At 62.8% G+C, this 56838-nt stretch carries 50 protein-coding genes (1 of these 50 only partly in view); 37 read left to right on the top strand and 13 right to left on the bottom strand.

The window, feature by feature from the left end; genetic code table 11:
- The 4 genes from KY379_RS10155 to gcvP all read left to right on the top strand — a co-directional run.
- Positions 1 to 1585 carry the 3' portion of an ABC transporter permease gene (locus KY379_RS10155; RefSeq protein WP_261239183.1) on the top strand. The gene continues 38 nt to the left of window position 1, outside the view, so only the last 1585 of its 1623 coding nucleotides appear in the window; its start codon lies beyond the left edge, outside the window; it ends in the stop codon at positions 1583 to 1585.
- 124 nt (positions 1586 to 1709) lie between these two features.
- On the top strand, positions 1710 to 2792 hold the full coding sequence (gcvT, locus tag KY379_RS10150) for a glycine cleavage system aminomethyltransferase GcvT (RefSeq protein ID WP_133325282.1): 1083 nt from the start codon (positions 1710 to 1712) through the stop codon (positions 2790 to 2792).
- A gap of 51 nt (positions 2793 to 2843) precedes the next feature.
- A complete protein-coding gene (gcvH, locus tag KY379_RS10145; RefSeq protein WP_133325280.1) occupies positions 2844 to 3227 on the top strand; it encodes a glycine cleavage system protein GcvH in 384 nt (127 codons plus the stop codon).
- Between the two features lie 194 nt (positions 3228 to 3421).
- The gene (gene gcvP / locus KY379_RS10140; RefSeq protein ID WP_261239182.1) at positions 3422 to 6295 is read left to right on the top strand and encodes an aminomethyl-transferring glycine dehydrogenase; all 2874 of its coding nucleotides are present in this window, start codon (positions 3422 to 3424) and stop codon (positions 6293 to 6295) included.
- 13 nt (positions 6296 to 6308) lie between these two features.
- Here gcvP and KY379_RS10135 read toward each other — a convergent pair whose 3' ends face one another.
- The 3 genes from KY379_RS10135 to KY379_RS10125 all read right to left on the bottom strand — a co-directional run bounded on the left by KY379_RS10135 (position 6309) and on the right by KY379_RS10125 (position 8807).
- Positions 6309 to 6623 (bottom strand): DUF2388 domain-containing protein, encoded by a 315-nt coding sequence (locus KY379_RS10135; RefSeq protein ID WP_133325266.1) that lies wholly within the window; start codon positions 6621 to 6623, stop codon positions 6309 to 6311.
- 88 nt (positions 6624 to 6711) lie between these two features.
- On the bottom strand, positions 6712 to 8397 hold the full coding sequence (locus KY379_RS10130) for a GspE/PulE family protein (RefSeq protein ID WP_261239180.1): 1686 nt from the start codon (positions 8395 to 8397) through the stop codon (positions 6712 to 6714).
- A 92-nt stretch (positions 8398 to 8489) separates the two neighbouring features.
- A complete protein-coding gene (locus KY379_RS10125) occupies positions 8490 to 8807 on the bottom strand; it encodes a hypothetical protein (RefSeq protein WP_133325262.1) in 318 nt (105 codons plus the stop codon).
- Between the two features lie 126 nt (positions 8808 to 8933).
- Between KY379_RS10125 and KY379_RS10120 the strand changes: the two genes are divergently transcribed.
- Positions 8934 to 9404: an Lrp/AsnC family transcriptional regulator gene (locus KY379_RS10120; RefSeq protein WP_133325260.1), complete on the top strand. Its 471-nt coding sequence runs from the start codon at positions 8934 to 8936 to the stop codon at positions 9402 to 9404.
- 5 nt (positions 9405 to 9409) lie between these two features.
- Here KY379_RS10120 and KY379_RS10115 read toward each other — a convergent pair whose 3' ends face one another.
- Entirely contained in the window at positions 9410 to 10777 is a 1368-nt protein-coding gene (locus KY379_RS10115; RefSeq protein ID WP_261239175.1) for an inorganic triphosphatase, read from the bottom strand.
- A 142-nt stretch (positions 10778 to 10919) separates the two neighbouring features.
- Here KY379_RS10115 and argE point away from each other — a divergent pair, with 142 nt between their 5' ends.
- Together argE and argA are read left to right on the top strand one after the other, a co-directional pair.
- Positions 10920 to 12062, top strand: coding sequence for an acetylornithine deacetylase (argE, locus tag KY379_RS10110; protein ID WP_261239173.1), 1143 nt, complete (start codon positions 10920 to 10922; stop codon positions 12060 to 12062).
- A 125-nt stretch (positions 12063 to 12187) separates the two neighbouring features.
- Positions 12188 to 13486, top strand: coding sequence for an amino-acid N-acetyltransferase (gene argA, locus KY379_RS10105; RefSeq protein WP_133325254.1), 1299 nt, complete (start codon positions 12188 to 12190; stop codon positions 13484 to 13486).
- Between the two features lie 153 nt (positions 13487 to 13639).
- Here argA and KY379_RS10100 read toward each other — a convergent pair whose 3' ends face one another.
- Complete coding sequence (locus KY379_RS10100; protein WP_133325252.1) at positions 13640 to 15016, bottom strand: glutamine synthetase family protein; 1377 nt, start codon at positions 15014 to 15016, stop codon at positions 13640 to 13642.
- Positions 15017 to 15590: 574 nt separating this feature from the next.
- Here KY379_RS10100 and KY379_RS10095 point away from each other — a divergent pair.
- From KY379_RS10095 to KY379_RS10065, 7 genes are all read left to right on the top strand, one after another.
- Positions 15591 to 16949 (top strand): glutamine synthetase family protein, encoded by a 1359-nt coding sequence (locus KY379_RS10095; RefSeq protein ID WP_133325250.1) that lies wholly within the window; start codon positions 15591 to 15593, stop codon positions 16947 to 16949.
- A gap of 48 nt (positions 16950 to 16997) precedes the next feature.
- Positions 16998 to 18359, top strand: a complete 1362-nt coding sequence (locus tag KY379_RS10090) for an aspartate aminotransferase family protein (RefSeq protein ID WP_133325248.1) — start codon at positions 16998 to 17000, stop codon at positions 18357 to 18359.
- Between the two features lie 168 nt (positions 18360 to 18527).
- Complete coding sequence (locus KY379_RS10085) at positions 18528 to 19625, top strand: polyamine ABC transporter substrate-binding protein (RefSeq protein ID WP_196171308.1); 1098 nt, start codon at positions 18528 to 18530, stop codon at positions 19623 to 19625.
- 174 nt (positions 19626 to 19799) lie between these two features.
- The gene (locus KY379_RS10080; RefSeq protein ID WP_261239157.1) at positions 19800 to 20894 is read left to right on the top strand and encodes a polyamine ABC transporter substrate-binding protein; all 1095 of its coding nucleotides are present in this window, start codon (positions 19800 to 19802) and stop codon (positions 20892 to 20894) included.
- 71 nt (positions 20895 to 20965) lie between these two features.
- On the top strand, positions 20966 to 22108 hold the full coding sequence (potA, locus tag KY379_RS10075) for a polyamine ABC transporter ATP-binding protein (protein ID WP_261239156.1): 1143 nt from the start codon (positions 20966 to 20968) through the stop codon (positions 22106 to 22108).
- Positions 22105 to 23025 carry an ABC transporter permease subunit gene (locus KY379_RS10070; RefSeq protein ID WP_133325240.1) on the top strand — a complete coding sequence of 307 codons (921 nt, stop codon included), beginning with the start codon at positions 22105 to 22107 and terminating at the stop codon, positions 23023 to 23025. Before potA ends, KY379_RS10070 begins: the two co-directional genes overlap by 4 nt.
- A complete protein-coding gene (locus tag KY379_RS10065; protein WP_133325238.1) occupies positions 23022 to 23915 on the top strand; it encodes an ABC transporter permease subunit in 894 nt (297 codons plus the stop codon). The genes KY379_RS10070 and KY379_RS10065 overlap by 4 nt, the downstream gene beginning before the upstream one ends.
- A 106-nt stretch (positions 23916 to 24021) precedes the next feature.
- On the opposite strand, the gene KY379_RS10060 is transcribed toward KY379_RS10065, so the two are convergent.
- Positions 24022 to 24477, bottom strand: coding sequence for an REP-associated tyrosine transposase (locus tag KY379_RS10060; protein ID WP_261239152.1), 456 nt, complete (start codon positions 24475 to 24477; stop codon positions 24022 to 24024).
- A gap of 321 nt (positions 24478 to 24798) precedes the next feature.
- Between KY379_RS10060 and KY379_RS10055 the strand changes: the two genes are divergently transcribed.
- From KY379_RS10055 to KY379_RS10005, 11 genes are all read left to right on the top strand, one after another.
- Entirely contained in the window at positions 24799 to 25887 is a 1089-nt protein-coding gene (locus tag KY379_RS10055; protein WP_261239151.1) for an efflux RND transporter periplasmic adaptor subunit, read from the top strand.
- The gene (locus tag KY379_RS10050; protein WP_196171309.1) at positions 25884 to 26948 is read left to right on the top strand and encodes an efflux RND transporter periplasmic adaptor subunit; all 1065 of its coding nucleotides are present in this window, start codon (positions 25884 to 25886) and stop codon (positions 26946 to 26948) included. The genes KY379_RS10055 and KY379_RS10050 overlap by 4 nt, the downstream gene beginning before the upstream one ends.
- Positions 26945 to 29998, top strand: a complete 3054-nt coding sequence (locus KY379_RS10045) for an efflux RND transporter permease subunit (RefSeq protein ID WP_133325230.1) — start codon at positions 26945 to 26947, stop codon at positions 29996 to 29998. The genes KY379_RS10050 and KY379_RS10045 overlap by 4 nt, the downstream gene beginning before the upstream one ends.
- Before the next feature lie 187 nt (positions 29999 to 30185).
- On the top strand, positions 30186 to 30368 hold the full coding sequence (gene oscA, locus KY379_RS10040) for a sulfur starvation response protein OscA (RefSeq protein WP_016489716.1): 183 nt from the start codon (positions 30186 to 30188) through the stop codon (positions 30366 to 30368).
- 48 nt (positions 30369 to 30416) lie between these two features.
- The gene (locus tag KY379_RS10035; RefSeq protein WP_261239146.1) at positions 30417 to 31424 is read left to right on the top strand and encodes a sulfate ABC transporter substrate-binding protein; all 1008 of its coding nucleotides are present in this window, start codon (positions 30417 to 30419) and stop codon (positions 31422 to 31424) included.
- Between the two features lie 84 nt (positions 31425 to 31508).
- Positions 31509 to 32327 carry a sulfate ABC transporter permease subunit CysT gene (cysT, locus tag KY379_RS10030; RefSeq protein ID WP_261239145.1) on the top strand — a complete coding sequence of 273 codons (819 nt, stop codon included), beginning with the start codon at positions 31509 to 31511 and terminating at the stop codon, positions 32325 to 32327.
- A gap of 11 nt (positions 32328 to 32338) precedes the next feature.
- A complete protein-coding gene (gene cysW, locus KY379_RS10025) occupies positions 32339 to 33211 on the top strand; it encodes a sulfate ABC transporter permease subunit CysW (RefSeq protein ID WP_196171310.1) in 873 nt (290 codons plus the stop codon).
- Between the two features lie 3 nt (positions 33212 to 33214).
- Positions 33215 to 34204, top strand: coding sequence for a sulfate/molybdate ABC transporter ATP-binding protein (locus tag KY379_RS10020; RefSeq protein ID WP_261239143.1), 990 nt, complete (start codon positions 33215 to 33217; stop codon positions 34202 to 34204).
- A 237-nt stretch (positions 34205 to 34441) separates the two neighbouring features.
- Positions 34442 to 35023, top strand: coding sequence for an alpha/beta hydrolase (locus tag KY379_RS10015; RefSeq protein WP_261239142.1), 582 nt, complete (start codon positions 34442 to 34444; stop codon positions 35021 to 35023).
- Positions 35024 to 35087: 64 nt separating this feature from the next.
- Complete coding sequence (locus KY379_RS10010) at positions 35088 to 35918, top strand: sigma 54-interacting transcriptional regulator (RefSeq protein ID WP_261239141.1); 831 nt, start codon at positions 35088 to 35090, stop codon at positions 35916 to 35918.
- Between the two features lie 185 nt (positions 35919 to 36103).
- Positions 36104 to 36889, top strand: a complete 786-nt coding sequence (locus KY379_RS10005; protein WP_133325216.1) for a MetQ/NlpA family ABC transporter substrate-binding protein — start codon at positions 36104 to 36106, stop codon at positions 36887 to 36889.
- Positions 36890 to 37180: 291 nt separating this feature from the next.
- On the opposite strand, the gene KY379_RS10000 is transcribed toward KY379_RS10005, so the two are convergent.
- The 3 genes from KY379_RS10000 to KY379_RS09990 all read right to left on the bottom strand — a co-directional run bounded on the left by KY379_RS10000 (position 37181) and on the right by KY379_RS09990 (position 41023).
- Complete coding sequence (locus KY379_RS10000; protein ID WP_261239138.1) at positions 37181 to 38002, bottom strand: alpha/beta fold hydrolase; 822 nt, start codon at positions 38000 to 38002, stop codon at positions 37181 to 37183.
- Positions 38003 to 38025: 23 nt separating this feature from the next.
- Entirely contained in the window at positions 38026 to 40392 is a 2367-nt protein-coding gene (locus KY379_RS09995; protein ID WP_261239137.1) for a penicillin acylase family protein, read from the bottom strand.
- 64 nt (positions 40393 to 40456) lie between these two features.
- Entirely contained in the window at positions 40457 to 41023 is a 567-nt protein-coding gene (locus KY379_RS09990) for a DUF6436 domain-containing protein (RefSeq protein ID WP_261239135.1), read from the bottom strand.
- Positions 41024 to 41121: 98 nt separating this feature from the next.
- On the opposite strand from KY379_RS09990, the gene KY379_RS09985 reads away from it, so the two are divergent.
- Entirely contained in the window at positions 41122 to 42048 is a 927-nt protein-coding gene (locus KY379_RS09985) for an alpha/beta hydrolase (protein WP_261239133.1), read from the top strand.
- Position 42049: 1 nt separating this feature from the next.
- Here KY379_RS09985 and KY379_RS09980 read toward each other — a convergent pair whose 3' ends face one another.
- A complete protein-coding gene (locus KY379_RS09980) occupies positions 42050 to 42802 on the bottom strand; it encodes a DUF2059 domain-containing protein (protein WP_133325206.1) in 753 nt (250 codons plus the stop codon).
- A gap of 110 nt (positions 42803 to 42912) precedes the next feature.
- On the opposite strand from KY379_RS09980, the gene KY379_RS09975 reads away from it, so the two are divergent.
- Positions 42913 to 43548, top strand: coding sequence for a 2OG-Fe(II) oxygenase (locus tag KY379_RS09975; protein ID WP_133325886.1), 636 nt, complete (start codon positions 42913 to 42915; stop codon positions 43546 to 43548).
- Positions 43535 to 44038 carry a DUF523 domain-containing protein gene (locus KY379_RS09970; protein WP_133325204.1) on the top strand — a complete coding sequence of 168 codons (504 nt, stop codon included), beginning with the start codon at positions 43535 to 43537 and terminating at the stop codon, positions 44036 to 44038. Before KY379_RS09975 ends, KY379_RS09970 begins: the two co-directional genes overlap by 14 nt.
- A gap of 40 nt (positions 44039 to 44078) precedes the next feature.
- Here the strand turns inward: KY379_RS09970 and KY379_RS09965 are convergent, their stop codons facing one another.
- Positions 44079 to 44561 carry a transporter substrate-binding domain-containing protein gene (locus tag KY379_RS09965; protein ID WP_261239131.1) on the bottom strand — a complete coding sequence of 161 codons (483 nt, stop codon included), beginning with the start codon at positions 44559 to 44561 and terminating at the stop codon, positions 44079 to 44081.
- A gap of 196 nt (positions 44562 to 44757) precedes the next feature.
- Here KY379_RS09965 and KY379_RS09960 point away from each other — a divergent pair, with 196 nt between their 5' ends.
- Positions 44758 to 45234, top strand: coding sequence for a DUF4399 domain-containing protein (locus tag KY379_RS09960; protein WP_261239130.1), 477 nt, complete (start codon positions 44758 to 44760; stop codon positions 45232 to 45234).
- Between the two features lie 64 nt (positions 45235 to 45298).
- Here the strand turns inward: KY379_RS09960 and serA are convergent, their stop codons facing one another.
- Positions 45299 to 46528 (bottom strand): phosphoglycerate dehydrogenase, encoded by a 1230-nt coding sequence (gene serA, locus KY379_RS09955; protein WP_133325198.1) that lies wholly within the window; start codon positions 46526 to 46528, stop codon positions 45299 to 45301.
- A 164-nt stretch (positions 46529 to 46692) separates the two neighbouring features.
- On the opposite strand from serA, the gene KY379_RS09950 reads away from it, so the two are divergent.
- The 4 genes from KY379_RS09950 (at position 46693) to KY379_RS09935 (ending at position 50834) form a co-directional block, all read left to right on the top strand.
- Positions 46693 to 48090, top strand: a complete 1398-nt coding sequence (locus tag KY379_RS09950; protein ID WP_261239129.1) for an FAD-binding oxidoreductase — start codon at positions 46693 to 46695, stop codon at positions 48088 to 48090.
- A gap of 23 nt (positions 48091 to 48113) precedes the next feature.
- A complete protein-coding gene (locus KY379_RS09945) occupies positions 48114 to 48779 on the top strand; it encodes a fumarylacetoacetate hydrolase family protein (RefSeq protein WP_133325194.1) in 666 nt (221 codons plus the stop codon).
- Positions 48780 to 48920: 141 nt separating this feature from the next.
- Entirely contained in the window at positions 48921 to 49841 is a 921-nt protein-coding gene (locus KY379_RS09940) for an SdiA-regulated domain-containing protein (protein ID WP_261239127.1), read from the top strand.
- An 87-nt stretch (positions 49842 to 49928) separates the two neighbouring features.
- Positions 49929 to 50834: an SdiA-regulated domain-containing protein gene (locus KY379_RS09935; protein WP_261239126.1), complete on the top strand. Its 906-nt coding sequence runs from the start codon at positions 49929 to 49931 to the stop codon at positions 50832 to 50834.
- A 94-nt stretch (positions 50835 to 50928) separates the two neighbouring features.
- On the opposite strand, the gene rpiA is transcribed toward KY379_RS09935, so the two are convergent.
- A complete protein-coding gene (rpiA, locus tag KY379_RS09930) occupies positions 50929 to 51603 on the bottom strand; it encodes a ribose-5-phosphate isomerase RpiA (protein WP_133325188.1) in 675 nt (224 codons plus the stop codon).
- 134 nt (positions 51604 to 51737) lie between these two features.
- On the opposite strand from rpiA, the gene ilvA reads away from it, so the two are divergent.
- From ilvA to ptsP, 4 genes are all read left to right on the top strand, one after another.
- Entirely contained in the window at positions 51738 to 53252 is a 1515-nt protein-coding gene (ilvA, locus tag KY379_RS09925) for a threonine ammonia-lyase, biosynthetic (RefSeq protein ID WP_261239125.1), read from the top strand.
- Positions 53253 to 53298: 46 nt separating this feature from the next.
- Entirely contained in the window at positions 53299 to 53724 is a 426-nt protein-coding gene (locus KY379_RS09920; RefSeq protein ID WP_133325184.1) for a DUF2269 family protein, read from the top strand.
- A 94-nt stretch (positions 53725 to 53818) separates the two neighbouring features.
- Positions 53819 to 54298: an RNA pyrophosphohydrolase gene (locus KY379_RS09915; protein ID WP_003249017.1), complete on the top strand. Its 480-nt coding sequence runs from the start codon at positions 53819 to 53821 to the stop codon at positions 54296 to 54298.
- Positions 54299 to 54320: 22 nt separating this feature from the next.
- A complete protein-coding gene (gene ptsP / locus KY379_RS09910; RefSeq protein WP_133325182.1) occupies positions 54321 to 56600 on the top strand; it encodes a phosphoenolpyruvate--protein phosphotransferase in 2280 nt (759 codons plus the stop codon).
- Positions 56601 to 56838 lie beyond the last annotated feature (238 nt).

Raw genomic sequence — 56838 nt, 5'->3', positions numbered from 1 at the left:
CGGCTTGATCGCCGCCCTGGTGCTGCTGCCGCTGAGCGTATTGCTGCTGGCCTGGCAGTCGATCGATACGCAGATCTGGTCGCACCTGCTCGACACCCAGATGAGCCGTCTACTGGGCAACACCCTGGCCCTGGTGCTGGGCGTCGGCGTCGGCGTCACCGCGCTCGGAGTGAGCCTGGCTTGGCTCACCAGCCTCTGCCAGTTCCCTGGCCGGCGCTGGCTCGACTGGGCGCTCATGCTGCCGTTCGCCATCCCCGCCTATGTGCTGGCGTTCGTCTTCGTCGGGCTGCTGGATTTCGCCGGTCCCGTGCAGAGTGCCTTGCGCGAGGTGTTCGGCCCCATGCGCCTGCCGCGGGTGCGCTCCACGGGGGGCGTCATCGTGGTGCTGGTGCTGGTGTTCTACCCGTACGTCTACCTGTTGGCGCGTACCGCTTTCCTGGCCCAGGGCAAGGGTTTGATGGAAGCGGCGAGGGTGCTCGGTCTGTCACCGCTTCAGGCCTTCTGGCGGGTAGCCTTGCCCATGGCGCGCCCGGCCATCGGTGCCGGCATCGCCTTGGCGCTGATGGAAACCCTGGCCGACTTCGGCGCGGTAGCGGTGTTCAATTTCGATACCTTCACCACTGCCATCTACAAGACCTGGTATGGCTTCTTCAGCCTGTCCAGCGCGGCGCAGTTGGCGAGCCTGCTGCTGCTGGCCGTGATGCTGGTGCTGTATGGCGAGCGTCGCGCCCGTGGCGCCAGCCACAGCGGCAATGAACGCCCACGTGTCCAGGCGCTGTATCACCTGCGTGGCTACAAGGCCGTGCTGGCGAGCGGTTGGTGCTTGCTGGTGTTCGCCTGTGCGTTCGTCATCCCGCTGCTGCAACTGCTGGTGTGGTGTTGGCAGCGCGGTCGCCACGATCTGGACGAGCGCTACTTCGGATTGGTCATGCATACCCTGTATCTGGGCTGCCTGGCTGCACTGTTGACGGTGGGCGTGGCCCTGTTGCTGGCCTTTGCCAGGCGCCAGGCTCCCAGCGGGGCGATCCGCGCCGGTGTGGGCATCGCCAACCTGGGCTACGCCTTGCCCGGCTCGGTGCTGGCGGTGGCGATCATGCTGGCTTTCAGTTACCTCGACAATCATTGGGTAATCCCGCTGTCGAGCTGGCTGGGTGGTGCCGGCAAGCCGCTGTTGCTGGGCAGTATCGGCGCTTTGCTGTTGGCTTATCTGGTGCGTTTCATCGCCGTGGCCTACGGGCCGTTGGAAAGCAGCCTGGCGCGTATCCGCCCGTCACTGCCCGAGGCCTCGCGCAGCCTCGGCGTGGGCGGGACGAAGTTGTTCTTCAAGGTCTATCTGCCACTGCTGGTGCCCGGTGCGCTGAGCGCCGGGCTGCTGGTATTCGTCGATGTGCTCAAGGAAATGCCGGCCACCTTGCTGATGCGTCCGTTCGGCTGGGATACCCTGGCAGTGCGGGTGTTCGAGATGACCAGCGAGGGCGAATGGGCTCGCGCGTCGCTGCCGGCTCTGACCCTGGTGCTGGTAGGGCTGTTGCCGGTCATCGGCTTGATTCGCCGTTCCGCCAAGCAGCCCGGTCACAGTCACTAGAGGTGCCAGCCCGCGTCCTTGCGGCTACAATGCGCGGCATTCTCGCGGCGACACCTAACAACAACAGCTGATGACCACGGGTCATCACCCGCCGCCGCTTCGCCACGCCCGGAAGGAGAAACCCATGGGACAGCGCACGCTATTGTATGATCTGCACCTGGCACTTGGCGCCAAGACCGTCGATTTTGGCGGCTGGGACATGCCCTTGCACTATGGTTCGCAGGTCGAGGAGCACCACCAGGTGCGCAGCGATTGTGGCGTCTTCGATGTCTCCCACATGACCGTCATCGATATCACCGGCAGCGATGCGCGGCCCTGGCTGCAGTATCTGCTGGCCAACGATGTCGGCCGGCTCGACGACGTCGGTCAGGCGCTGTACAGCCCCTTGTTGAACGAACAAGGCGGAGTCATCGACGATCTCATCGCCTACAGTACTGAAACCGGCTATCGCCTGGTGACCAATGCCGCCACCCGGGCGAAAGTCCTGGCTTGGCTGGAGCAACAGCGCGCAGGTTTTGCCGTGGACGTCGAGGTGCGCCCGGACCTTGCCATCCTTGCCATCCAGGGCCCTCAAGCGCGTGACAAGGTGGCAGCATTGCTCAGTGCCTCGCGCGCTGCGCTGATTCGCGAGCTGCGCCCGTTCGAAGGTGTGCGCGAAGGTGACTGGTTCATCGCCCGCACCGGCTACACCGGTGAGGACGGTCTGGAGATCATCCTTCCTGGCGACGAGGCAGTGGGCTTCTTCAACGACCTGGTGGGCGCCGGTATCGCTCCCAGCGGCCTTGGCGCGCGCGACACGCTGCGTCTGGAGGCCGGTATGAATCTCTACGGCCAGGATATCGACGAGACCCACACCCCGCTCACCTCCAACCTGGGTTGGTGCATCGCCTGGGAACCCGCCGAGCGCGAGTTCATCGGTCGCGCTGCGCTGCTGGCGGAAATCGAGCAGGGAGTGCAGAGCAAACTGGTCGGTCTGGTGCTCGAAGAGCGTGGCGTGTTGCGTGCCCACCAGGTGGTGCGTGTCGCCGGGATTGGCGAAGGAGAGATCACCAGTGGTAGTTTCTCGCCTACGCTGAGCAAATCCATCGCCCTGGCGCGTGTGCCGATGGCCACCGGTGACCGTGCCGAGGTCGAAATACGCGGCAAGTGGTACCCGGTGCGGGTGGTCAAGCCGACCTTCGTGCGCCACGGCAAGATTTTGATCTGAACAACTAATCATTGGCGGGCCGACCGCTGACCCTATCGAGGAATTCAAGACATGAGCAATATCCCCGCCGATCTGCGTTTCGCCGAAAGCCACGAGTGGGCGCGCCTGGAGGCCGATGGCACGGTGACCGTGGGCATCAGCGACCACGCCCAGCAGGCTCTGGGTGACGTGGTGTTCGTCGAACTGGCAGAGGTTGGCAAGGTCTTCGCCGCTGGCGATGCCGCAGGTGTGGTCGAGTCGGTCAAGGCCGCTTCGGACATCTACGCGCCGGTTTCCGGTGAAGTGATCGCCGTCAACGATGAGCTGGCCGACAGCCCGGAGCTGCTCAACGACGAGCCCTACGATTCGTGGATCTTCAAACTGAAGCCGAGCGACAAGACTGAGCTGGAAAAACTGCTGGATGCCGCTGGCTACAAGGCTGCCATCGGCGAGTGAGACGGTGTCGCACTCTTCGCGGGCAAGCCCGCTCCCACAGGTACGGCGCAGGTTTTTGGCCTGTCGTTGATCTGTAGGAGCCGGCTTGCCGGCGATGGCATCGGGCCGGCAACAGCAAGTTTCCCCGCAGAATCGGCAATCCTTCCTAGACTTAAGAGTCTCCATGAGAGCTGGTCCAGGAAGAGATCGTCGCCATGTCCCAGTCGCCATCCCTGCATCAACTACAAGAGCCCACCCCATTTCTGCGCCGCCACCTGGGGCCCGACGCCCAGGAGCAGCAGGCCATGCTCGGTACGCTGGGTCTGTCCAGCCGCGATGAGCTGATCGAGCAAACCGTCCCCCCTGGCATTCGTTTCAATCGCGCCCTCGATCTGCCGCCGGCCCTGGACGAACAGGCTGCCCTGGCCAAGCTGGCTGGCTACGCCGAGCAGAACCAGGTGTGGACCAGCCTGATCGGCATGGGTTACCACGGTACCATCACCCCTACGGTCATCCTGCGCAACGTGTTGGAAAACCCAGGCTGGTACACCGCCTATACGCCCTATCAACCGGAAATCGCCCAAGGCCGCCTGGAGGCGTTGCTGAATTTCCAGCAAATGGTCATCGACCTGACTGGCCTGGCCCTGGCCAATGCCTCGTTGCTCGATGAAGCCACCGCCGCCGCCGAGGCCATGGCTCTGGCCAAGCGGGTGGCGCGCAACAAGAGCAACGCCTTCTTCGCCGATGAGCACTGCCATCCGCAGACCCTTTCCGTGCTCAAGACCCGCGCCGAGGGCTTTGGCTTCGAGCTGATCGTCGACAGTGTCGACAACCTGGCCAAGCATTCGGTCTTCGGCGCCTTGCTGCAGTATCCGGATACCCACGGCGAGGTACGCGACCTGAGGCCGCTGATCGACCAGTTGCACGCCCAGCAGGCCTTGGCCTGCGTCGCCGCCGATCTGCTCAGCCTGGTGGTTCTGGCGCCTCCGGGCGAGCTGGGGGCGGACGTGGTGCTGGGTTCATCCCAACGCTTCGGGGTGCCGATGGGCTATGGCGGGCCCCATGCGGCTTATTTCGCCTGTCGAGACGACTACAAGCGGGCGATGCCCGGACGGATCATCGGCGTGTCCCGTGATGCGCGCGGCAATACCGCCCTGCGCATGGCCCTGCAGACCCGCGAGCAACACATTCGCCGCGAGAAAGCCAACTCCAATATCTGCACAGCCCAGGTACTGCTTGCCAATATCGCCGGTTTCTACGCGGTCTATCACGGTCCCGAGGGGCTGCGGCGCATCGCCCAGCGTGTCCATCGGCTCACCTTCATCCTCGCCGCTGGCCTGCAAGCCAAGGGCATCAAAAGGCTCAACCAGCACTTCTTCGACACGCTCACCCTCGAGGTCGGCGGTGCTCAGGCGGCGATCATCGAGAGCGCCTCGGCAGCGCGGATCAACCTGCGGATTCTCGGCCGTGGCCACCTGGGCGTGAGCCTGGACGAAACCTGCACCGAACAGACCGTGCTGCGCTTGTTCGATATTTTCCTCGGCGTCGATCATGGACTGGACATCGCCGCTCTCGATCAGCAGGCCTTGCCAGAGGGCATACCGGCGGCGTTGGTCAGGCGCTCGGCGTTTCTCAGCCACCCTGTGTTCAACCTGCACCACAGCGAAACCGAAATGCTGCGCTACCTCAAGCAGCTGGAGAACAAGGACCTGGCGCTGAATCAGTCGATGATCCCGCTCGGCTCCTGCACCATGAAGCTCAACGCCACCAGCGAAATGATCCCCATCACCTGGCCCGGCTTCGCTTCATTGCATCCTTTCGCCCCGGCGTCCCAGGCGGTGGGGTACAAGGCGATGATCGACGAACTGGAGAGCTGGTTGTGCGCCATTACCGGATTCGACGCCATCTGCATGCAGCCCAACTCCGGTGCGCAGGGCGAGTATGCCGGGCTCATGGCGATCACCCGTTACCACCGTAGCCGGCATCAGTCCAAGCGCACGGTGTGCCTGATTCCAGCTTCGGCGCATGGCACCAATCCGGCCTCGGCGCAGATGGCCGGCATGGAGGTGGTCATCGTTGAATGCGATGAGGACGGCAACGTCGACCTCGACGATCTCAAGGCCAAGGCTCAGGCCGCCGGCGAGCGGCTGTCGTGCCTGATGGTGACCTATCCTTCGACCCATGGCGTGTATGAAGAGGGTATCCGGGAAATTTGCGAGGTGGTGCACCAGCACGGCGGGCAGGTGTACATGGACGGTGCCAACCTCAATGCCCAGGTCGGTCTGGCACGACCGGCGGACATCGGTGCCGATGTTTCGCACATGAATCTGCACAAGACCTTCTGCATTCCCCATGGCGGCGGCGGGCCGGGCATGGGGCCGATTGGCGTGCGCGCTCACCTCACGCCCTTCGTCGCCAGCCATCCGGTGGTTCCAGTGCCTGGTCTGGACCCGAACAACAGCGCGGTCAGCGCTGCGCCCTGGGGCAGTGCGAGCATTCTGCCGATCAGTTGGATGTACATCGCCATGATGGGACCGCAACTGGCCGATGCCAGCGAGGTGGCGATTCTCTCGGCGAACTACCTGGCCGGACAACTGGGCGGTGCCTTCCCGGTGTTGTACCGCGGGCGCAACCAACGCGTGGCCCATGAATGCATCCTCGATCTGCGCCCGCTCAAGGCGCAGACCGGGATCAGCGAAGAGGACGTGGCCAAGCGGCTGATGGACTATGGCTTCCATGCACCGACCATGTCGTTTCCGGTCCCCGGCACTTTGATGGTAGAGCCCACCGAAAGCGAGTCGAAAGCCGAGTTGGACCGTTTCATCGAGGCGATGCTGGCCATTCGCGAAGAGATCGGTCTGGTCCAGGACGGCACGTGGCCGGCCGAGGACAATCCGCTCAAGCACGCGCCACATACCCTGGCCGATGTGCTGGCGCCGTGGGACCGCCCGTATGGCTTGGAGCGCGGTATCGCGCCCAGTGCTCACGTGCGCCAGCATAAGTATTGGCCAGCGGTGAACCGGGTCGACAATGTCTATGGCGATCGTAATCTGTTCTGCGCGTGCGTGCCGCTGGAGGCGTATCGCTGAAGGCGATGGGGGCTTAGTCGGCCACCGCGTTCCTGGCCAGGATGGCGTTCGCCAGTTCCATGTCGGTGGCTTGCAGATCAGGTTGCTCGGCGCGCACCTGGCGCATTGCCGCCTCGAGGAACGGGCCGCGGATCTGACCGTCGCTGGCGACGAAGCTGCCGGCATCGTCCTGGGCGGCCATGACCAGCTTGTGATCACGGGAGGTGATGTAGGACGTGGCGGTGGTCGCGCCAGACGTCATGACATTGCGCCAGAAGGTGTCGGCCACGGCGGAGCCGAGAGGCAGGGAGACCAGGGCAGCGGCGGCGACGAGGGTGTTGAGACGCATGGTGAATTACCTCTGATGATGAGGGCGATTGGGTGCCGGTTAGTCATGTTGGTCCGGGCCAAGTTCCTCGTTCACAAGGATATTTTGTTCAGCCACAGACCCGCATGATTTCGCTTTCGCAGGTTGTCCCGCAGGCCACCTTGAGCTCCCCGCAGGCGCGCAGGTCCAGCATTCCCTCGGCCCGTGCCTGCTGGCGCAATCTGGTCAGGTCGGTGCCTGGCCCGATCAGGGTGCGTAGCCCGTCGCTCATCACCAATACCTCGTACAACCCGGTACGCCCCTGGAACCCCGTACCACGGCAATCGCGGCAGGCCTGGCCGTCGGTGGTGGCCCCGCAGCCCAGGCAATGGCTGCACAGTCTGCGCACCAGGCGCTGGGCCATGACGCCGATCAGCGTGGCCTTGATCAGGTAGTCGGCCACACCCAGTTCCTGCAGGCGGATGACCGCGCCACAAGCATCCTGGGTATGCAGCGTGGACAGCACCAGGTGCCCGGTCAGTGCCGCCTGCACCGCCACTTGGGCGGTTTCGCGGTCGCGAATCTCGCCGATCATGATGATGTCCGGGTCCTGGCGCAGCAGGGCGCGCACGCCGTTGGCGAAGCCAAGGTCAAGGCTCGGCTGGACCTGCATCTGGTTGAAGGCCGGCTCCAGGCGTTCGATGGGATCCTCGATGGTGCACAGGTTGACCTGCGGCGTGGCCAGTTGCCGGAGGCTGGTGTACAGCGTACTGGTCTTGCCAGAGCCGGTGGGCCCGGTGACCAGAACGATGCCTTGGCGCCGGGCCAGCAGGGCTTGCCACTGCGCCCGTTGCTCGCCTTCGAGCCCGAGTTGTGCAAAGCCTTGCTCAGGCTGTTGGCTGTCGAACAGGCGCAGCACCAGCTTTTCGCCAAAGGGGGTGGGCAGGCTGGACAGGCGCAGCTCGACCTCGCTACCGCCCGACAGCCGACGCTTGACGCGGCCATCCTGCGGCCTGCGTTTTTCCGCCACGTCCATGCGTGCCAGGTGCTTGAGGCGGCTGACCAGCGCCACGGTCACGCTCGGTGGGAACCGGTACACGGTGTGCAGCAGTCCGTCGATGCGGTAGCGCAGGTGGCCCTGGTCGCGGCGGGGCTCGAGGTGGATATCGCTGGCGCGTTGATCGAGGGCGTACTGCACTAACCAGTCGACGATGTGCACGATATGCGCATCGTCGGCGCTGGCATCGGTCTGGCGCCTGCCCAGTTCCAGCAGTTGCTCCAGCTCGCCCAGGCTGGCGGCTTGTTGGTGCTGGGCGCCCTGCACCGAGTGGGCCAGGCGCAGCAGGGACTGCGCCAGTTCGCGCAATTGCAGCGGGCTGGCCAGTACGCGGCGAATCGGTTTGCCGAGGCTACGCGACAGGTCGGCCTGCCAGTCGTCCTGATAAGGCTGGGCGCTGGCGATGGTCACGGCGTCCGCATCGGCGGCCACGGCAAGAATGCCGTGGCGTTGGGCGAAGGCGGGCGACATCAGGCCGCTGACCTGGGTCAGGTCGATGCGTAGCGGATCGATGCGCAGGTAAGGCTGGCCGACCTTCTCGGCCAACCATCGACACAGGCGCTCGAGATCCAGCGGCTGGCCGGGTCGCTGGCGGTCCGCCAGGCGGGCGGCGGCAATGGCTTCCAGGGGGTGGGCGGCGGGGCGGTTGTTGGCCTGTTGCAACACGTGCAGGATGTCGTTGGCATCGAGATGCTGGTCGGCCAGCAGGGCATCGAGCACGCGGTGTAGATCGAGGGCGTGGTTGTGGGGATCGTGCATATCGGCGTCCGTGCCAGGTAGCGGGTGACTGAAGGCTAGTCGGCGATGCTGGACGCGAGGTGTTGAAACCGTTTCTGGGCGTTGCCGGGCCTTCAGACAGCGGCCAGTTCCACACGGGCCAGGTTGTCCAGGCTGACCTCGCAGACGCAGATCAGGTTGCGCATTTTTTGCGCGATCACCTGTGCCCGATGCCAGCTCAGGCCCGCAACGCCAACCTCGATGTCGAGCAGGTCCTCTCGCTGGCTGACCTGCACCCTGTGGGGCGTCAGGAACTGCAGGGCGAAAAGGTTGAGCACGCGGCACAGGGTGTCGGGCTCGGCTTCGGCCTGCAGCCTGTAGTTGACTGTGCCGTGGTGGGCTGAGGCGGCCCAGACGTCGGTACGGGGCGAGGGGCGTTCGAGTGCGTTCATGCTGGTCTCCGCGAATGTGCGAGAAATTCTTGCACGCGGATCGGGGTATTTCTTCGCTATGATTCGATGAAAGTCCCTATTACGCGAATTGAACTAGTCGCCGAACATGATCCTGGAGAAAGAACGATGCAAAGCGTGTTGGATGCTTACGACCGGCGTATTCTCGAACTGCTGCAGGAGGATGCTTCGCTGTCCAGCGCACAGATTGCCGAGCGAGTAGGACTTTCCCAGTCACCGTGCTGGCGGCGCATCCAGCGGTTGAAGGAGGAGGGAGTGATTCGGGGTCAGGTGACCTTGCTCGACCGCAAGAAGGTTGGGCTGAACACGCAGATTTTCGCTGAAGTGAAGCTCAACGCCCATGGGCGCTCCAACTTTACCGAGTTCACCGAGGCGATCCGTGGCTTTCCCGAGGTATTGGAGTGCTATGTGCTGATGGGATCGGTGGATTTCCTGTTGCGTATCGTCACGTCGGATATCGAAGCGTATGAAAGGTTCTTCTTCGAAAAATTGTCGAACGTGCCGGGAATACAGGAGGTGAACTCGATCGTGGCATTATCCGAGATCAAGTCCACCACCACTTTGCCGCTATCGCGCTGAACCCATCAGCCTTTGAGCAGGTGCTTCCAGCCGCGGCTCTGGTCGACTGCTCGAGCCTGCTCGACACGCGCTTCCAGCAGCTCGTCGCTCAGTGGTTGTTCGGCCAGTTCGTGCAGTTTTTTCAGGTCGCCATACAGGCGGTCCATCTGCGGCGCGTCGAGCACCTGGCGGGCATGGTGCAGCCAGGCCAGCAGTTGTTCGATGCGTGGCAGTTGCTCGGCCAGGTCTTCGGGGCGCTGGGTGTACAGCGGCAGTTTCAGTGCACGGCCTTCCTCGCCCAGCAGGTGCGCCAGCCAGCCGGCCAGTTGCGCCTTACCCTGGCGTTCGCCACGGCCCTTGCGCTCGGCGGTCCAGGCGCGGGCCAGCAGCCAGCGCGAGGTGTTCAGGGAGAACTGGCCCCAGCGCACGTCTTCGAGCTCTTCGCTGAACTGCTCGGGCGCGACGCGGCGGACATCTTCGTCGTCATTGCCGGCCTGGACCAACGGACGCCAGTCTTCGAGCAAGGTATCCAGGCTGCTGCGCAGCTCGCGGGTGGTCGCCCGCGGCGCCGCCTGGCCCAGGCTGGCGACCAGCGCGCGCAGTTCGCTCAGGCACTGCACCCAGTCCTGCAGCAGGCGCCAGTGGCCGTTGTGGCGATACTGCTCGGCCAGGCGCTGGCTGCTGCCCAGCAACTGCCAGGCGAGCGCGGCAAAAGCATCGTCCAGGGCCATTTCCGCGTCCAGTTCGGTAGTGGGCAGGCTCAGGTCGTAGCTGTTGGGCTCGAGCAGGCGGTAGCCGCGTTCGGCCTTGCTGATATCGCAAGGCATCAGCGGCAGGCTGGCAGCAAGCTCCGAAGCCAGCTCCAGCAGGGCCTCCGGTGCGCCTTCACGGAGCTCCAGTTCCAGCTCGCAGATTTCTTCCTTGCGCTTGCCGGCAATCACGAAACCTTGGTCCAGCGCGGCTTCGATCACGACTTTGCTCTTGCCACGGCCCCAGGCGATCTCGGCGTATTCGCGGGTGAAGTCGGTGGTGAACAGTGGCTTGATGGTTTTCTTGTCGAGGCCGGCCAGTTGTTCTGGCCAGCAGGTGGCATCGAGCTTTTTCAGGTCCAGCTTGACTTTATCCAGCTGCCATTCGAATTCGTTGCGCTCGGACAGGCCGGCGACGCTCTGGCCGCGACACTTGAGGGTCTGGATGATGACTTCGCCGTCGCGGCGCAGGCGCAGGGCGACACGGGCGGCGCTGAGGTCGCGCGCGGGAGTGTCGAAGTACTGGTTGAGCAGTTCGCGGGTCTGCCAGCCTGACTTGTTGCGCTTCTTCAGCAGGGGGTGCTCGCGCAAGGCGGCGAGGGTCTCGCGGCTGGCGCGGAGCTTGAGTTCGGTTTCTTTGTGCATCGCAGGCTCGAAGGAGGGGCGTGATGCTGCAGAGTCTACAGGAGTCGGCAGTGGGCTGCCGGATTGCGCTGCTTTCTTCATCGGCTTGCCCTGCCAGAGCACGGCATTGTTATGATGGGCAACGCATCAGAGGAGTACGCGCATGCCGTTGCCGACACTGAAAGAGCAGTTCGCCGCACTGATCGCCGCGCCCTCGGTCAGTTGCACGCAGCCTTCGCTGGACCAGTCCAACCGCCAGGTGATCGACCTGCTGGCCGGCTGGCTGGAGGACCTGGGCTTCAGCTGCGACATCCAGCAGGTCAGCCCAGGCAAGTTCAACCTGCTCGCCAGCCGTGGTACCGGCCCTGGCGGTCTGGTACTGGCCGGCCATAGCGATACCGTGCCCTACGATGAGCAACTGTGGAGCAGCGACCCGCTGAAGCTGACCGAGACCGATGGTCGCTGGGTTGGCCTGGGAAGCTGCGACATGAAAGGCTTCTTCCCGCTGATCATCGAGGCCGTGCTGCCGTTGCTGGCGCAGGATTTCAAGCAGCCGCTGTTGATTCTCGCGACCTGCGATGAAGAAAGCTCCATGTCCGGCGCCCGTGCCCTGGCGGCGGCCGGCCAGCCACTCGGCCGGGCGGCGGTGATCGGTGAGCCCACTAGCCTGCGGCCGATCCGCATGCACAAGGGCATCCTCATGGACCGCATCGATATCCTTGGGCGCAGCGGTCATTCCTCCGACCCGAGTCTGGGCCACAGTGCCCTCGAGGCCATGCACACGGTGATGGGCGAGCTGATGGGTCTGCGTCGCCTGTGGCAGGAAACCTACCGCAATCCGCAATTCACCGTCCCCACGCCGACCATGAATTTCGGTTGCATCCACGGCGGCGACAACCCCAACCGCATCTGTGGCCAGTGCGCCCTGGAGTTCGATCTCCGCCCGCTGCCGGGCATGGATGTCGAGCAACTGCGCGCCGCCATCGGTGAGAAGCTCCGACCAGTGGCCGAGCGCCATGAAGTGCGCATCGACTATGCGCCGCTGTTCCCCGCGGTACCGCCGTTCGAGCAGGTGGCCGACGCCGAGCTGGTGCGCGTGGCCGAGCGGCTGACCGGACATCGCGCCGAGGCGGTGGCATTCGGCACCGAAGCGCCTTATCTTCAGCAACTGGGTTGCGAGACCATCGTGCTCGGCCCCGGCGACATCGCCTGCGCCCACCAACCGGGCGAATACCTTGAAATGTCACGTATCGAGCCTACCGTGCGTCTATTGCGTGACCTGATCAGGCACTATTGCCTGCAGTAAACGTCCATCGAGTTGTTTCGTATTTGCCTAGAGGAGACCACGCGTGACCGCAAGCCTGTTCCGACGATGATCCTGAACGCCGTGTGACTCACCGTTCTCCGTCCACTTTATCCACAGGCCCTGTCATGCCCGAATACGTCAACTGGTTGCGTCATGCCTCCCCCTACATCAATGCCCATCGCGACTGCACCTTCGTGGTCATGCTTCCCGGCGATGGGGTGGAACATCCCAATTTCGGCAATATCGTCCACGATCTGGTACTGCTGCACAGCCTCGGTGTGCGGCTGGTACTGGTGCATGGCTCGCGCCCACAGATCGAAAGCCGCCTGGCTGCCCGTGGCCTGACCCCGCACTACCACCGGGGGCTGCGCATCACCGACGCGTCCACGCTGGACTGCGTGATCGACGCGGTCGGTGCGCTGCGCCTGGCCATCGAGGCGCGACTGTCGATGGACATCGCCGCCTCGCCGATGCAGGGCTCGCGCCTGCGCGTGGCCTGCGGCAACCTCGTCACCGCGCGGCCGATCGGCGTGGTCGAGGGAGTCGATTACCACCACACCGGCGAAGTTCGTCGGATCGACCGCAAGGGCATCGGCCGTCTGCTCGATGAGCGTTCGATCGTGCTGCTTTCGCCGCTGGGCTATTCGCCGACCGGCGAGATCTTCAACCTGGCCTGCGAAGATGTCGCCACCCGCGCGGCGATCGAGCTGGGGGCCGACAAGCTGCTGCTGTTCGGTGCCGAGTCGGGGCTGCTCGACGACAAAGGCAATCTGGTCCGCGAGCTGCGCCCGCAACAGGTGCCTCAGCATCTGGCGCGTCTGGGCAGCGATTACCAGGGCGAGCTGCTCGATGCCGCCGCCGAGGCGTGCAAGGGTGGGGTGCCGCGTAGCCATATCGTCAGCTACGCCGAAGATGGTGCGCTGCTGACCGAGCTGTTCACCCGCGGCGGTGGCGGTACCCTGGTGTCCCAGGAGCAATTCGAAGTGGTGCGCGAGGCGACCATCGACGATGTCGGCGGCCTGCTGGAGCTGATCAGCCCGCTGGAAGAGCAGGGCATCCTGGTTCGCCGCTCACGGGAGGTGCTGGAGCGTGAGATCGAACAGTTCAGCGTGGTCGAGCGCGAAGGGATGATCATCGCCTGTGCGGCGCTGTATCCGATCGCCGATTCCGAAGCCGGCGAACTGGCCTGCCTGGCGGTGAATCCGGAGTACCGTCATGGCGGGCGCGGCGATGAGTTGCTCGAGCGCATCGAGAGCCGGGCGCGGCAGTTGGGCCTCACGACCCTGTTCGTGCTCACCACGCGCACCGCTCATTGGTTCCGCGAACGCGGCTTCGTGCCCAGCGGTGTCGAGCGGCTGCCGTCGGCACGGGCCTCGCTGTACAACTATCAGCGTAATTCGAAGATTTTCGAGAAGTCTCTGTAAGCCTGTACCGACCTCTTCGCGGGGCAAGCCCGCTCCCACTGAGAACTCACCGGATTGAAATCCCGTGCAGTGACTGTGTGAGCGGGCTTGTCCGGCGAAAAGGCCGGTGCGGTCGCGAACGAAAAACGCCGCCCTTGTGGGCGGCGTTCTTGCTTACACGGTATGCAGGTACCAGTTGTACTCGAGGTCGGAGATCGAGTGTTCGAACTCCTCCAGCTCGCTCTCCTTGCACGCGACGAAGATGTCGATGTACTTCGGATCGATGTACTTGTTGAGGATCTCGCTGTCGTCCAGCTCGCGCAGGGCATCGCGCAGGTTGTTCGGCAGACTCTGCTCCAACTGCTCGTACGAGTTGCCTTCGATCGGTTCGCCCGGTTCGATCTTGTTGGTCAAACCGTGGTGCACGCCCGCAAGCACCGCTGCCATCATCAGGTACGGGTTGGCGTCGGCACCGGCCACGCGGTGTTCGATGCGCACGGCGTCCGGCGAGCCGGTCGGCACGCGCAGGGCCACGGTGCGGTTGTCCAGACCCCAGCTCGGTGCGTTCGGCACGTAGAACTGGGCGCCGAAGCGGCGATACGAGTTGACGTTCGGGCAGAGGAACGCCATGGACGCGGGCAGGGTCTCGAGCACACCGCCGACAGCGTGACGTAGCGCGGCGTTCTGCTCGGGATCCTCGCTGGTGAAGATGTTGTTGCCATCTTTGTCCAGCACGGAGATGTGAACGTGCAGGCCGTTGCCTGCTTGCCCTGGGTAGGGCTTGGCCATGAACGTGGTGTCCATTTCATGGTCGTAGGCGATGTTCTTGATCAGGCGCTTGAGCAGCACTGCGTAGTCACAGGCCTTGAGCGGGTCGGCGACGTGGTGCAGGTTGACTTCGAATTGGGCCGGGGCGCTTTCCTTGACGATGGCGTCTGCCGGAATGCCCTGCTCCTTGGCACCTTCGAGGATGTCCTGGAGGCAGTCGGCGTATTCGTCGAGGTCGTCGATCAGGTAGACCTGGGTCGATTGCGGACGCTTGCCGGAAATCGGCGAGCGTGGCGGCTGCGGGCGACCATTCACGTTCTCCTGGTCGATCAGGTAGAACTCCAGTTCGAATGCGGCGCAGATGGTCAGGCCCATGTCGGTGAACTTGCTCACCACCTGACGCAGCACTTCGCGCGGGTCGGCGAAGAACGGCTCGCCTTCGAGCTCGTGCATGGTCATCAGCAGCTGAGCGGTGGGGCGCTTCTGCCAGGGCTCGTTGGAGAGTGTGTCGGGGATCGGATAGCAGATGCGGTCGGCATCGCCGATATCCAGGCCCAACCCGGTACTTTCGACGGTGGAACCGTTGATGTCCAGGGCAAACAGGGAGGCAGGCAGGTTGATGCCTTTCTCGTAAACCTTGTGGAGGCTGGTGCGCTCTATGCGCTTGCCACGCACCACACCATTCATATCTGCAATCAGAAGGTCAACGTAGAGAACCTCAGGATGTTCCTTAAGGAACGCGTTCGCTTCGTTAAGCTGAACGGCACGCGGGGGTACCGACATGATGCAACACCTTTGTTGTTAAAAATATCAATCAAGGGGGGCTTGCAGGTCCAGTCAATCGAAAAGACATACTGATGTCAAGCCAACCCCATGATGCCCTGAAATGGCACATCGACGGCAGATTTGCTGCATATCGGGGCGTACCATTATCCGCTATTTCGCCTGTGTAGGGCTATCTCCGACAGTCCGTGTTTTATTTTTTACGGAGGTGTTGTGTAAAAAAATGAACAAGGCTAAGCTCGGTCACAACCCAGAACACAATAATACGAGGGTCACATGGTCCGCTTCTCGCGACCTGAAAGCGCTGCCTGCGCAGTGCAGTCGGGTGAATTCGCCGTACTTGCCCGCCTTCGAGGCGCGCTACCTACGCTGGCCGCAATAATTGACGGAAATGGCCATCAGGCCTCACGTCGACGTGACCCTTCGCACGCTCCAACCTCTTTCTGCCCAATCTGCTCATCCGAGGTACTCTGTTTTTCAGTGTATCCACTGTGCTCCTGCGCGGGGGTTTTTGCTTTAGCAATGTACTCCATCCAGAATCAACGCGCGGACCACCTTACCTCCTGAGGTATTTATGAGTAACAACCTCGACCAGCTCACCGATTGGTTGAAAGAGCACAAGATCACCGAAGTCGAATGCCTGATTAGCGACCTGACCGGCATCACCCGCGGCAAGATCTCGCCCACCAACAAGTTCATCGCCGAAAAAGGCATGCGCCTGCCTGAGAGCGTGCTGCTGCAGACCGTGACCGGCGACTATGTCGACGACGACATCTACTACGAACTGCTCGATCCGGCCGACATCGACATGATCTGCCGGCCCGACGAGGATGCGGTGTTCCTGGTGCCTTGGGCCATCGAGCCGACCGCCCAGGTGATCCACGACACCTACGACAAGAAGGGCAACCCGGTCGAACTGTCGCCGCGCAACGTCCTGAAGAAGGTGCTCAAGCTGTATGCCGACAAAGGCTGGCAGCCCATCGTCGCGCCGGAGATGGAGTTCTACCTGACCAAGCGCAGCGAAGACCCGGACTTCCCTCTTCAGCCGCCGGTAGGCCGCTCCGGGCGCCCGGAAACCGGTCGTCAGTCGTTCTCGATCGAGGCGGCCAACGAATTCGATCCGCTCTTCGAAGATGTCTACGACTGGTGCGAACTGCAGCAGTTGGACCTCGACACGTTGATCCATGAGGACGGCACCGCGCAGATGGAAATCAACTTCCGTCACGGCGACGCCCTGCACCTGGCCGACCAGATCCTGGTGTTCAAACGCACCATGCGCGAGGCCGCGCTCAAGCACAACGTGGCCGCGACCTTCATGGCCAAGCCCATGACCGGCGAGCCCGGCAGCGCCATGCACCTGCACCAGAGCGTGGTCGACGTGGCCACCGGCAAGAACATCTTCTCCAATGAAGATGGCAGCATGAGCGAGCTGTTCCTGCACCACATCGGCGGTCTGCAGAAGTTCATCCCCGAGGCGCTGCCGCTGTTCGCGCCCAACGTCAACTCATTTCGCCGCTTCCTGCCCGACACCTCGGCACCGGTGAACGTCGAGTGGGGCGAGGAAAACCGCACCGTCGGCCTGCGTGTGCCGGATGCCGGGCCGCAGAGCCGCCGGGTCGAGAACCGTCTGCCGGGTGCCGACGCAAACCCCTACCTGGCCATCGCCGCCAGCCTGTTGTGTGGCTACATCGGCATGGTCGAAGGCATTGCCGCCAGCGCGCCGGTACAGGGTCGGGGCTACGAGCGACGCAACCTGCGCTTGCCGTTGACCATCGAGGACGCCCTTGAGCGCATGGAAAACAGCCGTGCGCTGGTGCAGTACCTGGGCAAGAAATTCATCACCGGCTACGTCGCCACCAAGCGCGCCGAGCACGAGAACTTCAAACGCGTCATCAGCTCCTGGGAGCGAGAGTTCCTGCTGTTCGCCGTCTGATCAACCCTGAGGCCGCCCGGCGGTGGCCGCTGGAAACTGGAGAGGCACATGAGCGTCAACAACCCGCAAACCCGTGAATGGCAAACCCTGAGCGGCGAGCATCACCTTGCACCTTTCTCTGACTACAAGCAGTTGAAGGAGAAGGGCCCGCGCATTATCACCAAGGCGCAGGGTGTGCATTTGTGGGACAGCGAAGGGCACAAGATCCTCGATGGCATGGCTGGCCTGTGGTGCGTGGCGGTGGGCTATGGTCGTGAAGAGCTGGTGCAGGCGGCCGAGAAGCAGATGCGCGAATTGCCGTACTACAACCTGTTCTTCCAGACCGCCCACCCGCCAGCGTTGGAGCTGGCCAAGGCGATCACCGAGGTGGCGCCCGAAGGCATGACCCATGTGTTCTTCACCGGCTCCGGCTCAGAAGGCAACGACACCGTACTGCGTATGGTCCGCCATTACTGGGCGCTCAAGGGCAAGCCGCACAAGCAGACGATCATTGGCCGCATCAACGGCTATCACGGCTCGACCGTCGCCGGCGCCAGCCTGGGCGGGATGAGTGGCATGCATGAACAGGGCGGCCTGCCGATCCCGGGCATCGTGCACATCCCGCAACCTTACTGGTTCGGCGAAGGTGGCGACATGACCCCGGACGCGTTCGGCATCTGGGCGGCCGAGCAGTTGGAGAGGAAGATTCTCGAAGTGGGCGAAGACAACGTCGCCGCCTTCATTGCCGAACCGATCCAAGGCGCCGGTGGCGTGATCATTCCGCCCGATAGCTACTGGCCGAAGATCAAGGAAATCCTCGCCAAGTACGACATCCTGTTCGTCGCCGACGAGGTGATCTGCGGATTCGGTCGCACCGGCGAGTGGTTTGGCTCGGACTACTACGATCTCAAGCCCGACCTGATGACCATCGCCAAGGGTCTTACCTCCGGTTACATCCCCATGGGCGGTGTGATCGTGCGTGACAAGGTGGCCCAGGTACTCAGCGAAGGCGGCGACTTCAATCACGGCTTCACCTATTCCGGCCATCCGGTTGCAGCTGCGGTGGGCCTGGAAAACCTGCGCATCCTGCGCGATGAAGGGATCGTCGAGCGCGCTCGCACGGAAGTGGCACCCTACTTGCAAAAACGACTGCGTGAGCTGCAGGACCACCCACTGGTGGGCGAGGTGCGCGGCCTGGGCCTGCTCGGTGCGATCGAACTGGTCAAGGACAAGGCGACTCGAAGCCGTTACGAAGGCAAAGGCGTGGGCATGGTCTGCCGCAACTTCTGCTTCGACAACGGCCTGATCATGCGCGCGGTAGGCGACACCATGATCATCGCGCCGCCTCTGGTGATCAGCCGCGAGGAAGTCGATGAGTTGGTGGAAAAGGCACGCAAGTGCCTGGATCTGACGCTAGAAGCGATCAAATGATCAGCTGCTAGGCTAGCAAAGTGACATTAAGTCGTTACAGGGGGCTGCTTTCCTTGAAACAGCGCCTTGTAACTTGCCAGACTAACGGCTGTTTCAGTCGCCCAGCGCTTGCACCATGGGACCTGGCTGCTGAACAGATGGCTAAATAAAAATTCTGGAGCATTACGCATGAAGAAAATGGGCAAGACGTTGCTGGCCGCCGCCCTGATGGGTGCCATGGCGACCGCTGTGCAGGCTGAGGACAAAGTGCTGAACGTCTACAACTGGTCGGACTACATCGCACCGGACACCATCGCCAAGTTCGAGAAGCAGACCGGTATCAAGGTCAAGTACGACGTTTTCGACAGCAACGAAACCCTGGAAGCCAAGCTGCTGGCCGGCAAGTCCGGTTACGACATCGTGGTGCCGTCCAACAACTTCCTGGCCAAGCAGATCAAGGCCGGTGTGTATCAGGAACTGGACCGTTCCAAGCTGCCGAACTGGAAGAACCTGGACGAGGACCTGCTCAAGGCCGTGGGTGATGCCAGCGACCCAGGCAACAAGCACGCCTTCCCGTACATGTGGGGCTCCATCGGCATCGGCTACAACCCTGAGAAGGTCAAGGCCGCGCTGGGCGTGGACAAGATCGACTCGTGGGATGTCGTGTTCAAGCCGGAGAACATCGCCAAGCTCAAGAGCTGCGGCGTGAGCTTCCTCGATGCCCCGACCGAGATGCTGCCCGCTGCGCTGCATTACCTGGGCCTGCCGACCGACAGCACCAAGAAGGCAGACCTGAAGGCCGCCGAGGACCTGTTCCTGAAAATTCGTCCTTCGATCACCTACTTCCACTCGTCCAAGTACATCGGCGACATGGCCAACGGCAACATCTGCGTAGCGGTGGGCTACTCGGGTGACCTGGAGCAGTCCAAGGCCCGTGCCCACGAAGCCGGCGACAAGGTCAAGGTCGACTACGTCATTCCGAAAGAAGGCGCCGGTACCTTCTACGACATGGTCGCCATGCCCAAGGATGCCGAGCACAAGGAAGCCGCCTACAAGTTCATGGACTTCCTGATGCAGCCGGAAATCATGGCCGAAATCACCAACGCCGTGCGCTTCCCTAACGGTAACAAGGCCGCTACCGAGTTCGTCGACAAGGAAATCACCAGCGACCCAAGCATCTATCCGCCAGCTGAGGTGAAGAAACAGCTGTATGCGATCGCTGCCCCTGAAGCAGCGGCCCAGCGTCTGATCACCCGCAGCTGGACCAAGATCAAATCGGGCAAGTAAGCCCGATGCGGTGCCCTCTGGGCCGGGTTTTCCCGCCCAGAGGCAGTTAAAGGCAATTCATGATTGCGGCATCGAAGCTGCGAAGGTAAGTTGCGCGCCGGTTTTGCGTGAGCGGTCGCGCCCAGGCCTGTAAACATGCCGCCACCGAAGGCACTGATTGTGAGGACCACCCACTTGTCTATTTCTGTATTTCGCAAGGCCTTGATGGCTGGAGCGGGCCTGACGCTGGCATGCAGCGTCCAAGCGGCGCCTACGGTGCACCTGTACAATTGGTCCGACTACATTGGGCCGAACACCCTCGAAGACTTCCAGAAGGCCACTGGCATCACGCCCGTGCAGGATGTGTTCGACTCCAACGAGACGCTCGAAGGCAAACTGCTGGCCGGCAACACCGGCTACGACGTGGTCGTGCCGTCCAACCATTTCCTCGGCAAGCAGATCAAGGCGGGCGCGTTCCAGAAGCTCGACAAGAACCTGCTGCCCAATTATTCCAACCTGGATCCGGCGTTGATGAAGCGCCTCGAGAAGAACGATCCGGGCAACCAGTATGCCGTTCCCTATCTGTGGGGCACCAACGGCATCGGTTACAACGTCGACAAGGTCAAGGCCGTGCTGGGCGTCGATCACATCGACTCCTGGGCGGTGCTGTTCGAGCCTGAGAACATGAAGAAGCTGTCCACCTGTGGCGTGGCCTTCCTCGACTCGGCCGATGAAATGCTTCCCGCGGTGCTGCAGTACATGGGTCTGGATCCCAACAGCCGCGATCCCAAGGACTACAAGAAGGCTGAGAAGAAGCTGCTGGCGGTCCGTCCCTACGTGACCTACTTCCACTCATCCAAGTACATCTCCGACCTGGCCAACGGCGATATCTGCGTCGCGGCAGGTTTCTCCGGCGATGTGTTCCAGGCCAAGTCCCGCGCTGAAGAGGCGAACAAGGGCGTGAACCTGGCCTACGCGATTCCCAAGGAAGGCGGCAACCTCTGGTTCGACGTACTGGCGATCCCCAAGGATGCCAAGAACGTCAAGGAAGCCCATGCACTGATCGACTACCTGCTCAAACCTGAGGTGATCGCCCAGGTCAGCGACTATGTCGGTTATGCCAACCCCAACCCCAAGGCTGGCGACCTGATGGATCAGGATGTGAGAACCGACCCTGCGGTCTATCCAGCGAAGGAAGTGCTGGACAGGATGTTCGTCAATGCTGAGTTGCCCCCCAAGGTGCAACGTCTGATGACCCGTAGCTGGACCCGAATCAAGTCGGGCAAGTAACAACTATCCAGGCCCGCCGCCTGCCTTGCGAAACAGGCGCGGGCACACAAATCTTGTTGGGAGTTTCACTCATGGCAGTTGCCTCCGGTGCCTATAAGAAAGCCCTCGAGGGTGACCAGCAACCCAAGCAGGTGCTGGTCAAGATCGATCGGGTCACGAAAAAATTCGACGAAACGGTCGCCGTGGACGATGTTTCCCTGGAAATCCGCAAGGGTGAAATCTTCGCCCTGCTGGGCGGGTCCGGTTCCGGTAAGTCGACGCTGCTGCGCATGCTGGCCGGCTTCGAGCGCCCGACCGAGGGGCGTATTTTCCTCGATGGCGTGGACATCACCGACATGCCGCCCTACGAGCGGCCGATCAACATGATGTTCCAGTCCTACGCGCTGTTCCCGCACATGACCGTGGCGCAGAACATCGCCTTCGGCCTGCAGCAGGACAGGATGCCCAAGGCCGAGATCGACGCGCGCGTCGCCGAGATGCTCAAGCTGGTGCACATGACCCAGTATGCCAAGCGCAAGCCGCACCAGCTGTCCGGTGGCCAGCGCCAGCGGGTGGCCCTGGCGCGCTCGCTGGCCAAGCGGCCCAAGTTGCTGCTGCTCGATGAGCCGATGGGCGCGCTGGACAAGAAGCTGCGCTCGCAGATGCAACTGGAGTTGGTGGAGATCATCGAGCGCGTTGGCGTGACCTGTGTGATGGTGACCCACGACCAGGAAGAGGCCATGACCATGGCCCAGCGCATCGCCATCATGCACCTGGGCTGGATTGCCCAGATCGGCTCGCCGGTGGACATCTACGAGACCCCCACCAGCCGCCTGGTGTGCGAGTTCATCGGCAACGTCAACCTGTTCGAGGCCGAAGTCATCGACGATGCCGAGGGGCACGCGATCATCGCCTCGCCCGAGCTCGAGCGTAAGATCTACGTCGGTCACGGCGTCTCGACCTCGGTCGAGGACAAGCACATCACCTATGCACTGCGCCCGGAGAAGATGCTGGTGACCACCCAGCAACCGGACTTCGAGTACAACTGGTCGCGCGGCAAGGTTCACGACATCGCCTACCTGGGTGGCCACTCGGTGTTCTACGTCGAGCTGCCGAGCGGCAAGATCGTCCAATCCTTCGTCGCCAACGCCGAACGCCAGGGCGCCCGCCCGACCTGGGGCGATGAAGTGTACGTGTGGTGGGAAGACGACAGCGGCGTGGTACTGCGGTCATGAAACTGCGCAAGCTCAAGCGAGCCTTCCAGCGCATTACCCCGCAGGGGCGGCACCTGGTGATCGGTGTGCCGTTCATCTGGCTGTTCCTGTTCTTCATGCTGCCGTTCTTCATCGTGCTGAAGATCAGCTTCGCCGAAGCCGACGTGGCCATCCCGCCATATACCGAGATTTACAGCTACGTCGAGGACAAGGTCCAGTTGGTGCTGAACCTGGCCAACTACGGGTTGCTGACCGACGATGAGCTGTACATCTCGGCCTACCTCGGTTCGTTGAAGATGGCGTTCTTCAGCACCTTGCTGTGTCTGCTGATCGGCTACCCGATGGCCTATGCCATCGCCAATGCCAAGAAGGAGACCCAGACGGTCCTGCTGTTGCTGATCATGATGCCGACCTGGACCGCGATCCTGATCCGCGTCTATGCCTGGATGGGTATTCTCAGCAACAACGGCTTGCTCAACGGCTTCCTGATGTGGCTCGGATTGATCGACCAGCCGCTGCAGATCCTCAACACCAACCTGGCGGTGTACATCGGCGTGGTCTATTCGTACCTGCCGTTCATGATCCTGCCGCTGTTCGCCAACCTGGTTAAGCACGACCCGAGCTTGCTCGAGGCTGCGTCCGACCTGGGCTCGAGCACCTTCAACAGCTTCTGGAAAATCACCGTACCGCTGTCGAAGAACGGCATCATCGCCGGCTGCATGCTGGTGTTCATCCCGGTGGTGGGCGAGTTCGTGATTCCTGAGCTGCTGGGCGGCCCGGAAACCCTGATGATCGGTAAAGTGCTGTGGCAGGAATTCTTCAATAACCGTGACTGGCCGGTGGCCTCGGCCTTGGCAGTGGTGATGCTGTTGATCCTGATCGTGCCGATCCTGCTGTTCAACCGTAGCCAGGCCAAAGAGATGGAGGGCAGGGCATGAAGCGCTTCAGTTTCTCCAAGCTGATGCTGGTGCTCGGCTTGCTGTTCATTTACCTGCCGATGCTGATCCTGGTGATCTATTCGTTCAACGCCTCGAAGCTTGTGACGGTGTGGGGTGGCTGGTCGGTGAAGTGGTACGTCGGCCTGCTCGACAACACCCAGCTGATGGGTTCGGTGATGCGTTCGCTGGAAATCGCCTGCTACACCGCGGTAGCTGCGGTGGCGTTGGGCACCCTGGCGGCGTTCGTGCTGACAAGGGTCACCCGCTTCAAGGGGCGCACGCTGTTCGGTGGCTTGGTCACCGCGCCGCTGGTGATGCCCGAGGTGATCACCGGCCTGTCGCTGTTGCTGCTGTTCGTGGCCATGGCGCAGATGATCGGCTGGCCCGAGGAGCGAGGCATCGTCACCATCTGGATCGCCCACACCACGTTCTGCGCGGCCTATGTGGCGGTGGTGGTATCGGCACGCCTGCGTGAGTTGGACCTGTCGATCGAGGAAGCGGCCATGGACCTGGGTGCCAAGCCGTGGAAGGTATTCTTCCTGATCACCATCCCGATGATCGCGCCGTCCCTGGCGGCTGGTGGGATGATGTCCTTCGCCCTGTCGTTGGACGACCTGGTACTGGCAAGCTTCGTGTCCGGGCCGGGCTCGACCACGCTGCCGATGGAGGTGTTCTCGGCTGTGCGCCTGGGCGTGAAGCCGGAGATCAACGCCGTGGCCAGTCTGATCCTGCTGTCGGTATCGATAGTGACCTTCCTGGTCTGGTACTTCAGCCGCCAGGCCGAGGAACGCCGTCGTAAAGCCATTCAGCAAGCCATCGAGGAGGGCGCTGCGGCCAACGCTTCGCAGCCGCAGGTCAAGCGCCCGGTCCAGGCAGCAGCTTCGGCCTGATCGGCCTGTTCGCGGGTAAACCCGCTCCTACAGGGTCATGTGCAGTTTTCAAGACCTGCGCAGTACCTGTGGGAGCGGGTTCACCCGCGAAGGCCCCACCACCGATTCAGAGCCATACAGCATCCCAGTGTGGATAGTCCCTGACACTTCTGACGAGCCCAGCCCGCAATGGGTCGGCAACGATGTACCTGGCTACGTGCCGGATACTCTCCTCGCGCCGCAGAGCGCGGTCCTGGTAGCCGGGTTGCCAGATGGGATTGTGCTTCACACCTGCCCGGCGTAATGCGATGCCGGTACGAGACTTGAACCTGCGCATCAAGGTAGCCAAAGTCACCTCCTTCAACTCAATCAACCAATGCAGATGGTCGGGCATGAGTACCCATGCTAGCGTCAGGCAATCCTGGGTTTCATGGGACAGGCGTAGCTGATTGATGACCAGACGAGCATGGTGCAAGTCATGGAACAGAGGCTCGCGCTGATGGGTCACGGTCGTGAGTAGGTAGAGTCTGCCGGGCTCCGAAAAGCGACCTTGGCGTAGCAGGTAGGATTCAGCTAGCGACATCGCGTTCGTCCTTGAAAGCAAATGGTTTGCGAACACTAGCGCTTCTGACAAGGGACTACAGGGGCTGATGGTTACTGGATATGGCTGGAGTGCGGCATGGGCCCCTTCGCGGGCAAGCCCGCTCCCACACGCGCTGCACTGGCCTTGAGACAGCGCGGTACCTGTGGGAGCGGGCTTGCCCGCGAAGGGGCCGGCAGCGCCAACCCATTCTTAGCCTGCGCCACACCACTGCTTCGCGCCCCGGCAATGATGTTTATCGAACCCTGATCTACGCTAAGAGTCGCATCTCACAAATCATTTGTGCGCAAGCTAGGAGCCTGCATGACGGTGACTCGTCCGCTGTTGGTCGTTGCCCTGGGGCTGTTGTCTGTGCTCGTCGGGTGTAGCAAGGAAGAGACTCCCGAGGTGTTGCCCCGGGTTGGAGTGCTGCAAGTCAAACCCACCGATTTCGCCGCGCGGGTGACGCTCACCGGTGACGTGCAGGCTCGCGTACAGACCGACTTGTCGTTCCTCGTCGGCGGCAAGATCATTTCGCGTAGCGTCGATGTCGGCGACCACGTCAAGGCCAATCAGGTGCTGGCGCGGCTCGACCCCAAGGACCTGCAGAACAATGTCGATTCGGCCAAGGCCGAGGTGTTCGCTGCCCAGGCCCGCGTGACCCAAACCAGCGCCGCCTTCGTCCGCCAGCAAAAACTGCTGCCCAAGGGCTATACCAGCCAGAGCGAGTACGACGCAGCCGAAGCCTCGTTGCGCAGCAACCAGAGCGCGCTCAAGGCCGCCCAGGCGCAACTGGCCAATGCCAAGGAGCAACTGGGCTACACCGCACTGGTGTCGGAAGCCGATGGGGTGATCACCGAACGCCAGGCCGAGGTCGGCCAAGTGGTGCAGGCGACCATGCCGATCTTCAGCCTAGCCCGCGATGGCGAACGCGACGCCGTGTTCAACGTCTACGAGTCGCTGCTGGTGGCGCCGCCCAGCGATGCCGGGGTGATCGTGAGCCTGCTCGACGATCCCAAGGTCAAGGCCCATGGCTATGTCCGTGAAGTCACCCCGACCGTATCGGCACAGAGCGGTACGGTCGAGGTCAAGGTGGCGCTCAAGGATGTACCACCGCAGATGCAACTGGGCGCGCCGGTGACTGCCAGCACCAACGCCCAGGGCCGGCCGAGCATCGAACTGCCCTGGTCGGCGCTGACCAAGGCCTTGCATGAACCGGCGGTGTGGGTGGTCGGGGAGGGCGACAAGGTCGAACTGCGCAAGGTCGAGGTCACCCGCTACCTCACGGGCAAGATCGTCGTCGCCAGCGGGCTCAAGAGCGGCGAGACCGTGGTGGTCAACGGCGGCCAGTTGCTGCACCCGGGCATGCAGGTGGAAAAAGTCGACGGCAACGCCCCGGGAGGTGAGCTATGAGGCATTTGCCGTTGATGCTGGCCGCCAGCCTGCTGGCTGCCTGCGGTAGCGAAGAGCAAGCGCCGGAGCCGATCCGTCCGGTGCTGTCGATCAAGGTCGAGCCCCAGGTGCAGACGCAACTGGGCCGTTTCGCCGGCACCATCCAGGCCCGTTTCGAGAGCACCCTGGGCTTTCGCGTGTCCGGACGCATCGCCCGGCGGTGGCTGGATGTCGGCGCCCAGGTCAAGGCAGGGGATACCCTGGCCACCCTCGACCCGACCGATCAGCAGAACCAGTTGCGCGCTGCCGAAGGCGACCTGGCGCGGGTCCAGGCGCAATGGATCAACGCCCAGGCCGATGCGCGCCGCCAGCAACAGCTCTACGACCGGGGCGTAGGCGCCCAGGCCCAACTGGACATCGCCCAGACCAACCTCAAGACCACCGCTGCGTCGCTGGAGCAAGCTCGCTCGGCGCTCAGCCAGGCCCGCGACCAGCTCGACTACACCACCTTGCGCAGCGACCATGCCGCAGTGATCACCGACTGGAGGGCCGAAGCCGGGCAGACGGTCAGCGCCGGCGAGGCAGTGGTCACCCTGGCCCGCCCGGATGTGAAAGAGGCGGTGATCGATCTGCCCATCGGCCTCGCCGAGCAGTTGAGCAAGGGGCTGACTTTCACCGTCGCCTCGCAGCTGGAACCAAGCATCAACACCACCGCCAGCCTGCGTGAACTGGAGCCCCAGGCGGATGCCACCACCCGCACCCGACGGGCCCGGCTGACCCTGGCCAGCACCCCGGCGGCCTTCCACCTCGGCACCGCGATCAGCGTGACGCTCACGTCGCAGGTCACGCCGCGCAGCGAACTGCCTCTCAGCGCCTTGCTCGAGCGCGACGGCAAGCAGCAAGTGTGGGTAATCGACCCCGCCAGCAAGACCGTGACCACTCGCGATGTCGCCGTGATCGATCGTACCGATCAGACCTTCATCCTCGACGCTGGGGTTCAACCCGGGGAGCGAGTGGTGACGGCCGGAGTGAACAGCCTCAAGCCTGGCCAGAAGGTCGCCTTCGAAGAGGATGCACAATGAAAGGAAGCTTCAACCTCTCCGATTGGGCGCTCAAGCACCAGTCCTTCGTCTGGTACCTGATGTTCGTCGGCCTGTTGATGGGGATCTTTTCGTACTTCAACCTGGGCCGCGAGGAAGACCCTTCCTTCACCATCAAGACCATGGTCATCCAGACCCGCTGGCCGGGCGCGACCCAGGACGAAACCCTCTACCAGGTCACCGATCGCATCGAGAAGAAGCTCGAGGAGCTCGATTCGCTGGACTACACCAAGAGCTACACCCGACCTGGCGAGTCCACGGTTTACGTCTACCTGCGCGACACCACCAAGGCCGCCGACATCCCGCAGATCTGGTATCAGGTCCGCAAGAAGATCAACGATATCCGTGGGCAGTTCCCCGAAGGCATCCAGGGTCCAGGCTTCAACGATGAGTTCGGCGACGTGTTCGGCTCGATCTACGCCTTCACCGCCGACGGCCTGACGTTCCGTCAGTTGCGCGACTACGTGGAGCAGGCTCGGGCGGAGGTGCGCGATGTGCCCAACATCGGCAAGATAGAGCTGGTCGGCACCCAGGACGAGGTGCTCTATCTGAACTTCTCGACCCGCAAGCTGGCGGCCCTCGGCATCGATCAACGTCAGGTGATGCAGGCCTTGCAGGCGCAGAACGCGGTGACCCCGGCAGGGGTGATCGAGGCCGGGCCGGAGCGTATCTCGGTGCGTACCACCGGTCAGTTCGCCTCGGAAAAAGACCTGCAGAACGTCAACCTGAGGATCAACGACCGCTTCTTCCGTCTGGCAGATATCGCCGACATCGAACGCGGCTACGTCGACCCACCCTCGCCGATGTTCCGCTACAACGGCCAGCCCGCCATCGGACTTGCCATTGGCATGAAGGCTGGCGGTAATATCCAGGTGTTCGGTGCCGCGCTGAAGAAGAAAATGGACAGCGTGGTGGAGGACTTGCCGGTGGGCGTGGGCGTGCACACCGTGTCCGACCAGGCCGTGGTGGTCAAGCAAGCCGTAGGCGGTTTCACCAGCGCGTTGTTCGAGGCGGTGGTGATCGTGTTGGCGGTGAGTTTCGTCAGCCTGGGCATGCGTGCCGGGCTGGTGGTGGCCTGCTCGATTCCATTGGTGCTGGCCATGGTGTTCGTGTTCATGGAGTACAGCGGCATCACTATGCAGCGGATCTCGCTGGGGGCGCTGATCATTGCTCTGGGCCTGCTGGTGGACGATGCGATGATCACCGTGGAGGTCATGGTCACGCGCCTGGAAATGGGCGAGAGCAAAGAACAGGCGGCGACCTTCGCCTACACGTCCACGGCGTTTCCCATGCTCACCGGAACCCTGGTGACCGTGGCCGGTTTCGTGCCCATCGGGCTCAACGCGAGTTCGGCCGGCGAATATACCTATACGTTGTTCGCGGTGATCGCCGTGGCCTTGCTGGTGTCATGGGTGGTAGCCGTGTTCTTCGCCCCAGTGCTTGGCGTGCACATCCTCAGCGCCAGCAAGATCAAGTCTCACGAGGCCGAGCCAGGGCGCGTGGGCCGGGCCTTCGAGCACGGTCTGCTGTGGTGCATGCGCCATCGCTGGTTGACCATCATCGGTACGGTGCTGCTGTTCGTGCTGGCGATTTTCTGCGAACGCTTCGTGCAGAACCAGTTCTTCCCCTCATCCGACCGCCCGGAGATCCTGGTCGACCTCAACCTGCCGCAGAACGCTTCCATCGAGGAAACCCGCAAGGTGGTCGATCGGCTGGAGGCCAGGATCAAGGACGATCCGGACATGTTGCATTGGAGCACCTACATCGGACAGGGCGCGATTCGTTTCTACCTGCCTCTGGATCAGCAACTGCAAAACCCTTACTACGCCCAGTTGGTCATCGTCAGCAAGGGCTTGGAGGAGCGCGCGGGCATGATGGAGCGCCTGCAGAAGCTGCTGCGCGAGGAGTTCGTCGGCATCGGCACCAATGTCCAGTCGCTGGAGATGGGACCGCCGGTTGGCCGGCCGATCCAGTACCGGGTCAGTGGCAAGGACATCGACCAGGTGCGCAAGCACGCCATCGAGCTGGCCACCTTGCTCGACCATAACGAACATATCGGCGAGATGATCTACGACTGGAACGAGCCGGGAAAAGTGCTGCGCGTGGAGATCGCCCAGGACAAGGCCCGTCAGCTCGGGCTATCGTCCGAGGACGTGGCCAATGTGATGAACAGCATCGTCAGCGGTGTACCGATCACCCAGGTCAACGACAACATCTACCTGATCGACGTGGTCGCCCGCGCCGAGGACAGCGAACGTGGCTCGCCCGATACCTTGCAGAACCTGCAGATCCTCACCCCCAACGGCACCTCGATTCCGCTGCTTTCATTCGCCACCGTGCGCTACGAACTGGAGCAACCGCTGGTGTGGCGGCGTGATCGCAAGCCCACCATCACCATCAAGTCGTCGGTGACCGGCGATATCCAGCCCACCGACCTGGTGGCCCAGCTCAAGCCGGAGATCGACAAGTTCGCAAGCGAACTGCCGCCCGGATACGAAGTGGCCACCGGCGGTACGGTGGAGGAAAGCGCCAAGGCTCAGGGGCCGATCCGCAAGGTCATCCCGCTGATGCTATTCCTCATGGCGACGTTCCTGATGATCCAGCTGCACAGCGTGCAGAAGCTGTTCCTGGTGATCAGCGTGGCGCCGCTGGGTCTGATCGGCGTGGTGCTGGCGCTGGTGCCCACGGGCACGCCGATGGGCTTCGTGGCGATCCTCGGGATCCTGGCGCTGGCAGGCATCATCATTCGAAACTCGGTGATCCTGGTGACCCAGATCGACGAGTTCGAGGCTCAGGGCCTGGCGCCCTGGGATGCCGTTGTCGAAGCCACCAATCACCGCCGCCGTCCCATCCTGCTGACGGCTGCAGCGGCGAGCCTGGGCATGATTCCGATTGCCAGGGAGGTGTTCTGGGGGCCGATGGCCTACGCCATGATCGGCGGGATCATCGTCGCCACGTTGCTGACGCTGTTGTTCCTGCCGGCGTTGTATGTGGCCTGGTACAAGATCCGTGAGCCGCAAAAACAGGGCTGAAGCCCGGCGCAATCCCCTGTAGGAGCGGGTAAACCCGCTCCTACAGAGTCCGGTTTATTTTTGGTTATATAAAAATTCTTAATCAGTATTTTTAAGAATAACTCAGCCTCACTACTATCGCCCTCAAGCCAGGCGCAAATCCTCCTTCGAACCTCTGCCCGGCCCCCTTATTCACAGGAGAACGAGCATGAGCGCATCGCTGCGTAGCATCGACGGCCAGGACGAAGCCACCATTCTGCGAGAGATCCAGAGCGCACTGCGCGATCTGCGTTTCGGTGCGGTGGAGATCACCGTGCACAACGCTCAGGTGGTTCAGATCGAGCGCAAGGAGAAGTTCCGCCTGCAACAGCCCGGCAACAAGTCCGGCTGATTTCGCGCCACCTCCAAAACTAGAAAAATGCCAATCGGGAGCTTCACCATGTCCATCCGCCGTTATGCGCTCGCTGCCCTGGCCAGCGCTGTTTTTGCCGGTTCCGCCATCGCCAAGGACTACGAACTGCTCAACGTGTCCTATGATCCGACCCGTGAGCTGTATCAGCAGTACAACGCAGAGTTCATCAAGCATTGGCAGCAGTCTCATCCCGACGACAAGGTCAAGATCCAGCAATCCCATGGTGGTTCCGGCAAGCAGGCGCGTGCCGTGATCGATGGCCTGCGGGCCGACGTGGTGACTTTGGCCCTGGCCGGCGACATCGACGAGATCGCCAAGCTCGGCAAGACCCTGCCGCAGGATTGGCAGACCCGGCTGCCGGACGCGAGCACGCCCTATACCTCGACCATCGTGTTCCTGGTGCGTAAAGGCAACCCCAAGGGCATCAAGGACTGGGGCGACCTGATCAAGAAAGACGTTTCGGTCATCACTCCCAACCCGAAGACCTCCGGTGGTGCCCGCTGGAACTTCCTCGCCGCCTGGGCCTACGGCCTGAAAGCCGGTGGCAGTGAGGCCAAGGCCAAGGAATACGTGCAGGAACTGTTCAAGCACGTGCCGGTGCTCGACACTGGCGCCCGTGGCTCGACCATCACCTTCGTCAACAATGGCCAGGGCGACGTGTTGCTGGCCTGGGAAAACGAAGCCTTCCTGGCATTGAAGGAAGAGGGCGGCGCCGACAAGTTCGACATCGTCGTACCGTCGTTGTCGATCCTCGCCGAGCCGCCAGTGGCCGTGGTCGACAAGAACGCCGAGCGCAAGGGCAACACCGAGATCGCCACCGAGTACCTCAATCATTTGTACAGCCCGGCTGGCCAGAAGATCGCTGCCGAGAACTTCTATCGACCACGGGACGAGAAGGTCGCTGCCGAGTTCGGCAAGCAATTCCCGAAACTGGACCTGGTGACCATCGACAAGGACTTCGGAGGCTGGAAAACCGCGCAACCCAAGTTCTTCAATGATGGTGGTGTGTTCGACCAGATCTATCAGGCACAGTAAGGGCTGCCAAGCAGCGCCAGGATTTGAAAGCCTGCACCGGCCCGGGATTGCCTCCGGGCTTCGTGCGTTCAACCAGGGATACTTATGTCACGTCGCATTTCCCCCGTCATACCCGGCTTCGGGCTGACGCTGGGCTACACCTTGGTGTACCTCAGCCTGATCGTGCTGATACCGCTGGCCGCCATGTTCGTGCATGCCGCCCAGCTGACCTGGGAGCAGTTCTGGAACATCGTCAGTGCGCCGCGTGTAATCGCGGCGCTCAAGCTGAGTTTCGGCACCGCTCTGTTTGCCGCCCTCATCAATGGTGTGATCGGCACCCTGCTGGCTTGGGTGCTGGTGCGCTACACCTTTGCTGGGCGCAAGATCATCGATGCGATGATCGACCTGCCGTTTGCCTTGCCCACGGCCGTGGCCGGTATCGCGCTGACTGCCCTGTACGCGCCGGCTGGCTGGGTCGGGCAGTTCGCCACCGACCTGGGCTTCAAGATCGCCTATACCCCGCTGGGTATCACCCTGGCGCTGACCTTCGTCACCCTGCCGTTCGTGGTCCGCACGGTGCAGCCGGTGCTGGCGGACATCCCGCGTGAAGTGGAAGAGGCCGCCGCCTGTCTGGGCGCCAAACCCTGGCAGGTATTCCGCCACGTGTTGGCGCCGGCATTGCTGCCAGCCTGGCTGACCGGCTTCGCCTTGGCCTTCGCCCGGGGTGTCGGCGAGTACGGGTCGGTGATCTTCATCGCCGGCAACATGCCGATGAAGACCGAGATCCTGCCGCTGCTGATCATGGTCAAGCTCGACCAGTACGACTACACCGGCGCCACTGCCATCGGCGTCCTGATGCTGGTGGTTTCCTTCATCCTGCTGCTGCTGATCAACCTGCTGCAGCGCCGCATCGAAACCCCTTGAAGGAGGCCGGCATGTCCAGTTCGTCCCTGAGCGCAAGCGCCGCCGCCAATGCCGCCCGCCGCGGCAGCGCCACGTCGCGGCGGATCCTGATCGGCCTTGGCTGGCTGGTGTTCGCGCTGTTCCTGTTGCTGCCGCTGGTGATCGTGGTGTCGCAGGCGTTGAAGAACGGTTTCGGTACCTTCTTCGAGGCCATTCTCGAGCCCGATGCCTTGGCCGCTCTCAGGTTGACCCTGCTCGCCGTGGTCATCTCGGTGCCGCTGAACCTGGTATTCGGCGTCAGTGCGGCGTGGTGCGTGAGCAAGTACACCTTCCGAGGCAAGAGTGTGCTGGTCACGCTGATCGACCTGCCGTTCTCGGTATCGCCGGTGATCGCCGGTCTGGTCTATGTGCTGATGTTCGGTGCCCAGGGCCTGTTGGGGCCTTGGTTGCAGGACCGCGACATACAGATCGTGTTCGCCCTGCCCGGCATTGTCCTGGCGACCATCTTCGTCACCGTGCCCTTCGTGGCCCGCGAGCTGATCCCGCTGATGCAGGAGCAGGGTACCCAGGAGGAAGAGGCCGCTCGCCTGCTGGGTGCCAATGGCTGGCAGATGTTCTGGCATGTGACCCTGCCGAACATCAAGTGGGGCCTGATCTACGGCGTGGTGCTGTGCACTGCGCGGGCCATGGGTGAGTTCGGCGCGGTGTCGGTGGTTTCGGGCCACATCCGCGGTGTGACCAACACCCTGCCGCTGCATGTGGAGATCCTCTACAACGAGTACAACCATGTCGCGGCCTTCAGTGTGGCCAGCCTGTTGCTGATCCTGGCGCTCTTCATCCTGCTGCTCAAGCAGTGGAGCGAGAACCGTATTAACCGCCTGCGCCACAGCGCAGCGGAGGAATAATTCATGTCGATCGAAGTTCGTAACGTCAGCAAGCGATTCAACAGCTTCCAGGCCCTGGACAACATCAACCTGGATATCAACAGCGGTGAGCTGGTGGCCCTGCTGGGTCCGTCCGGTTGCGGCAAGACCACCTTGCTGCGCATCATCGCCGGCCTGGAGACCCCCGATACCGGCAATATCGTCTTCCATGGTGAGGATGTATCCGGCCACGACGTGCGAGATCGCAACGTCGGATTCGTGTTCCAGCACTATGCGTTGTTCCGCCACATGAGCGTGTTCGACAACGTCGCCTTCGGCCTGCGCATGAAGCCTAAAGGCGAGCGCCCGAGTGAGAGCAAGATCGCTGAAAAGGTGCACGAGCTGCTGAACATGGTTCAGCTCGACTGGCTGTCGAATCGCTACCCCGAGCAGCTGTCCGGTGGCCAGCGCCAGCGCATCGCCTTGGCCCGGGCCCTGGCGGTGGAGCCCAAAGTGCTGTTGCTCGACGAGCCGTTCGGTGCCCTCGACGCCAAAGTGCGCAAAGAGCTGCGCCGTTGGCTGGCGCGCCTGCACGAAGACATCAACCTGACCTCGGTATTCGTTACCCATGACCAGGAAGAAGCCATGGAAGTGGCCGACCGCATCGTGGTGATGAACAAGGGTGTGATCGAGCAGATCGGCTCACCGGGCGAGGTCTACGAGCAGCCTGCCAACGACTTCGTCTATCACTTCCTCGGCGATTCCAACCGCCTGGCCTTGAGCGAGGGACATCATGTGCTGTTCCGTCCGCACGAGGTGTCGCTGTCGCGTCACGAAACCGAAGGGCACCACGCTGCGCAGGTGCGTGACATCCGACCGCTGGGCGCGACCACGCGGGTCACCCTGAAGGTGGAAGGGCAGAGCGAGCTGATCGAGGCCGAAGTGGTCAAGGACCATGACAGCCTGGCCGGTCTGGCCCGTGGCGAGACACTGTTCTTCCGACCCAAGGTTTGGCAGAAAGTGGCGGATATCTGAGGCGAAGTCGTTGCATGAGAACCCAGGGGCCGCTTTGCGGCCCTTCGCGGGCAAGCCCGCTCCCACAGGTTTGGCGCAAAGTTCAGCAACTGCGCGATCCTGTGGAGCTAACCGGGGCCGTTCTGTTTCTGCGGTTAAAACATAAAGTTATTAATAAATATCTTCTTATTCCTTTACTGATATATTCGCCGCCGTGATACTGGAGGCCAAGCACGCAAACTTCACGGAGGCGTCCCCATGCGCAATGAGTCGATACGCTACCTGATCTTGCCGGGCTGGCAAGGGTCGCCAGACAACCATTGGCAAAGTCACTGGCAGCGCACCCTGCCCAACAGCTTCCGGGTCGAGCAGGAGGATTGGCTGACCCCACAGCGTGGCGACTGGGTGCAAGCGCTGGAGCAGGCGATTGTCGCCGACCGCTCGCCGGTGATCTTGATCGCCCATAGCTTGGGCTGCATCACCGTCGCCCACTGGGCCGCACGCGCCAATCCGGCTCTCCTGCGGCGGGTTCGTGGTGCTTTGCTGGTGGCCCCTGCGGATGTAGAGCGGCCCACTTGCGCACCGGCCCTGCGCAATTTCGCGCCGATCCCTCAGCAGCCGCTGCCCTTCCCCAGCCAGGTGGTCAGTTCGGACAACGACCCGGCGGTAAGCGTGCCTCGGGCGCTGCACTTGGCCCAAGCTTGGGGGGCGGAGGCGGGCTTGTTGACCAATGCCGGGCACATCAACGTCAAGTCAGGTCACGAGCGTTGGGAGCAGGGCTTCGCCTACCTCTATCGCCTGCAAAGCCGCATCGAGCAGCGGGCGCTGCGTCGCGCCTGATCGTCCCTACCGCTCACCGATTGCCTGACACCCGGCCCCGCAAGGTCTGGGGTGGGAGTTTTTCATGACGCTGCATAATCCATTCGGCCAGCCCCTGCTGACCTTTCCTGAGCTGGACAAGAGCCCATTGAGCATCCGTGCCAAGGCGCTGGTGTTCATCGACCCGCGCTCACGGCAGTTGCGCCAAGCCCTCGAACGCCTTGCCCCCCAATCGCTGCCTGTACTGGTGCGGGGTGAAACCGGCACCGGCAAGGAATTGCTGGCCCGGCAGATCCACCGGGCCAGCGATCGCGGCGGGCTGTTCGTATCGGTCAATTGCGCCGCCATCAGCCCCACCTATGCCGACGCCGAGCTGTTCGGTTACACCGCAGGCGCTCACGGAGGTACGGCGGGTAGCCGCGCCGGCTGGTTCGGCTCGGCCAACGGTGGCACGTTGTACCTCGACGAAATTGCCGACTTGCCGCTGGCGATCCAAGGCAAGTTGCTGGCTGCCCTGGAAAACCGCGAGGTGACCCGCGTCGGTGCGCACCAACCGCAGCCGGTGGACGTGCGTCTGGTAGCGGCGACCAGCATCGACCTGGCGCGAGTTGTTCGCGCCGGGCGTTTCAATGAGCGCCTGTACCTCTACCTGCGCGAAGGCACCTTGGAGCTGCCGCCGCTGCGCGAGCGTCAAGGGGACATTCTGGCGCTGGCCGAGTACTTCGTGGGTATCTACAGCGCACGTCTGCAACGTGAGGTGCCTTTGATCAGCGAGGCGGCCCAGTACGCGCTGGAGGCCCACGCCTGGCCCGGCAATACCCGTGAGCTGGAGAACGTCGTGCATTTCGCCTTGCTGGTCAGCGATGGCCCGGAGCTCCTGCCGGAACACCTCGACCTGCCGAATGCCGCGAGTTAGACGCAGCCGCAGCGGTTCATAAGCAATTGTCAGGATGGCAGGTTGTTTTTGTTATAAGAGCTTAAAAAAAAGATATTGTTGCGGAATAAAAAATCTCGGTATCGTCCGCTTCACGCCCGCAGGCCTGGCCGCGGGCACCCAGACATCGCCATTGAACATGGCGCCTCGCTCGAATAAGGAAAACCATGAAGAAGACCCTGTTGACCACGGCCCTGGCCGCCGCCCTGTCGTTCGCCGGCCTGGCCAGCGCTGCCGAGAAACTGGTGGTTGCCGCGACCCCGGTACCGCACGCCGAGATCCTCGAACTGATCAAGCCGACCCTGGCCAAGGAAGGCGTGGACCTGGAGATCAAGGTCTTCACCGACTACGTGCAACCGAACGTGCAGGTCGACCAGAAACGCCTGGACGCCAACTACTTCCAGACCCTGCCATACCTGCAGAACTTCAACGAAGGCAAAGGCACTCACCTGGAAACCGTGATCGGTGTGCATGTCGAGCCGTTCGGTGGCTACTCGAAGAAGGTCAAGAGCCTGGACGAGCTCAAGGAAGGCGCCACCGTCGCCATCCCTAACGAGGGCAGCAACAGCGGCCGTGCCTTGCTGCTGCTACAGAAGGCCGGGATCATCACCCTGAAAGATCCGAAGAACGCCCTGGCGACCCCCAAGGACATCGCCGAGAACCCGAAGAAGCTGAAGTTCCGCGAGCTGGAGTCGGCCATGCTGCCGCGCGTGCTGGACCAGGTCGATCTGGACATGATCAACACCAACTACGCGCTTGAAGCCGGCCTGAACCCGGCCAAGGATGCCTTGGTCATCGAAGGTAGCGACTCGCCTTACGTGAACTTCCTGGTTGCCCGTCCGGACAACAAGAACAGCGAAGCCATCCAGAAGCTGGCCAAGGCCCTGACCAGCCCGGAAGTGAAGGCCTTCATCGACCAGAAGTACCACGGTGCGGTGCTGCCTGCGTTCTGATCGGCTGCTGGACCCTTAACGAAAACGCCGACGCATTTGCGTCGGCGTTTTCGTTTGTGGCTGGCCTAGCGCGACCCGCCCAGGGCCCGGCGTAACGCGATCAGCCACAGCAGTTGTTCGTTCGGATCATCCAGGCAGGCGTTGTTCATCAATTATCGTCCTTGTTGGTTTGATGGGCGTGCGATGACGTGGAGCGCAATCTTTTGAGACGAGACGGGAACGAAAGTTTCAATCGAGGCCGCCGCGTGCGCTCTTTTCCTTACCGAGCGCAGCGACTTCAGCCGGGGAGCGTCACGCAGACCGTTGCGGTAGCCAGTTCAGCAGAAAATCATTCACCACCTTGGGATTCTCCAGGCTCGAGATATGACCTGCATACGGAATCTGCGCAGCCAGGCAGCCGATGATGCGTGCCATCTCGTTGGATTCCTCGGGGGGACGCGGAATGTCCTGGTCGCCACACAGCACGATCGTTCGTTCGCCGTGCAGCTCGCCCAACCGTGCCAGGAAGTCGGGCCGTCCAAAGATCACCCGGCCCATCGGGTCGAGGCTTTGCCGGATCACTTCTGCACTGCTCGACTTGAGCGCTGCGCGGAACGCCTCGCGCACGTGCGGCACCGTCTCGCCACCGGCGTGGAAGAAGATCGGCACGATGATGTCCAGCAACGGATCGGAGAAGCAGCCAGCGGCGCTGGCCGCATCCAGCAGCCCGAAGTACTTGAGCCGGGTAGCTTCGGGCTCGGCGCCGAGGAAGGTGTCCATCAGGACCAGGCGATCGACCCTGTGCGGATGTTCGATGGCCAGTTGTGCGCCCCACATGCCGCCTACCGAGAGGCCGACCAGGTGGCACTGATCGATGTCCAGCGCATCGAGCAGGGCCAGATGCTGGCGAGTCAGAGCGCTCATGTCGGTGGTGCTCGCGGGCGGGGCATCGGAGTCGCCATGGCCCCAGAGTTCGGGCACGATCACCCGAAAGTGTCGGGACAGCGCGTCGATCTGCGGCTGCCACATCGCTGCCGACCAGAGGTAGCTGTGGCCGAGCAACACTGGGAAGCCCTGGCCTTGGTCGACATAGCTCATGCGTGCGCCGTCGATCTCGATGAAGTGTTGTTGCATGCGAAAGCCTCGATCTGCAAGGGTTAGCGACTGGGAACCAGGCGCAGAGTACTCTCGGCAGGGATCACCGCCATCAGCGCCTTCTGATACTTGCCTTGTATATAGCCTTCGGCCTGGTCGGAATAGTGCTTGTCGAACGGTACGCCGCTTTGCCCGACCGGATTGGCGGTCAGTGCCTGGCTGGCATCGGCGAAGTCGATCAGGCGCCGGGTGGAAGGGCCGTAATTCACTGCCCATGGCGCCGGACCGATTTTCGCCGACAGGTTGTTCGGCACCTCGTGAGTGCCGGGGGCGGCGAACGGGCCGACGTTGAACAACAGGTTCAATGGCTTCTGGCTACCCAGCGGGTGGTTATGGGTCAAGGTGTGCGCCTTGCCCCACTGCCAACTGGCGGGGTCCCTGCCCAGGGCGGTGCGTAGGTGCTCCAGGCTGTTGCGCCAAGCCATGCGCACGATGGCGGTGCGATCGGTACGCTCGCTGGCGCCCCGCAGATTCCACCAGGGCGATTGGGTATCGGCGGCCAGGCGCGGCAGGGCCGTATCGATGGCGCGGGTGCTGATCAGCACCGGGAACCAGGTGTCGCCGAGTTCGTCATGCAGGGCCGCGTAGGCGAGCTCATAAAGGAACTGGTTGAACAGCGTGGCGCTGGTGGAGTCCAGCGGGTAGTCGCCGCGCCAGGCTGCCAATTGCTCGACCAGTTCCTTTTCCTCGTCGCCTTCGGCGATGCCGCGCAGGGTCGACAGCAAGGGTGCCAGAGTGCGCGGGCCATAGTCGTTGCTGGTGTCCAACTGCAGCGCCTGACTGTTCTGGGTATCCCATTTGACGTCGGGGTTGGCCAGTTGCCGGTCCAGTTGGCGACCCCGGTCCGGCAGGTTGTAGTAGCCAGGGATCGGCACCACCGCAGGTGGTTGGAAGTTGGCCGAAACGATGTAGCCGCTGGTGGGATTTTCCTGCTGTGGATTGACGCTGAAGGGGTAGAAGCCGAGTTTGTCGGCTTGCGCGCTGCTGCCGTCGAGGATGAACATCGGCTCGGCCCCTTCGGCGCGAATCGGCAGTTTCGCCGCCGCCCACCAACCTATATCGCCACGGGCGTTGGCCCAGACCAGGTTGAGCCCCGGGGCCTGAATCTTCTCGGCAGCCTCGCGCATCTTCGCCAGGGTGTCGGCGCGGTTAATCTGATAGAAGCCTTCGAGCAACGGATTCTCGGTTTCCAGGAATGCCCACCACATGGCGATCGGGACGCTGCCGGCGGTAGCGCCCAGCACCGAGTTGACGATCGGGCCGTGGGGCGAGCGGCTCAGGGTGAGGGTAACCGGCGCTTCGCCTTTGACGGCGATGGTCTGCTCGGTCTTTTGCAGGTTTTGCCACTGGCCGTGGACCAGCACCTGGTCGGGGTTGTCGGGGTTGGCCTTCTCTGCGATCAGATCGACGTCGTCATTCTGGAACATCGTCAAGCTCCAGCCGAAGTCACGGTTGTGGCCGAGCAAGGCGAACGGATTGAGCGCCTGAAAATAGCCGTACAGGTTGAAGTCCGGCGCCGACAGTTCGGCTTCGTACCACACCGCCGGTACGGCGAAACCGATATGAGGGTCGCCAGCCAGCAGGGGCTTGCCGCTGCGTGTGCGGCTGCCGGCAACGGCCCAGGCATTACTGCCCTCGAATGCCGGGATGCCGGCGGCCTGCAGCGCGTCATGGCTGACCCGCGCCAGGGCCTCGAGGCTGCGCCAGTCGGCAGCGGCCAGAGGGGCGGCGAGCTGGCCTTGTGGCTGCCAGGCCAGGTCGAAGATCTTCAGGTAATCGGGGCCGAGTTGGTCGCGCACATAGGTCAGTGCAGGCTCGGTACGGAAAGCGGCAGCGAAGCTATAGGCCAGGTAGCCGGCAACGCTCAAGGTGTCCTCGGCGGTGAATGGCCGGGGAGGGATGCCGATCAGGTCGAACTCGACGGGACTGGGGTGGCTGTCCTGCCACGCGTTGATCCCCTCCAGGTAGGCCTGCAGGGCTTGCCAGGCGGGGCTCTGATGATCCAGGCGGGCGACCATGGCGGCGGCCTGTTCGCGGATGCGCAGGCTGCGGAACAAGGTATCGCTGGGCACCAGTTTGCTCCCCAGCACCTCGGCCAGTTCGCCGCGGGCCAGGCGACGCACGATCTCCATCTGGAACAGACGGTCTTGGGCATGCACGTAGCCGAGGGCGCGGTACAGGTCCTGCTGGTTGCGCGCCTGCAGGTGCGGCACGCCGCGGGCGTCGTAGCGCACGCTGACCGGGGCTTGCAAGCCGGCGATGGCGACCTCGCCCTGGCGTTGCGGCAGCTTGCCCTGCATGTACCAGTAACCGCCCGCGCCGACGGCGACCGCCACCAGCACGGCCAATAGGATGAAGCTGCGTTTCATCGAATCTCCTTGGATACGCGAGGGTAAGGCCGGAACCAGTCTTCGCCTGGCCCGCGCACAGAGCTTAGTCGTTCCAGGGGCAGTAGCAGCCTACGGCCAACGTGTTGGAGGCGTTGACCGGACGGCCCTGCTGCAATGCCTGGATGATCGGTTCGACGAAGCTGTTGCTGGCATTGCACACCGCACCTTCGCTGTAGGGGCCGAAGTAGGCGAGTTTGCCTTGGCGGTCCCAGATCGCCACGGCGGGCGAGGCGGGCAGGTGTTCGCTGCCGGGTAAGCTGGCGATGGCCTGCAGGCGTTTCAGGTTGGCGGGTAGTTGGCCATGGCTGCCGGGCTTTTGCAGCACGTGGAAGCTCACCCCCCGATCGGCGAAATGCTCGATCAGTTCGCCCAGGTGCTGCTGGTTGCCGACATTGCACGGGCAGGCCGGGTCCCAGAAGTGCACCACGCGGATCGATCCAGGGCCGACCAGTTCTGCGGGCAGGCGCAGTTGGCTGCCGTCGAACAGGGTGGCCTGTGTTGCGAACGGGCGCAGGTAGCGAGCTTGAAAGCTGCTGTACGCCAGCCAGAGGACGACGGCACAGAGCACGAGCACGAGGGCCACGCTTAGTTGTCTGATTCGAGTGGGCATGGGATCCCTGATGCGGGTGGAAAGCGCCCAAGCTTGCCACGATGCCAGCCAGAGCTGAATATCGCAGGTCAATACTTGCTGCGTTGTGGATGTACCCGATGCCCGCTGCTTTTCACCCTGACCTTCTGCGTGCCAGCCTGGCGCCCCTTTTCGAGCGACGACCGTTGACCGAGCAGGCCCGCGACTACCAGCGCTTTTATGGCCTCGATCTGCCCGCGCAGAGCTGGTTGGGCCGCTTTCAGGTGGCCGGGTTCGATGTGGTCGGGCAGGCCTGGTTGCCCGAGCGCCCGAGCGCGACGCTGTTCTTGCTGCATGGCTATTACGACCACATGGGGCTCTATCGGCATGTGATCGCGTGGGCGCTGGCGCGCGGCTTTGCGGTGATCAGCTGCGATCTGCCAGGCCACGGCCTGTCCAGTGGCGAGCGCGCCAGCATCGTTGACTTCGGCCAGTACCAGCAGGTGCTCGATGCCTTGTTCGAACAGGCCCAGGCCTTGAACTTGCCGCGCCCGTGGCATCTCTGCGGGCAGAGCACCGGTGGCGCCATCGCGGTGGACCATCTGCTGCACAAGGGTGCCCAGAGTCCGATCGATGGCCAGGTGATTCTGCTTGCGCCGCTGGTCCGCCCGCGCGCCTGGAGGTGGTCGAAGTTCAGTTACCGGGTGCTTCGCCACTTCGTCAACGGCATCGAGCGCCGCTTCAGCGAGAACACCAACGATCCTGCATTTCTGCCGTTTCTCGAAGCCGACCCGCTGCAACCACGACGTCTGCCTACTGCCTGGGTCGGTGCGCTGATCGCCTGGGTCAAACGTATCCAGGCGGCGCCGCACAGCACGCGGCAGCCGTTGATCGTGCAGGGGGAGGCCGATGGTACGGTGGACTGGCCGTACAACCTGCAGGTGCTCAGGGCCAAGTTCAGCGAGCCGCAGATTCTCATGCTGCCCGAGGCACGCCATCACCTGGCCAACGAGCTGCCGGGGATTCGCCAGCGCTACTTCGACTTTCTCGATCAGCGGCTGGGCTGACCTACTTTAGGTCCGCCGCGCTCTGACCCACGGCAAGGCCGGCACGTACCGCAGCCACTGCCGCCTGGTAGTAGGCCTTGCCTTCCGGCGATTCGGCGAAGGTGGCGAACTCTTCGAGCTCGGCGTCGGACAGGTCGCGGTAAACGTACAGCAGGGTGTTATTGAGGTCTTCGCCGATCTGCTGCATCAGGCGCTGGCGCTGGCCGTCGAGCAGCCCCTGGGCCTGGCCGCCACCGAACAGCCCGGGGAGCATCGAACTGAGGCTGTCGGCGGCCACGCCGGCAATGGCCAGGCTGACCTCGGCACCGGCCTCGCGCGCGGGCAGGGCTTGGGCCAGATGGCCGATGATCAGCAGGCGATCGTCGCTGGCCTGGATCTTGGGCAGGCCCTTGGCGTTCTTGGCCAGTTGGTCCTTGCGCGTGGCCAGCAGCTCGGCGGCGACCACCTTGCGGCCCAGCGGCGACTGGAAGAAGGCCAGGGCCGGCGCAGGATTGGCCAGGGTGGCGCGCAACTGGGCCTGGGCGCGGCGGTCCATGGCCTGGGCCTGGAAGCGCTGGTTGCTGTTGTTGACCAGTGCCTGGTAGACCGCTGGCGGCAAGCTGTTGCGATAGCGCTGCTGGGCCGCGCTCAGCGCATCGCTGAAGTGGGCGCGCTGATCGGGCCAGCCGGCGGCCTTGTACAGCTGATCGAGGCTATCTGCCCAGACAGGCATGGTGCAGATCATCAGCAGAAGCAGGGAAAACAGACGGCGCATTCAGGACTCCTGTCGGCAGGAGGCTATTGTCCTTGGCTCGGCGCAGGTTTGTCGAGATACCGCAACGCTTCTCGGCCAAGTGGCGCTGTGCGAGTGCAGGGCGAATGGATATGATGCGCGCCATGCAAACCTCCCTCGAATATCCGATGCTATCGGCCGTCGTCGATGACCTGGCCACCCGTGGCTGGTCCCAGCAGGCCCTCTTTCTGCCTGCGGCCCTGGCGCGCGCGCTGGCGGCCGAATGCCGCCGGCGTTATGCCGATGGCGAGCTCAACCCCGCCGGGGTCGGGCGCGGTGCCGCCCAGGAGGTCCGTGAAACGATCCGCGGCGACCAGATCCAGTGGATCGACCCTGGTCAGGCCGAAGCCTGTGACCAGTATCTGGCGGCGATGGATGAGCTGCGCCAGGCCATCAACCAAGGACTGTTCCTGGGACTCGAGGATTTCGAGTGCCATTTCGCCTTGTATCCGCCAGGGGCCTTCTATCGTCGCCATCTGGACCGTTTCCGCGACGACGACCGGCGTATGGTTTCGGCGGTGTTCTACCTCAATGAAGACTGGCAGCCCGAGGACGGCGGCCAGTTGCGTATGTTCCTTGCCGGTGATGTCGTCCATGACGTGCAGCCACAGGCCGGTTGCCTGGCGGTGTTCTTGTCCGGCGATGTGCCCCACGAGGTACTGCCCGCCGGTCGTGAGCGTCTGTCGTTGACCGGTTGGTTCCGGCGCCGTGGCAATGACCCGTTCTGAGCTGCCCAAGGTGCTGGTCAGCGCCTGTCTGCTGGGCCAACCGGTGCGCTATGACGGGCGCAGCAGTGGACACCCCGATCTGTTGCAACGCTGGCAGGGCGAAGGCCGGGTGGTGCCGTTGTGCCCCGAGGTGGCCGGCGGCTTGCCGACGCCGCGCCCGCCTGCGGAGATTCCCGGCGGGCAGGGCGGTGAGGTGCTCGATGGAACAGCGGTCGTGGTGACGGTGATCGGTGAAGATGTCAGCGCCGCCTTTCTTGCTGGGGCGCGGCAGGCCCTGGCGCTGGCGCGCAAGCATGGGATCCGCGTGGCGGTGCTCAAGGCGGGTAGCCCTTCGTGTGGCAACCGCTTGACCTATGACGGCACGTTCAGTGGTGTGAAGGTGCCGGGGGAGGGTGTGACCGCCGCATTGTTGCGGCGCGAGGGGGTGCTGGTGTTCAGCGAGTTGGAGCTAGAACAGGCGGAGGTGGCGCTGGCTGGCCTCACGGAGTAGGTCTGTGCCGGCCTCCTCGCGGCACAGACCTACACCGAAGTTACTGCCCAGCCGCCGACTGCTGCGCGCCCTTCAACCACTTCTGCTCCAGCGCCGCCATGCGCCCGTCATCCTGTATCCGCTGCAGAGCATTGTTGACCGCACTTTCGAACGCCGGGTTATCCTTCTGGAACGGAATCACCAATTGCTGGCTGCTGTAGGGTTGGCTCACGTCCAACTGCTCGCCTTGCTTACTCTTGGCTTGGTTCAGGCTGATGTCGTACTTGCCGTTCTCGACGCCTGCGATGGCTTCGTCCGCGGGCGCTTCGATGAACTCGGCGCGCAAATCCAGCTCCTGGGCCAGCGCTTGGCCAACCTCTATTTCGAACCCAGTCAGGCGGTCGTTCTCCCTGAAGGCATACGGCGCGTTGTCGGCTTGCACGACGATGCGCAGCTCCCCTCGGTCGGCGATTTCGTCTATCAGCTCGGCGTGCGCCAGCGGCGTGATCAATGCTGCCAGCAGTAGGCCTAAGGTCAAGCGCATGGATGCCCCTTGTCTTGTGAAAATGAATACTGTTCGCCCCGACTTTCTTCCTCGTCGCGGTCGAGCGCAGCCTATGACTGCGAAGCTTGGACGTTGTTTAACCCTAACTGAAATATTTGTCTTTGTGGGCTATGGTGAACTACCGCTGTCGTTCGTCCATAGATGGCGGTCAATGTATGAATCACAGGAGAAGTGAATGAACAGCCTATTTTCGCGTGCTGCCGTCGCCGGTCTGCTCATGGGGGCCTCGGTATTGGCCAGCGCCGCGGACGCCCTGAAGAGCCAGGAGCCGCCCAAGGATGCCAAGGTCGTCATCGTTTCCCCCGCCGATGGCGCCACGGTCGACAAGACCTTCACGGTCAAGTTCGGCATCGAGGGCATGGAGCTCAAGCCCGCCGGCGATCAGACCCCGCATACCGGCCACCATCACCTGCTGGTGGATGTGGACAAAGAACCGGTGGCCGACATGCCACTGCCCGCCAGCCTGATGCCGGAGAGCGGCACCCCATTGCCAGCCGGTCCGCAGGTCCTGCACTTCGGCAAGGCACAGACCGAGGCGACTATCACCCTCACGCCAGGCAAGCACACCCTGCAACTGGTGCTGGGCGATCAGTACCACGTGCCGTTCAAACCGAGCGTCGAGTCGAAGAAGATCACCGTCGAGGTGAAATAGTCCCAGGCGCATGAACGAAGAAGGGAGGCCACTAGGGCCTCCCTTCTTCATGCCGCGATCAAGCTCAGAACAGTACGCGCGAGCGGATGGTGCCCTTGACGTGCTGCAGCTTCTCTTGCGCCAGGTCCGAATACTCGGCGTCGACGTCGATCACCACGTAGCCGACTTTCTCGTTGGTCTGCAGGAACTGACCGGAGATGTTGATGCCGTTCTCGGCGAAGACCTGGTTGATCTCGCTGAGCACGCCCGGAATGTTCTCGTGGATGTGCAGCAGGCGGTGCTTGCCAGGGTGTGCTGGCAGAGCCACTTCAGGGAAGTTGACCGACGACACCGAGGTACCGTTGTCGCTGTACTTGACCAGTTTTTCAGCCACTTCCAGGCCGATGTTGGCCTGGGCCTCGGCGGTGGAGCCGCCGATGTGTGGGGTCAGGATCACGTTATCCAGGCCACGTAGCGGGCTTTCGAACTCTTCGTCGTTCGAGCGCGGCTCGACCGGGAAGACGTCGATGGCAGCGCCGATCAGGTGCTTGTCCTTGATGGCTGCCGCCAGGTGATCGAGTTCGACCACGGTACCGCGGGCGGCGTTGATCAGGATCGCGCCCTTCTTCATGGCGCGGATTTCCTTCTCGCCGATCATCCACTGGGTGGATGGCAGCTCAGGTACGTGCAGCGAGACGATGTCGGCCAGGCCCAGCAGCTCGTTGAGGCTGGTGACCTGTACGGCGTTGCCCAGCGGCAGCTTGGTCAGCGGGTCGTAGAAGTACACCTGCATGCCCAGGTTTTCGGCCAGGACCGACAGCTGGGTACCGATCGAGCCGTAGCCGACGATGCCCAGCTTCTTGCCACGGATCTCGAAGGAGTTGGCCGCGCTCTTGATCCAGCCACCGCGGTGGCAGGAGGCGTTTTTCTCGGGGATACCGCGCAGCAGCAGGATGGCCTCGGCCAGCACCAGTTCGGCCACCGAGCGAGTGTTCGAGTAGGGAGCGTTGAACACGGCGATGCCGCGCTCGCGGGCCGCTTCCAGGTCGACCTGGTTGGTGCCGATGCAGAAGCAACCGACGGCGACCAGTTTCTTCGCACAATCGAAGATCTCTTCGGTCAGCTGGGTGCGCGAGCGGATACCGATGAAGTGGGCATCGGCGATCTTTTCCTTGAGCTCGGCTTCGGGCAACGAACCAGTGAGGTACTCGATGTTGGTGTACCCGGCGGCCTTGAGGGTATCCACTGCGTTCTGGTGGACACCTTCAAGAAGAAGGAACCTGATCTTGCTCTTGTCGAGAGAAGTCTTGCTCATCTGCGTAAACCTGTATCCCGGAGAAAAAATGGCGAGGGGTGAAACGGCGTCGGCCTTAGCACGAACAGCGGGAGCGCTATGCTAGCATACGCGACACAATCTGAGCTTATCCCGACAGGTGAAGTGTGCTCAGGGTGACTATGAATAAGTCGAGAGTTCCCGCGATGACCCACCCTGCGGTAATTGACGAGCTGATGACCCTTGTAGACCCTGGCAAGGTCCTGACCGACGCCGCGTCCCTGGAGGCCTACGGCAAGGATTGGACCAAGCACTTTCCGCCAGCGCCGTCGGCCATCGTCCTGCCGCGCAGCATCGAACAGGTGCAGGCGATTGTCGCCTGGGCCAATCGCCATCAAGTGGCCCTGGTGCCCTCGGGGGGGCGTACCGGCCTCTCGGCTGGCGCCGTAGCGGCCAATGGCGAGGTGGTGGTGGCCTTCGACCTGATGAACCGCATCCTCGACTTCGATGCCTTCGACCGCACCGTGGTCTGCCAGCCGGGCGTCGTCACCCGCCAGTTGCAGGCATTCGCCGAAGAGCAGGGCCTGTATTACCCGGTTGACTTCGCCTCGAGTGGTTCCAGCCAGATCGGCGGTAACATCGGCACCAATGCCGGCGGGATCAAGGTGATCCGCTATGGCATGACCCGTAATTGGGTAGCCGGCCTGAAGGTGGTCACCGGCAAGGGCGAGTTGCTGGAATTGAACAAGGACCTGATCAAGAACGCCACTGGCTATGACCTGCGCCAGCTGTTTATCGGCGCCGAAGGCACCCTGGGCTTCGTCGTCGAAGCGACCATGCGCCTGGATCGGGCCCCGCGCAACCTGACTGCGATGGTCCTCGGTACGCCGGATTTCGACTCGATCATGCCGGTGCTGCACGCGTTTCAGGGGCGTCTGGACCTGACCGCTTTCGAGTTCTTTTCCGACAAGGGGCTGGCCAAGATCATGGCGCGCGGCGATGTGCCCGCGCCGTTCGCAACCGATTGCCCGTTCTATGCCCTGCTCGAGTTCGAGGCCAGCAACGAAGATGTGGCGAATCAGGCCCTGGCCACTTTCGAGCACTGCGTCGAGCAAGGTTGGGTACTCGATGGGGTGATGAGCCAGAGCGAGACCCAACTGAGGAACCTGTGGAAGCTGCGCGAGTATCTGTCCGAGACCATCTCCCACTGGACCCCGTACAAGAACGACATCTCTGTCACCGTTTCCAAGGTGCCGGCGTTCCTGCGCGACATCGACGCCATCGTCAGCGAGCATTACCCGGACTACGAAGTGGTCTGGTACGGCCATATCGGTGACGGCAACCTGCACCTGAACATCCTCAAGCCCGAGCACATGAGCAAGGACGCGTTCTTTGCCTCCTGCACCAAGGTCAACAAGTGGGTGTTCGAGATCGTCGAGCGCTACAACGGCTCCATTTCTGCCGAGCACGGCGTGGGCATGACCAAGCGCGACTACCTGCACTACAGCCGTTCGGCCGAGGAAATCGCCTGCATGAAGGCAATAAAGGCCGTGTTCGACCCTAACGGCATCATGAATACGGGTAAGATCTTCGCTCCCGTATAAAAGCAGTAGCAAAGGAGTCGGCCATGAGTTACCAGCACCAGTACGTAGACGGCACGCGCATCCACTTTCCGCTGGGCAAGGTGGTGTGCATCGGCCGCAACTATGCCGAGCATGCCAAGGAGCTGAACAACCCCATCCCCAGCGAGCCGCTGCTGTTTATCAAACCCGGCAGTTGCGTGGTGCCGCTGGAAGGCGGATTCAAGATCCCGACCGACCGTGGGTCGGTACACTACGAGGCGGAAATCGCCGTGCTGCTGGGCAAGCCGCTGTCTTCCAAGGCCACCGAGGAAGAAGTGCTGGACGCCATTTCCGGCTATGCCCCGGCCCTGGACCTGACCCTGCGCGACCTGCAGTCCAAGCTCAAGGAAAAGGGCCTGCCGTGGGAGCTGGCCAAGAGCTTCGACGGTGCCTGCGTACTGCCGCCATTCGTCAGCGCCGCGAGCTTCGAAGATGTCACCGACATTCCGGTGCGCCTGACCATCAACGGTGAGGTTCGCCAGGATGGCAACAGCGCCATGATGCTCAACCCCATCGTGCCGATCATCCAGTACATGGCTGCGCACTTCTCGCTGCAGGCCGGCGATGTGATCCTCACCGGCACCCCGGCCGGTGTCGGTGCATTCAACGTCGGCGACAAGCTGGTGCTGGAGTTGCCAGGGGTTTCGCGCTTCGAAAGCCAGGTGCTCTGAAGCGTTACCTTTTCGAGAGTGTTCTTGCCGTGGCTCCGGCAAGGGCGCTCGCGACCAAAAGCCCATTGCTGATGTTTGCGTTTTTTTCACAACCTATCCGGATAATGCGCGGATCTACGCACATTTCTCCAGGAACTCCGCATGCCCACACCCTCCAGCGCTCAGCCAACCCCCAAGCGCCGTTTCTTTCTGCGTTGGCCGTTTGCCCTGGTGGTCTTGGCTGTCATCGCCTACGGCGTGGCAGCCGCGATGCACTGGGACGACCGTGGCGTGTTGTGGATCAAGGAGGGTTTCGAGAGCAAGGTCGAACAGCGCGAAAGCGTCTGGTTGCCGGCCTATCGTGTGGATATCGACGGCAAGGCCTTCGGCGATGAAGACGATGAGGCCTCTGACCTGGCCTTCAATCCCAAGACCCGCACGCTGTTTGCCGTGATGGGCAAGAACCCGTTCCTGATCGAGCTCAGCCTTGAAGGCGATGTGCTGCGCAAGATGCCCCTTCAGGGTTGGGAAAACCCCGAGGGGGTGGCGGTGCTGGAGAACGGGCAGTTGGCCATTGTCGATGAGCGGCGCCACGACCTGACCCTGGTCCAGATCGACGCCAGCACCACTGCGTTGAACCGCACTGACTTCCAGAGCTATGACCTGGGCAAGTCGGTCAAGAGCAACAAAGGCTTCGAGGCCGTAGCCTGGGATGCCGTGCGCAAGCGTCTGGTGATCGGCGAGGAGCGACCGCCGCGCCTGTTCACCTGGAACACCGATGGCCGCAGCGCGCTTGCTGGCGATAAAAAGCCCCTGGCCAACGACGAGCTCGACCTGCGCAACCTTTCGGCGTTGAACGTCGACCCCCGCACCGGCCACCTGCTGCTGCTGTCGGCCGACTCGAACATGCTGCTGGAGCTGGACGAGCAAGGCCAGCAGGTCAGTTTCATGACCCTTCTCGGTGGCTTCAACGGCTTGGCCGATACCGTTCCGCGCGCCGAAGGCGTGGCCCTGGATGACCAGGGCAACCTGTACATGGTCAGCGAACCCAATCTGTTCTATCGGTTCAAGAAAACCCAATAGGCCCTTCGGATTTTTCCGACGCGGTTATTAAGATTGTTTTCAGTTGCGCATGGTTGAATGGGCCTTCCCTACGTTGAGCCTTCTACCATGCGTCGTCCCGTTCGTTTGTTGTTCGTTTCTGGCCTGGCCGTGCTGCTGTTGCTCGGCGGTGTGGTCGCCCAGGAGTTTCGCCTGTTCGAACGGGGCTGGTTCAACCTCAAGACCTGGTGGCAGCCTGCGGAGCAGGGCATCAGGCTGGACCGCTACCAGGTGGTGGTCGAGGCACGCCCCATCGAGGGGCTGGACGCCGACATTTCGGCGCTCACCTATGACCCCGACCGAAAGACGCTTTTCACCGTCACCAACAAGCGGCCCGAGCTGATCGAGTTATCACTCGATGGGCACATTCTGCGACGTGTGCCGCTGATCGGTTTCGGTGACCCCGAGGCAGTGGAATACGTTGGTACCGACAGCTACGTGATCACCGACGAGCGCCAGCAGCGATTGATCCGGGTGCGGTTGGAGGAAGACACCGGATATCTCGATGCCGCTGACGGCGAGCAATTGACCTTGGGCATCGGCCTCAATGGCAACAAGGGTTTCGAGGGCCTGGCCTACGACTCGCAGGGCAAGCGCCTGTTCGTGGCCAAGGAGCGTGATCCGATGCTGATCTACGAAGTGCATGGTTTCCCCCACGACAATCCCGAACAGCCCTACGCGGTGCATGTGGTGCAGGACCGCAAGCGTGATGCGCGGCTGTTCGTGCGGGACCTGTCGAGCCTGCAGTTCGACGAGCGCAGTGGTCACCTGGTGGCGCTATCGGATGAGTCTCGGTTGGTCCTGGAGCTGGATGTGAAAGGCAGGCCCTTGAGCACCCTGTCGCTGCGCAAGGGGTCTCAGGGCTTGAAGCGGACGGTGCCGCAGGCGGAAGGGATCGCGATGGACGAGGCGGGGACCATCTATCTGGTCAGTGAGCCAAACCTTTTCTATGTCTTCAGGTTGCCGGCCGATTGATGGGTCGTGGGCGTCTTCTTCGCGGGGCAAGCCCGCTCCCACAGAAACCCGCTGCCGGAGTACCTGTGGGAGCGGGCTTGTCCCGCGAAGGGCATCACTCGGCCTTGAGGCTCTTGACGCCTTCGGCAGTGCCCAGCAACAGCAGGTCAGCCGGCCGCGCGGCGAACAGGCCGTTGGTGACCACACCGACGATGGCGTTGATCTGTGCCTCGAGCTCCACCGGGTTGGTGATTTGCAGGTTGTGCACGTCGAGGATGACGTTGCCGTTGTCGGTCACCACGCCTTCGCGGTAGACCGGGTCGCCGCCCAGCTTGACCAGCTGGCGCGCCACATGGCTGCGGGCCATCGGAATCACCTCGACCGGCAGGGGGAAGGCGCCCAGAACCGGGACCAGCTTGCTGCCGTCGGCGATGCAGATGAAGGTCTTGGCCACGGCCGCGACAATCTTCTCGCGGGTCAGCGCCGCGCCACCGCCTTTGATCAGGTTCAGATGGGCGTCGCTCTCGTCGGCGCCGTCGACGTAGAACTCCAGTTCGCTCACGCTGTTCAGCTCATAGACCGGGATGCCATGGCCCTTCAGGCGCGCAGCGGTGGCTTCGGAGCTGGCGACCGCGCCGTCGAAGGCGGTCTTGTGCTGGGCCAGGGCGTCGATGAAGAAGTTGGCGGTCGAACCGGTGCCGACGCCTACGACGCTCTTTTCATCCAGCTTGGGCAGAATGAAGTCGACAGCGGCCTGGGCGACGGCCTGTTTGAGTTGGTCCTGGGTCATGCGGGCTCCGAAAGGGGCGGGGGAGGTTTTCGAGGGGGCTAGTATAACGGCTCGCGCGGCTTTGCTGTGGTCGCCCGACGTAGCGCTGGGGTAGACTCCCAGGCCTTGTCCCGCGGCCCAGTGATGCTTTCCCGATGCTCGAACAGTACGTCAAGAAGATCCTCACCTCGCGCGTTTACGACGTCGCGGTAGAAACCCCGTTGCACAGCGCCGGGCAACTGAGCAAGCGGCTGGGCAACCAGGTGCTGCTCAAGCGCGAGGACCTGCAGCCGGTGTTCTCGTTCAAGATCCGCGGCGCGTACAACAAGCTCGCTCAGTTGAGCCCCGAGGAGCTGGCCCGTGGCGTGGTCACGGCGTCCGCTGGTAACCATGCCCAAGGCGTGGCCTTGGCAGCTCGTGAGATGGGAATCAAGGCCACCATCGTGATGCCCAGGACCACCCCTGAGATCAAGGTCGAGGGTGTGCGTTCGCGGGGTGGTAGGGTGGTGCTGCATGGTGATTCGTTCCCAGAGGCACTGGCCTATTCGCTGAAACTTGTGGACGAAAAAGGCTACGTCTACATCCACCCCTACGACGATCCGCATACCATCGCCGGGCAAGGCACGGTGGCCATGGAAATCCTTCGCCAGCACCCCGGGCAGCTGGACGCGATTTTCGTGCCGGTCGGCGGTGGTGGCCTGATTGCCGGTATTGCGGCGTACGTGAAGTACCTGCGCCCCGAAGTGAAGGTGATCGGCGTCGAGCCGGACGATTCCAACTGCCTGCAGGCAGCGATGGCCGCCGGCGAGCGGGTGATCCTGCCGCAGGTCGGGCTGTTCGCCGATGGGGTGGCGGTGGCGCAGATCGGCCAGCACACCTTCGACATCTGCCGTCGCTACGTGGACGAGGTGATCACCGTCAGTACTGATGAGATCTGTGCGGCAATCAAGGATATCTACGACGATACCCGCTCGATCACCGAACCTGCCGGCGCGTTGGGGGTTGCGGGCATCAAGAAGTACGTCGAGCTCAAAGGCGTCAGCGGACAGACCCTGGTCGCCATCGATTCGGGCGCCAACGTGAACTTCGATCGCCTGCGCCATGTGGCAGAGCGTGCCGAACTGGGCGAAAAGCGCGAAGCGATCATCGCCGTGACCATTCCCGAACGCCCGGGCAGCTTCAAAGCATTCTGCGAGGCCATCGGCAAGCGACAGATCACTGAGTTCAACTACCGCAAGCACACCTCCGACGAGGCGCACATCTTCGTCGGCGTGCAGACCCATCCGGAGAACGACCCGCGTGCGGCTCTGGTCCAGCAATTGATCGACCAAGGCTTCCCGGTCACCGACCTGACCGACAACGAACTGGCCAAGCTGCACATCCGCCACATGGTCGGCGGTCATTCGGCCGGGGCCAGCGATGAGATCGTACTGCGCTTCGAGTTCCCCGAGCGGCCTGGTGCGCTGTTCAACTTCCTGGCCAAGCTGGGCGGGCGCTGGAACATCTCGATGTTCCACTACCGTAACCACGGCGCCGCCGACGGGCGTGTGGTGGCTGGCCTGCAAGTGCCGGAGGACGAGCGCCACCTGGTGCCCGCAGCCCTGGCCAAGATCGGCTACCCCTACTGGGACGAGACGGAAAACCCGGCTTACCGGCTGTTCCTGGGTTAAGCGGCTAAGCTTGGCCTGACGATCGCCTGTACAAGGACATGCTGACATGGAACACCTGACGACCCTGAAAGCCTTGCACATCGCCGCCACCGCAGTCTTGCTGCTGGGCGCGCTGGGGCTGGTGGTGTGGACCGTGCTCGCCCGCCGCCGGGGCGACGCCGAGGCTTATGCCAAACTGCTGCGCAGGCCGCTGGTGTTCGTCTGGCTGGTGATGGGGCTGTGCCTGCTGAGCATGCCGTTCAGCGGCTGGTGGCTGGTGCATCTGGTCGGTTGGCCGCTGGGGCAGACCTGGGTGCTGGCTTCCAGTGTCATCTATACCGTTGGCGCGCTTGCCGTGTGGTGGCTGCTGGTGCGCTTGAACCGGCTGCGCAAGGCCGAGGTGGTGGGATTGCGTTTCACCTTGGCATTGGCGGTATTCAGCGGGGTGTGTTTCCTGTCCATTGCCGGGTTGATGGGCGCCAAGCCGGTCTAACGGATCGTTGCTGTGCATAAGCTTGGCCGGCGCGTTGCTGCGCTCGCAGGCTTTGTGGAACAATGCGGTGACATGCGTTTGCGAGGTTGCTGCCGTGATCGACCCGGATGGTTTTCGCCCCAATGTAGGGATCATTCTCACGAATGATGCCGGGCAGGTGCTATGGGCTCGACGGATCAACCAGGATGCCTGGCAATTCCCTCAGGGTGGCATAAACCCTGACGAGACGCCGGAAGATGCCCTGTACCGTGAGCTGAACGAAGAAGTCGGCCTTGAACGCGACGATGTGGAAATTCTTGCCTGCACCCGAGGCTGGTTGCGTTATCGTTTACCCCAGCGCCTGGTGCGTACCCACAGCCAACCGCTGTGCATCGGGCAGAAGCAGAAGTGGTTCCTGTTGCGCCTGGTGAGCAACGAGCAGCGGGTGCGGATGGACCTGACCGGCAAGCCCGAGTTCGACGGCTGGCGCTGGGTCAGTTATTGGTACCCGCTGGGCCAGGTGGTGACATTCAAGCGTGAAGTCTACCGCCGTGCCTTGAAAGAGCTTGCACCGCGTCTGCTGACGCGCGACTGACGACGGAGTTCGACCCCGAGCCATGCTCAATACGCTGCGCAAGATCGTCCAGGAAGTGAACTCCGCCAAAGATCTCAAGACGGCGTTGGGGATCATCGTCTTGCGTGTGAAAGAGGCCATGGGCAGCCAGGTCTGCTCGGTCTATCTGCTCGATCCGGAGTCCAACCGCTTCGTGCTGATGGCCACCGAAGGCCTGAACAAGCGTTCCATCGGCAAGGTCAGCATGGCCCCCAACGAAGGCCTGGTCGGCCTGGTCGGCACCCGGGAAGAGCCGCTGAACCTGGAAAACGCCGCGGCCCACCCGCGTTACCGCTACTTCGCCGAAACCGGTGAAGAACGCTTCGCCTCCTTCCTCGGGGCACCGATCATCCACCACCGACGAGTGGTCGGAGTTCTGGTCATCCAGCAGAAAGAGCGCCGCCAGTTCGACGAAGGCGAGGAAGCCTTCCTCGTCACAATGAGCGCTCAGCTCGCCGGGGTCATCGCCCACGCCGAGGCCACCGGTTCCATCCGTGGTCTGGGGCGCCAGGGCAAGGGTATCCAGGAAGCGCGTTTCGTCGGTGTACCGGGATCGCCCGGTGCCGCAGTGGGTCGCGCGGTGGTCATGCTGCCGCCGGCTGACCTTGAAGTGGTACCGGACAAGACCGTCGAAGACATCGACGCCGAACTTGCACTGTTCCAGAACGCCCTCGAAGGCGTGCGTGCCGACATGCGCAAACTGTCGGCCAAGCTCGCCACCCAGTTGCGACCCGAAGAGCGTGCGCTGTTCGACGTGTACCTGATGATGCTCGAGGACGCCGCCCTCGGCGGAGAGGTGACCGAGGTCATCAAGACCGGCCAGTGGGCCCAGGGCGCCCTGCGCCAGGTGGTCGGCGAGCACGTCAACCGCTTCGAGCTGATGGACGACGACTACCTGCGCGAGCGTGCCTCCGACGTCAAGGACCTCGGTCGGCGCCTGCTCGCCTACCTGCAGGAAGCCCGTTCGCAGTCGCTGGTGTACGCCGACAACACCATTCTGGTCAGCGAGGAGCTGACCCCGGCCATGCTCGGCGAAGTGCCCGAGGGCAAACTTGCCGGCCTGGTGTCGGTATTGGGGTCGGGCAACTCCCACGTTGCCATTCTCGCCCGGGCCATGGGTATTCCCACGGTGATGGGCCTGGTCGACCTGCCGTATTCCAAGGTCGACGGCATCGAGCTGATCGTCGATGGTTACAAGGGCGAGGTCTTCACCAACCCCAGCGAGGTGCTGCGCAAACAGTACAGCGATGTGGTCGAGGAAGAGCGCCAGCTGGCCCAGGGTCTGGATGCATTGCGCGAGCTGCCCTGCGTGACGCCCGATGGCCAGCGCATGCCGCTGTGGGTCAACACCGGCCTGCTGGCCGACGTCGCCCGCGCCCAGCAGCGTGGCGCCGAAGGGGTGGGTCTGTACCGCACCGAAGTGCCGTTCATGATCAACCAGCGCTTCCCCAGCGAGAAGGAACAGCTGGCGATCTACCGCGAACAGCTGGCAGCGTTCCACCCGTTGCCGGTGACCATGCGCACCCTCGACATCGGCGGTGACAAGGCGCTGTCATATTTCCCGATCAAGGAAGACAATCCGTTCCTGGGCTGGCGCGGCATTCGCGTCACCCTCGACCACCCGGAAATCTTCCTGGTGCAGACCCGCGCCATGCTCAAGGCCAGCGAGGGCCTGAACAACCTGCGCATCCTGTTGCCGATGATCTCCGGCATCCACGAGCTCGAGGAAGCGCTGCACCTGATTCACCGTGCCTGGGGCGAGGTGCGGGACGAAGGGACCGATGTACCGATGCCTCCGGTGGGGGTGATGGTGGAGATCCCGGCGGCCGTTTATCAGACCAAGGAACTCGCCCGTCAGGTGGACTTCCTCTCGGTCGGATCCAACGACCTGACCCAATACCTGCTGGCCGTCGATCGCAACAACCCGCGGGTCGCCGACCTTTACGACTACCTGCATCCGGCCGTCCTGCAAGCGCTCTACACCGTGGTGCGCGATGCCCACGGCGAAGGCAAGCCGGTGAGTATCTGCGGCGAGATGGCTGGTGATCCGGCGGCGGCGATCCTGTTGATGGCGATGGGTTTCGACAGCCTGTCGATGAACGCCACCAACCTGCCGAAGGTGAAATGGATGCTGCGCCAGATCAACATGAGCAAGGCCAAGGAGCTGCTGGCCGAGGCCATGAGCCATGACAACCCGCAGGTTATCCACAGCTCCCTGCAGCTGGCATTGAAGAATCTCGGCCTGGCACGAATGATAGGGCCGGGGGCCGACAAGCCGCTCTGAGGTCTGCGCCGGCCCTTTCGCGGGACAGGCCCGCTCCCACAGGCACCGCACTGTTCTCAAGGGCAGCGCGGCACCTGTGGGAGATTCTATGGTTTTCAGCAAGCCAATTTCCCGCCTTTGGTGACGCTTTCGCGGGATAAGCCCGGTCCCATAGGCACCGTACTGTTCTCAAGGGCAGCGCGGCACCTGTGGGAGATTCTATGGTTTTCAGCAAGCCAATTTCCCGCCTTTGGTGACG

The organism is Pseudomonas sp. HD6422, assembly GCF_025377065.1.
GTDB classification, from domain to species: Bacteria; Pseudomonadota; Gammaproteobacteria; order Pseudomonadales; family Pseudomonadaceae; genus Aquipseudomonas; species Aquipseudomonas putida_U.
The sequence above is the reverse complement of the archived record's forward strand: the minus strand, read 5'-3'. Positions and strand labels throughout refer to the sequence as shown.

Excerpts from the sequence above, each read along its gene's own strand:
- KY379_RS09935 (WP_261239126.1), top strand. The coding sequence starts at position 49,929 with ATGCGTCGTCCCGTTCGTTTGTTGTTCGTTTCTGGCCTGGCCGTGCTG.
- KY379_RS10055 (WP_261239151.1), top strand. The coding sequence starts at position 24,799 with ATGACGGTGACTCGTCCGCTGTTGGTCGTTGCCCTGGGGCTGTTGTCT.
- rpiA (WP_133325188.1), bottom strand. The coding sequence starts at position 51,603 with ATGACCCAGGACCAACTCAAACAGGCCGTCGCCCAGGCCGCTGTCGAC.
- ptsP (WP_133325182.1), top strand. The coding sequence starts at position 54,321 with ATGCTCAATACGCTGCGCAAGATCGTCCAGGAAGTGAACTCCGCCAAA.
- KY379_RS10125 (WP_133325262.1), bottom strand. The coding sequence starts at position 8,807 with ATGAACGCACTCGAACGCCCCTCGCCCCGTACCGACGTCTGGGCCGCC.
- KY379_RS10135 (WP_133325266.1), bottom strand. The coding sequence starts at position 6,623 with ATGCGTCTCAACACCCTCGTCGCCGCCGCTGCCCTGGTCTCCCTGCCT.
- KY379_RS10130 (WP_261239180.1), bottom strand. The coding sequence starts at position 8,397 with ATGCACGATCCCCACAACCACGCCCTCGATCTACACCGCGTGCTCGAT.
- ilvA (WP_261239125.1), top strand. The coding sequence starts at position 51,738 with ATGCTCGAACAGTACGTCAAGAAGATCCTCACCTCGCGCGTTTACGAC.
- KY379_RS10035 (WP_261239146.1), top strand. The coding sequence starts at position 30,417 with ATGTCCATCCGCCGTTATGCGCTCGCTGCCCTGGCCAGCGCTGTTTTT.
- argA (WP_133325254.1), top strand. The coding sequence starts at position 12,188 with ATGCCCGAATACGTCAACTGGTTGCGTCATGCCTCCCCCTACATCAAT.
- KY379_RS09990 (WP_261239135.1), bottom strand. The coding sequence starts at position 41,023 with ATGCCCACTCGAATCAGACAACTAAGCGTGGCCCTCGTGCTCGTGCTC.
- KY379_RS10120 (WP_133325260.1), top strand. The coding sequence starts at position 8,934 with ATGCAAAGCGTGTTGGATGCTTACGACCGGCGTATTCTCGAACTGCTG.
- KY379_RS10045 (WP_133325230.1), top strand. The coding sequence starts at position 26,945 with ATGAAAGGAAGCTTCAACCTCTCCGATTGGGCGCTCAAGCACCAGTCC.
- KY379_RS09940 (WP_261239127.1), top strand. The coding sequence starts at position 48,921 with ATGCCCACACCCTCCAGCGCTCAGCCAACCCCCAAGCGCCGTTTCTTT.
- potA (WP_261239156.1), top strand. The coding sequence starts at position 20,966 with ATGGCAGTTGCCTCCGGTGCCTATAAGAAAGCCCTCGAGGGTGACCAG.
- cysT (WP_261239145.1), top strand. The coding sequence starts at position 31,509 with ATGTCACGTCGCATTTCCCCCGTCATACCCGGCTTCGGGCTGACGCTG.
- KY379_RS09960 (WP_261239130.1), top strand. The coding sequence starts at position 44,758 with ATGAACAGCCTATTTTCGCGTGCTGCCGTCGCCGGTCTGCTCATGGGG.
- KY379_RS10060 (WP_261239152.1), bottom strand. The coding sequence starts at position 24,477 with ATGTCGCTAGCTGAATCCTACCTGCTACGCCAAGGTCGCTTTTCGGAG.
- KY379_RS10020 (WP_261239143.1), top strand. The coding sequence starts at position 33,215 with ATGTCGATCGAAGTTCGTAACGTCAGCAAGCGATTCAACAGCTTCCAG.
- KY379_RS09920 (WP_133325184.1), top strand. The coding sequence starts at position 53,299 with ATGGAACACCTGACGACCCTGAAAGCCTTGCACATCGCCGCCACCGCA.
- KY379_RS10010 (WP_261239141.1), top strand. The coding sequence starts at position 35,088 with ATGACGCTGCATAATCCATTCGGCCAGCCCCTGCTGACCTTTCCTGAG.
- cysW (WP_196171310.1), top strand. The coding sequence starts at position 32,339 with ATGTCCAGTTCGTCCCTGAGCGCAAGCGCCGCCGCCAATGCCGCCCGC.
- serA (WP_133325198.1), bottom strand. The coding sequence starts at position 46,528 with ATGAGCAAGACTTCTCTCGACAAGAGCAAGATCAGGTTCCTTCTTCTT.
- KY379_RS10005 (WP_133325216.1), top strand. The coding sequence starts at position 36,104 with ATGAAGAAGACCCTGTTGACCACGGCCCTGGCCGCCGCCCTGTCGTTC.
- KY379_RS10065 (WP_133325238.1), top strand. The coding sequence starts at position 23,022 with ATGAAGCGCTTCAGTTTCTCCAAGCTGATGCTGGTGCTCGGCTTGCTG.
- KY379_RS10050 (WP_196171309.1), top strand. The coding sequence starts at position 25,884 with ATGAGGCATTTGCCGTTGATGCTGGCCGCCAGCCTGCTGGCTGCCTGC.
- KY379_RS09975 (WP_133325886.1), top strand. The coding sequence starts at position 42,913 with ATGATGCGCGCCATGCAAACCTCCCTCGAATATCCGATGCTATCGGCC.
- KY379_RS10000 (WP_261239138.1), bottom strand. The coding sequence starts at position 38,002 with ATGCAACAACACTTCATCGAGATCGACGGCGCACGCATGAGCTATGTC.
- KY379_RS10085 (WP_196171308.1), top strand. The coding sequence starts at position 18,528 with ATGAAGAAAATGGGCAAGACGTTGCTGGCCGCCGCCCTGATGGGTGCC.
- KY379_RS09980 (WP_133325206.1), bottom strand. The coding sequence starts at position 42,802 with ATGCGCCGTCTGTTTTCCCTGCTTCTGCTGATGATCTGCACCATGCCT.
- KY379_RS10100 (WP_133325252.1), bottom strand. The coding sequence starts at position 15,016 with ATGTCGGTACCCCCGCGTGCCGTTCAGCTTAACGAAGCGAACGCGTTC.
- gcvP (WP_261239182.1), top strand. The coding sequence starts at position 3,422 with ATGTCCCAGTCGCCATCCCTGCATCAACTACAAGAGCCCACCCCATTT.
- KY379_RS09970 (WP_133325204.1), top strand. The coding sequence starts at position 43,535 with ATGACCCGTTCTGAGCTGCCCAAGGTGCTGGTCAGCGCCTGTCTGCTG.
- KY379_RS10090 (WP_133325248.1), top strand. The coding sequence starts at position 16,998 with ATGAGCGTCAACAACCCGCAAACCCGTGAATGGCAAACCCTGAGCGGC.
- KY379_RS09995 (WP_261239137.1), bottom strand. The coding sequence starts at position 40,392 with ATGAAACGCAGCTTCATCCTATTGGCCGTGCTGGTGGCGGTCGCCGTC.
- KY379_RS09945 (WP_133325194.1), top strand. The coding sequence starts at position 48,114 with ATGAGTTACCAGCACCAGTACGTAGACGGCACGCGCATCCACTTTCCG.
- KY379_RS09985 (WP_261239133.1), top strand. The coding sequence starts at position 41,122 with ATGCCCGCTGCTTTTCACCCTGACCTTCTGCGTGCCAGCCTGGCGCCC.
- gcvT (WP_133325282.1), top strand. The coding sequence starts at position 1,710 with ATGGGACAGCGCACGCTATTGTATGATCTGCACCTGGCACTTGGCGCC.
- KY379_RS09965 (WP_261239131.1), bottom strand. The coding sequence starts at position 44,561 with ATGCGCTTGACCTTAGGCCTACTGCTGGCAGCATTGATCACGCCGCTG.
- gcvH (WP_133325280.1), top strand. The coding sequence starts at position 2,844 with ATGAGCAATATCCCCGCCGATCTGCGTTTCGCCGAAAGCCACGAGTGG.
- KY379_RS10015 (WP_261239142.1), top strand. The coding sequence starts at position 34,442 with ATGCGCAATGAGTCGATACGCTACCTGATCTTGCCGGGCTGGCAAGGG.
- KY379_RS10070 (WP_133325240.1), top strand. The coding sequence starts at position 22,105 with ATGAAACTGCGCAAGCTCAAGCGAGCCTTCCAGCGCATTACCCCGCAG.
- KY379_RS10115 (WP_261239175.1), bottom strand. The coding sequence starts at position 10,777 with ATGCACAAAGAAACCGAACTCAAGCTCCGCGCCAGCCGCGAGACCCTC.
- oscA (WP_016489716.1), top strand. The coding sequence starts at position 30,186 with ATGAGCGCATCGCTGCGTAGCATCGACGGCCAGGACGAAGCCACCATT.
- KY379_RS10095 (WP_133325250.1), top strand. The coding sequence starts at position 15,591 with ATGAGTAACAACCTCGACCAGCTCACCGATTGGTTGAAAGAGCACAAG.
- KY379_RS09950 (WP_261239129.1), top strand. The coding sequence starts at position 46,693 with ATGACCCACCCTGCGGTAATTGACGAGCTGATGACCCTTGTAGACCCT.
- argE (WP_261239173.1), top strand. The coding sequence starts at position 10,920 with ATGCCGTTGCCGACACTGAAAGAGCAGTTCGCCGCACTGATCGCCGCG.